This is a genomic window from Brevundimonas sp. LjRoot202, assembly GCF_964253355.1.
In the GTDB taxonomy this organism is placed as follows: Bacteria; Pseudomonadota; Alphaproteobacteria; order Caulobacterales; family Caulobacteraceae; genus Brevundimonas.
In genome coordinates this window covers 646817-701424 of record NZ_CAXUQW020000001.1, presented here as the reverse complement: position 1 = coordinate 701424, position 54608 = coordinate 646817, and the positions used below count along the sequence as shown (strand labels likewise).

The 54608-nt window shown below is 69.1% G+C and carries 57 protein-coding genes (2 of these 57 running past the window's edge); 28 read left to right on the top strand and 29 right to left on the bottom strand.

Annotated features, from left to right (window positions below; translation table 11 throughout):
* The 6 genes from fabG to gmk form a co-directional block, all read left to right on the top strand.
* Positions 1-109, top strand: partial view of a 3-oxoacyl-[acyl-carrier-protein] reductase gene (gene fabG / locus ACSQ1L_RS03855; protein ID WP_435992113.1) — the final stretch only. 632 nt of this gene lie to the left of the window's left edge; the window shows 109 of its 741 coding nt (coding positions 633-741); its start codon lies off the left edge, out of view; it ends in the stop codon at positions 107-109.
* Positions 110-274: 165 nt separating this feature from the next.
* On the top strand, positions 275-514 hold the full coding sequence (locus ACSQ1L_RS03850; protein WP_055830235.1) for an acyl carrier protein: 240 nt from the start codon (positions 275-277) through the stop codon (positions 512-514).
* 107 nt (positions 515-621) lie between these two features.
* The gene (gene fabF, locus ACSQ1L_RS03845) at positions 622-1902 is read left to right on the top strand and encodes a beta-ketoacyl-ACP synthase II (RefSeq protein WP_435992111.1); all 1281 of its coding nucleotides are present in this window, start codon (positions 622-624) and stop codon (positions 1900-1902) included.
* Positions 1902-3086: an endolytic transglycosylase MltG gene (gene mltG, locus ACSQ1L_RS03840; RefSeq protein WP_435992109.1), complete on the top strand. Its 1185-nt coding sequence runs from the start codon at positions 1902-1904 to the stop codon at positions 3084-3086. Before fabF ends, mltG begins: the two co-directional genes overlap by 1 nt.
* Positions 3083-3967, top strand: coding sequence for a YicC/YloC family endoribonuclease (locus ACSQ1L_RS03835; RefSeq protein WP_435992107.1), 885 nt, complete (start codon positions 3083-3085; stop codon positions 3965-3967). The genes mltG and ACSQ1L_RS03835 overlap by 4 nt, the downstream gene beginning before the upstream one ends.
* Positions 3957-4598: a guanylate kinase gene (gene gmk / locus ACSQ1L_RS03830; RefSeq protein WP_435992105.1), complete on the top strand. Its 642-nt coding sequence runs from the start codon at positions 3957-3959 to the stop codon at positions 4596-4598. Before ACSQ1L_RS03835 ends, gmk begins: the two co-directional genes overlap by 11 nt.
* 236 nt (positions 4599-4834) lie before the next feature.
* Here gmk and rsmA read toward each other — a convergent pair whose 3' ends face one another.
* The 6 genes from rsmA to ACSQ1L_RS03800 all read right to left on the bottom strand — a co-directional run bounded on the left by rsmA (position 4835) and on the right by ACSQ1L_RS03800 (position 12963).
* Positions 4835-5656 (bottom strand): 16S rRNA (adenine(1518)-N(6)/adenine(1519)-N(6))-dimethyltransferase RsmA, encoded by an 822-nt coding sequence (gene rsmA, locus ACSQ1L_RS03825; RefSeq protein ID WP_435992103.1) that lies wholly within the window; start codon positions 5654-5656, stop codon positions 4835-4837.
* 127 nt (positions 5657-5783) lie between these two features.
* Positions 5784-6785, bottom strand: coding sequence for a 4-hydroxythreonine-4-phosphate dehydrogenase PdxA (gene pdxA, locus ACSQ1L_RS03820; protein ID WP_435992101.1), 1002 nt, complete (start codon positions 6783-6785; stop codon positions 5784-5786).
* A complete protein-coding gene (locus ACSQ1L_RS03815) occupies positions 6782-8122 on the bottom strand; it encodes a peptidylprolyl isomerase (protein ID WP_435992099.1) in 1341 nt (446 codons plus the stop codon). The genes pdxA and ACSQ1L_RS03815 overlap by 4 nt, the downstream gene beginning before the upstream one ends.
* A 98-nt stretch (positions 8123-8220) precedes the next feature.
* On the bottom strand, positions 8221-10668 hold the full coding sequence (locus tag ACSQ1L_RS03810; protein WP_435992098.1) for an LPS-assembly protein LptD: 2448 nt from the start codon (positions 10666-10668) through the stop codon (positions 8221-8223).
* A gap of 46 nt (positions 10669-10714) precedes the next feature.
* The gene (gene lptG / locus ACSQ1L_RS03805) at positions 10715-11833 is read right to left on the bottom strand and encodes an LPS export ABC transporter permease LptG (protein WP_435992096.1); all 1119 of its coding nucleotides are present in this window, start codon (positions 11831-11833) and stop codon (positions 10715-10717) included.
* On the bottom strand, positions 11830-12963 hold the full coding sequence (locus ACSQ1L_RS03800; RefSeq protein ID WP_435992094.1) for an LptF/LptG family permease: 1134 nt from the start codon (positions 12961-12963) through the stop codon (positions 11830-11832). Before ACSQ1L_RS03800 ends, lptG begins: the two co-directional genes overlap by 4 nt.
* A gap of 131 nt (positions 12964-13094) precedes the next feature.
* On the opposite strand from ACSQ1L_RS03800, the gene ACSQ1L_RS03795 reads away from it, so the two are divergent.
* A complete protein-coding gene (locus ACSQ1L_RS03795) occupies positions 13095-14570 on the top strand; it encodes a leucyl aminopeptidase (protein ID WP_435992092.1) in 1476 nt (491 codons plus the stop codon).
* 82 nt (positions 14571-14652) lie between these two features.
* Here ACSQ1L_RS03795 and ACSQ1L_RS03790 read toward each other — a convergent pair whose 3' ends face one another.
* The 6 genes from ACSQ1L_RS03790 to ACSQ1L_RS03765 are packed head-to-tail and all read right to left on the bottom strand — an operon-like array spanning position 14653 to position 18254.
* The gene (locus ACSQ1L_RS03790) at positions 14653-15006 is read right to left on the bottom strand and encodes an I78 family peptidase inhibitor (protein WP_435992090.1); all 354 of its coding nucleotides are present in this window, start codon (positions 15004-15006) and stop codon (positions 14653-14655) included.
* Positions 14997-15269 carry a hemolysin gene (locus tag ACSQ1L_RS03785; protein ID WP_435992088.1) on the bottom strand — a complete coding sequence of 91 codons (273 nt, stop codon included), beginning with the start codon at positions 15267-15269 and terminating at the stop codon, positions 14997-14999. The genes ACSQ1L_RS03790 and ACSQ1L_RS03785 overlap by 10 nt, the downstream gene beginning before the upstream one ends.
* Entirely contained in the window at positions 15266-15544 is a 279-nt protein-coding gene (locus ACSQ1L_RS03780) for an I78 family peptidase inhibitor (RefSeq protein WP_435992086.1), read from the bottom strand. The genes ACSQ1L_RS03785 and ACSQ1L_RS03780 overlap by 4 nt, the downstream gene beginning before the upstream one ends.
* 22 nt (positions 15545-15566) lie before the next feature.
* Positions 15567-15872 carry a hypothetical protein gene (locus tag ACSQ1L_RS03775; RefSeq protein ID WP_435992084.1) on the bottom strand — a complete coding sequence of 102 codons (306 nt, stop codon included), beginning with the start codon at positions 15870-15872 and terminating at the stop codon, positions 15567-15569.
* Positions 15873-15877: 5 nt separating this feature from the next.
* On the bottom strand, positions 15878-16342 hold the full coding sequence (locus ACSQ1L_RS03770) for a DNA polymerase III subunit chi (protein WP_435992082.1): 465 nt from the start codon (positions 16340-16342) through the stop codon (positions 15878-15880).
* Between the two features lie 25 nt (positions 16343-16367).
* Positions 16368-18254: an ABC-F family ATP-binding cassette domain-containing protein gene (locus ACSQ1L_RS03765; RefSeq protein WP_435992080.1), complete on the bottom strand. Its 1887-nt coding sequence runs from the start codon at positions 18252-18254 to the stop codon at positions 16368-16370.
* Positions 18255-18398: 144 nt separating this feature from the next.
* Between ACSQ1L_RS03765 and ndk the strand changes: the two genes are divergently transcribed.
* The 3 genes from ndk to ACSQ1L_RS03750 all read left to right on the top strand — a co-directional run bounded on the left by ndk (position 18399) and on the right by ACSQ1L_RS03750 (position 19813).
* The gene (gene ndk, locus ACSQ1L_RS03760) at positions 18399-18818 is read left to right on the top strand and encodes a nucleoside-diphosphate kinase (RefSeq protein ID WP_435992078.1); all 420 of its coding nucleotides are present in this window, start codon (positions 18399-18401) and stop codon (positions 18816-18818) included.
* 86 nt (positions 18819-18904) lie between these two features.
* On the top strand, positions 18905-19558 hold the full coding sequence (locus ACSQ1L_RS03755) for a YoaK family protein (protein ID WP_435992076.1): 654 nt from the start codon (positions 18905-18907) through the stop codon (positions 19556-19558).
* 42 nt (positions 19559-19600) lie between these two features.
* Complete coding sequence (locus tag ACSQ1L_RS03750; RefSeq protein WP_435992074.1) at positions 19601-19813, top strand: glycine zipper 2TM domain-containing protein; 213 nt, start codon at positions 19601-19603, stop codon at positions 19811-19813.
* A 71-nt stretch (positions 19814-19884) separates the two neighbouring features.
* On the opposite strand, the gene ACSQ1L_RS03745 is transcribed toward ACSQ1L_RS03750, so the two are convergent.
* The 4 genes from ACSQ1L_RS03745 to purM all read right to left on the bottom strand — a co-directional run bounded on the left by ACSQ1L_RS03745 (position 19885) and on the right by purM (position 25127).
* Entirely contained in the window at positions 19885-21948 is a 2064-nt protein-coding gene (locus ACSQ1L_RS03745; protein ID WP_435992072.1) for a M13 family metallopeptidase, read from the bottom strand.
* A 72-nt stretch (positions 21949-22020) separates the two neighbouring features.
* Complete coding sequence (gene purN / locus ACSQ1L_RS03740) at positions 22021-22626, bottom strand: phosphoribosylglycinamide formyltransferase (RefSeq protein WP_435992070.1); 606 nt, start codon at positions 22624-22626, stop codon at positions 22021-22023.
* Positions 22626-24062 carry a M20/M25/M40 family metallo-hydrolase gene (locus ACSQ1L_RS03735; RefSeq protein WP_435992068.1) on the bottom strand — a complete coding sequence of 479 codons (1437 nt, stop codon included), beginning with the start codon at positions 24060-24062 and terminating at the stop codon, positions 22626-22628. Before ACSQ1L_RS03735 ends, purN begins: the two co-directional genes overlap by 1 nt.
* 27 nt (positions 24063-24089) lie before the next feature.
* On the bottom strand, positions 24090-25127 hold the full coding sequence (gene purM, locus ACSQ1L_RS03730; protein WP_435992066.1) for a phosphoribosylformylglycinamidine cyclo-ligase: 1038 nt from the start codon (positions 25125-25127) through the stop codon (positions 24090-24092).
* A gap of 80 nt (positions 25128-25207) precedes the next feature.
* On the opposite strand from purM, the gene rnd reads away from it, so the two are divergent.
* The gene (gene rnd, locus ACSQ1L_RS03725) at positions 25208-26356 is read left to right on the top strand and encodes a ribonuclease D (RefSeq protein ID WP_435992065.1); all 1149 of its coding nucleotides are present in this window, start codon (positions 25208-25210) and stop codon (positions 26354-26356) included.
* Positions 26357-26442: 86 nt separating this feature from the next.
* Here rnd and ACSQ1L_RS03720 read toward each other — a convergent pair whose 3' ends face one another.
* Positions 26443-26907 carry a peptidylprolyl isomerase gene (locus ACSQ1L_RS03720; protein ID WP_331030157.1) on the bottom strand — a complete coding sequence of 155 codons (465 nt, stop codon included), beginning with the start codon at positions 26905-26907 and terminating at the stop codon, positions 26443-26445.
* 66 nt (positions 26908-26973) lie between these two features.
* On the opposite strand from ACSQ1L_RS03720, the gene ACSQ1L_RS03715 reads away from it, so the two are divergent.
* Positions 26974-27684 (top strand): RlmE family RNA methyltransferase, encoded by a 711-nt coding sequence (locus ACSQ1L_RS03715; RefSeq protein WP_435992062.1) that lies wholly within the window; start codon positions 26974-26976, stop codon positions 27682-27684.
* A 43-nt stretch (positions 27685-27727) separates the two neighbouring features.
* On the top strand, positions 27728-28531 hold the full coding sequence (locus tag ACSQ1L_RS03710; protein WP_435992060.1) for a hypothetical protein: 804 nt from the start codon (positions 27728-27730) through the stop codon (positions 28529-28531).
* On the opposite strand, the gene ACSQ1L_RS03705 is transcribed toward ACSQ1L_RS03710, so the two are convergent.
* Positions 28528-29082, bottom strand: a complete 555-nt coding sequence (locus ACSQ1L_RS03705) for a DUF2061 domain-containing protein (protein WP_435992058.1) — start codon at positions 29080-29082, stop codon at positions 28528-28530. The genes ACSQ1L_RS03710 and ACSQ1L_RS03705 overlap by 4 nt on opposite strands.
* 131 nt (positions 29083-29213) lie before the next feature.
* On the opposite strand from ACSQ1L_RS03705, the gene guaB reads away from it, so the two are divergent.
* From guaB to guaA, 5 genes are read left to right on the top strand one after another with little or no spacing between them, the layout of a single operon-like run.
* Positions 29214-30674, top strand: coding sequence for an IMP dehydrogenase (gene guaB / locus ACSQ1L_RS03700; RefSeq protein ID WP_435992056.1), 1461 nt, complete (start codon positions 29214-29216; stop codon positions 30672-30674).
* Positions 30675-30691: 17 nt separating this feature from the next.
* Positions 30692-31090, top strand: a complete 399-nt coding sequence (locus tag ACSQ1L_RS03695; RefSeq protein WP_435992054.1) for an MAPEG family protein — start codon at positions 30692-30694, stop codon at positions 31088-31090.
* 9 nt (positions 31091-31099) lie between these two features.
* A complete protein-coding gene (locus tag ACSQ1L_RS03690) occupies positions 31100-32512 on the top strand; it encodes an RsmB/NOP family class I SAM-dependent RNA methyltransferase (protein WP_435992052.1) in 1413 nt (470 codons plus the stop codon).
* Positions 32509-33156, top strand: coding sequence for a 5'-methylthioadenosine/S-adenosylhomocysteine nucleosidase (locus tag ACSQ1L_RS03685; RefSeq protein ID WP_435992050.1), 648 nt, complete (start codon positions 32509-32511; stop codon positions 33154-33156). The genes ACSQ1L_RS03690 and ACSQ1L_RS03685 overlap by 4 nt, the downstream gene beginning before the upstream one ends.
* Positions 33153-34715 carry a glutamine-hydrolyzing GMP synthase gene (gene guaA / locus ACSQ1L_RS03680; protein WP_435992048.1) on the top strand — a complete coding sequence of 521 codons (1563 nt, stop codon included), beginning with the start codon at positions 33153-33155 and terminating at the stop codon, positions 34713-34715. The genes ACSQ1L_RS03685 and guaA overlap by 4 nt, the downstream gene beginning before the upstream one ends.
* A 19-nt stretch (positions 34716-34734) precedes the next feature.
* Here the strand turns inward: guaA and ACSQ1L_RS03675 are convergent, their stop codons facing one another.
* Positions 34735-36177 (bottom strand): aldehyde dehydrogenase family protein, encoded by a 1443-nt coding sequence (locus ACSQ1L_RS03675; RefSeq protein ID WP_435992046.1) that lies wholly within the window; start codon positions 36175-36177, stop codon positions 34735-34737.
* A 76-nt stretch (positions 36178-36253) separates the two neighbouring features.
* Positions 36254-37687: a sugar porter family MFS transporter gene (locus tag ACSQ1L_RS03670; protein WP_435992044.1), complete on the bottom strand. Its 1434-nt coding sequence runs from the start codon at positions 37685-37687 to the stop codon at positions 36254-36256.
* Between the two features lie 118 nt (positions 37688-37805).
* Between ACSQ1L_RS03670 and ACSQ1L_RS03665 the strand changes: the two genes are divergently transcribed.
* Positions 37806-38402, top strand: a complete 597-nt coding sequence (locus ACSQ1L_RS03665; RefSeq protein WP_435992042.1) for a 2'-5' RNA ligase family protein — start codon at positions 37806-37808, stop codon at positions 38400-38402.
* A gap of 6 nt (positions 38403-38408) precedes the next feature.
* Here the strand turns inward: ACSQ1L_RS03665 and ACSQ1L_RS03660 are convergent, their stop codons facing one another.
* Together ACSQ1L_RS03660 and ACSQ1L_RS03655 are read right to left on the bottom strand one after the other, a co-directional pair.
* Entirely contained in the window at positions 38409-38981 is a 573-nt protein-coding gene (locus ACSQ1L_RS03660) for an NADPH-dependent FMN reductase (RefSeq protein ID WP_435992040.1), read from the bottom strand.
* Between the two features lie 116 nt (positions 38982-39097).
* Positions 39098-39589 carry a VOC family protein gene (locus tag ACSQ1L_RS03655; RefSeq protein WP_435992038.1) on the bottom strand — a complete coding sequence of 164 codons (492 nt, stop codon included), beginning with the start codon at positions 39587-39589 and terminating at the stop codon, positions 39098-39100.
* A 102-nt stretch (positions 39590-39691) separates the two neighbouring features.
* Between ACSQ1L_RS03655 and ACSQ1L_RS03650 the strand changes: the two genes are divergently transcribed.
* Positions 39692-40039 (top strand): arsenate reductase, encoded by a 348-nt coding sequence (locus tag ACSQ1L_RS03650; protein WP_435992036.1) that lies wholly within the window; start codon positions 39692-39694, stop codon positions 40037-40039.
* A gap of 4 nt (positions 40040-40043) precedes the next feature.
* On the opposite strand, the gene ACSQ1L_RS03645 is transcribed toward ACSQ1L_RS03650, so the two are convergent.
* The 5 genes from ACSQ1L_RS03645 to ACSQ1L_RS03625 all read right to left on the bottom strand — a co-directional run bounded on the left by ACSQ1L_RS03645 (position 40044) and on the right by ACSQ1L_RS03625 (position 44928).
* Positions 40044-42326 carry a glycoside hydrolase family 3 N-terminal domain-containing protein gene (locus ACSQ1L_RS03645; RefSeq protein WP_435992034.1) on the bottom strand — a complete coding sequence of 761 codons (2283 nt, stop codon included), beginning with the start codon at positions 42324-42326 and terminating at the stop codon, positions 40044-40046.
* A 98-nt stretch (positions 42327-42424) separates the two neighbouring features.
* On the bottom strand, positions 42425-42775 hold the full coding sequence (locus ACSQ1L_RS03640) for a c-type cytochrome (RefSeq protein WP_435992032.1): 351 nt from the start codon (positions 42773-42775) through the stop codon (positions 42425-42427).
* Complete coding sequence (locus ACSQ1L_RS03635) at positions 42772-43746, bottom strand: Vgb family protein (protein WP_435992030.1); 975 nt, start codon at positions 43744-43746, stop codon at positions 42772-42774. Before ACSQ1L_RS03635 ends, ACSQ1L_RS03640 begins: the two co-directional genes overlap by 4 nt.
* Before the next feature lie 53 nt (positions 43747-43799).
* Positions 43800-44039 carry a hypothetical protein gene (locus ACSQ1L_RS03630; RefSeq protein WP_435992029.1) on the bottom strand — a complete coding sequence of 80 codons (240 nt, stop codon included), beginning with the start codon at positions 44037-44039 and terminating at the stop codon, positions 43800-43802.
* 76 nt (positions 44040-44115) lie between these two features.
* Positions 44116-44928 carry an endonuclease/exonuclease/phosphatase family protein gene (locus ACSQ1L_RS03625; protein ID WP_435992027.1) on the bottom strand — a complete coding sequence of 271 codons (813 nt, stop codon included), beginning with the start codon at positions 44926-44928 and terminating at the stop codon, positions 44116-44118.
* Positions 44929-45077: 149 nt separating this feature from the next.
* Here ACSQ1L_RS03625 and ACSQ1L_RS03620 point away from each other — a divergent pair, with 149 nt between their 5' ends.
* The 8 genes from ACSQ1L_RS03620 (at position 45078) to ACSQ1L_RS03585 (ending at position 52158) form a co-directional block, all read left to right on the top strand.
* The gene (locus ACSQ1L_RS03620; protein WP_435992025.1) at positions 45078-45479 is read left to right on the top strand and encodes a DUF6249 domain-containing protein; all 402 of its coding nucleotides are present in this window, start codon (positions 45078-45080) and stop codon (positions 45477-45479) included.
* A 25-nt stretch (positions 45480-45504) separates the two neighbouring features.
* A complete protein-coding gene (locus tag ACSQ1L_RS03615) occupies positions 45505-46065 on the top strand; it encodes an RNA polymerase sigma factor (RefSeq protein WP_435992023.1) in 561 nt (186 codons plus the stop codon).
* Positions 46055-46474 (top strand): hypothetical protein, encoded by a 420-nt coding sequence (locus tag ACSQ1L_RS03610; protein WP_435992021.1) that lies wholly within the window; start codon positions 46055-46057, stop codon positions 46472-46474. Before ACSQ1L_RS03615 ends, ACSQ1L_RS03610 begins: the two co-directional genes overlap by 11 nt.
* Positions 46475-46532: 58 nt before the next feature.
* Positions 46533-47369, top strand: a complete 837-nt coding sequence (gene panB / locus ACSQ1L_RS03605; protein ID WP_435992019.1) for a 3-methyl-2-oxobutanoate hydroxymethyltransferase — start codon at positions 46533-46535, stop codon at positions 47367-47369.
* A 79-nt stretch (positions 47370-47448) separates the two neighbouring features.
* Positions 47449-48216, top strand: a complete 768-nt coding sequence (locus ACSQ1L_RS03600; RefSeq protein ID WP_435992017.1) for a tetratricopeptide repeat protein — start codon at positions 47449-47451, stop codon at positions 48214-48216.
* 23 nt (positions 48217-48239) lie between these two features.
* Entirely contained in the window at positions 48240-49661 is a 1422-nt protein-coding gene (locus tag ACSQ1L_RS03595; protein WP_435992015.1) for an outer membrane protein assembly factor BamB family protein, read from the top strand.
* Between the two features lie 34 nt (positions 49662-49695).
* Complete coding sequence (der, locus tag ACSQ1L_RS03590; protein ID WP_435992013.1) at positions 49696-51318, top strand: ribosome biogenesis GTPase Der; 1623 nt, start codon at positions 49696-49698, stop codon at positions 51316-51318.
* Between the two features lie 396 nt (positions 51319-51714).
* Positions 51715-52158, top strand: a complete 444-nt coding sequence (locus ACSQ1L_RS03585) for a hypothetical protein (RefSeq protein ID WP_435992011.1) — start codon at positions 51715-51717, stop codon at positions 52156-52158.
* Positions 52159-52256: 98 nt separating this feature from the next.
* Here the strand turns inward: ACSQ1L_RS03585 and ACSQ1L_RS03580 are convergent, their stop codons facing one another.
* Both ACSQ1L_RS03580 and ACSQ1L_RS03575 read right to left on the bottom strand, forming a co-directional pair.
* The gene (locus ACSQ1L_RS03580) at positions 52257-54284 is read right to left on the bottom strand and encodes an ATP-binding protein (protein ID WP_435992009.1); all 2028 of its coding nucleotides are present in this window, start codon (positions 54282-54284) and stop codon (positions 52257-52259) included.
* 71 nt (positions 54285-54355) lie between these two features.
* Positions 54356-54608 carry the 3' end of an SDR family NAD(P)-dependent oxidoreductase gene (locus ACSQ1L_RS03575; protein WP_435992007.1) on the bottom strand. 500 nt of this gene lie beyond the right edge of the window, so 253 of the gene's 753 nt are visible here — the last part of the coding sequence; its start codon lies off the right edge, out of view; its stop codon occupies positions 54356-54358.

Genomic DNA, 54608 nt, shown 5'->3' with positions numbered 1-54608 from the left:
CGGCTCGGGCGACGAGATCGCCGCCGCCGCAGTCTACCTGTCCTCCGACGAAGCCGCCTACGTCACGGGCCAGACCCTTCACGTCAACGGCGGCATGGCGATGATCTGATCGATCGGGGCTGGCTGGGCTATTTCCAGCCCTCCCGCCTGTGCTAAAGCCCTCGCAACCGGTTGTGGTGAGTCTTCGTTGAAGGCTTGCGCAGCCGTCGCCGTCGTCATACGGCAAGGACTGAAGACAACAGCCGCTTCGGCGGCCTAACGAGCAGAGACACACATGTCCGACACCCTGGAACGCGTCCGCAAGATCGTCATCGACCACCTGGACGCCGATCCGGAAAAGGTCGTTGAAAAGGCCAGCTTCATCGACGATCTGGGCGCTGACTCGCTCGACAATGTCGAACTGGTCATGGCCTTCGAGGAAGAATTCGACATCGAGATCCCGGACGACGCCGCCGAACACATCCAGACCGTCGGCGACGCCGTGAAGTTCATCGACGAGAAGCTGGCCGGCTGATCGCCTCCATCTCGATACGGCTTTGATGGCCGCCGTGGCGCGCCCCTAGCGGGGCCGCCCGGCGGCCATTACTGTTTAAGGTCAAGATTCTGAGTGAAGGAGCGCGCATGCGCCGCGTCGTCGTCACGGGCCTAGGCCTATTGACCCCCCTCGGCTGGGGCGTCGAACACAACTGGAAGGGCATTGTCGAGGGCCGCTCAGGCATCGGCCCCATCACCAGCTTCGATACCGAGGGCTACGCCTGCACCATCGCGGGCGAGATTCCGTCCGTCGACGGCCGCGGCGGCGGCGCTCCCGGCCAGCCGGGCGTGTTCGACCACGAGAAGGTGATGTCGCCCAAGGACCGCAAACGGGTCGACGACTTCATCGTCTACGCCATCGCCGCCGCGGACGAGGCGCTCGCCGATTCCGGCTGGAAGCCCGAGACCGAGGAACAGCGCGAGCGCACCGGGGTCATGGTCGGCTCCGGCATCGGCGGCCTCGGCCCCATCGCCGACACCGCCCTCATCCTTAAGGAGCAGGGCCCGCGCCGGGTCAGCCCGTTCTTCATTCCCTCAGCCCTGATCAACCTGACCTCGGGCCAGATCTCGATCCGCCACGGACTGAAGGGCCCCAACCATTCGGTGGTCACCGCCTGCGCCACCGGGGCCCACGCCATCGGCGACGCGGCCCGGATGATCGCGCTGGACGACGCCGACGTCATGGTCGCGGGCGGCGCCGAAAGCTCGATCGTGCCGATCGGCATCGCCGGATTCCTGGCCTGCAAGGCCCTGTGCACCGCCTATAACGATGCCCCGGAAAAGGCCTCGCGGCCGTGGGACAAGGACCATTCCGGCTTCATCATGGGCGAGGGCGCCGGCATCGTCGTGCTCGAGGAATACGAGCACGCCAAGGCGCGCGGCGCGACCATCTACGCCGAGGTCGTCGGCTACGGCATGAGCGGCGACGCCTACCACATCACCGCTCCGGCCGAGGACGGCAACGGCGGCTACCGGGCTATGCAGATGGCGGTGAAGCGGGCCGGCATCGACGTCTCCGACATCGACTACGTCAACGCCCACGGCACCTCGACCATGGCCGACTGGATCGAGGCCGGCGCCATCGAGCGGCTGATGGGCGACCACGCCCCCAACGTGGCCCTGTCCTCGACCAAGTCCATGACTGGCCACCTGCTGGGGGCCGCCGGGGCCATCGAGGCCATCTTCTGCATCCTGGCCATCCGCGACCAGATCGCGCCGCCGACGATCAATCTCGACAATCCCGAGCGGGAGACGCCGCTGAACATGGTCAGGGACAAGGGTCAGCCGATGAAGATCGACGTGGCGATGTCCAACAGCTTCGGCTTCGGCGGCACCAACGCCAGCGTCATCTTCAAAAAGGTCGGCTGATGTTCGGACGGTCTCGGGGAGCGGGGGCTCCGAAGTCCAGACAACCCAGATCGGGCGGGGCCACGGCGCTGCTGGCGGCCTCGGCCACGTTCAGCCTGTTCCTCATCATCGCCATCGTCGCCGCCTGGAGCGTGTTCTACGCGCCCGGGCCTGAGGCCCGCGAGGGCGATACGACCATCGTCACCCTGCCCAGCGGGGCCGGGGTCAGCGCCATCGCCGCCAATCTGAAGGCGGCCGGCGTCATCCGTTCGACCGACATGTTCAAGGCCGCCGCCACCCTGACCGGCGCCGACCGCAAGCTGCGCGCCGGCGAATATGAGGTGCCCGACCGGGCCTCCCTGCGCTCCGTCCTCGTGCTGCTGGTCGAGGGCCGGGTGGTTCGCCACTACGTGACCCTGCCGGAAGGCTGGTCCTCGGCCCAGGCCGTCGACATCCTGATGAGCCAGCCCCTCCTGACCGGCGAGATGGACGCGACGCCGGAAGAGGGCTCGCTCTGGCCCGACACCTATGAGATCAGCCGCGGCGAAACCCGCGCCTCCGTCATCGGCCGCATGACCACCGCCCACACCGAAAACCTCGCCCGCCTCTGGGCCGCCCGCTCGCCCCGCACGGTCGTCCGGTCACCGGAAGAGGCCGTCATCCTCGCCTCCATCGTCGAAAAGGAGACCGGCGTCGCCGCTGAACGGCCGCGCGTGGCCGCGGTCTTCTCCAACCGCCTGCGTCTCGGCATGAGACTGGAGAGCGATCCGACCATCGTCTACGGCATCACCCAGGGACGGCCGCTCGGCCGCGGCATCCGCCGCTCCGAGCTCGCCCGGGAAACGCCGTGGAACACCTACCAGATCGCCGGCCTGCCCCCGACGCCGATCGCCAATCCCGGCCGAGAGGCCCTCGCCGCCGTGCTCAACCCGCCGCCGTCCGACGAGCTGTTCTTCGTCGCCGACGGCTCGGGCGGCCACGTCTTCGCCCGCACCTTCGACGAGCACCTCGCCAATGTCGCCCGCTGGCGCGAGATCGAGCGGCGCAAGGCCGGCCTGCCCCCCGGCAGTCCCCCGCCGCCGGTGCCCGGCACCGTCCCAACGGTGCCCAACGCCCATCCCGACCCGGCCACCCTTCCGCCCGGGGTGACCGTCCCGGCCGGCGCGCAGGTGATCCGCGTGCCCCAGACCGAGCCCGCCCAATGACCGCCATTTCCGGCATGACCGGCTTCGGCCGGGCCGAGGGCGCCGAGGGCGGCTGGACCTGGTCGGTCGAGGCCCGCTCGGTCAACGGCCGCAACCTCGAGGTCCGCTTCCGCGGCCCGCCAAGTTTCGACCGCCTCGAACCCCTCGCCAAGGCCGCGGCCCAGAAGCATTTCAGCCGCGGCCAGCTCACCGTCGGAATACAGACCAGGCGCGCCGACCCCGGCGCCGCCGCCCTGCGGGTCAATGAGGACATCCTCGCCCGCTACCTGGCCCTCGCCAACGAACTCGCGGAGGAGGGGGCGACCCCGCCCTCGGCCGACGGCCTGCTGGCCCTTCGCGGCGTGCTCGAAACGCCCGAGGAGGACGAGGACCCGGCCGCCCGCGCCGCCGTCGAAACCGCCATGGCCGCCTCGATCGACGCCGCTTTCAACGCACTCAAGGCGTCCCGCGACCGCGAGGGCGCCCAGCTGCTGCCGCTCGCCACCGGCTTCATCGACGCCATCGAACGCTTGATCGCCGCCGCCGAGACGGAAGCCGCCGCCCAGGTTGAGGCCATCCGCGACCGCTTCACCCGCCGCATGACGGAACTCGCCCCCGACGCCCCCGGCCTACAGGACCGCATCTTCATCGAGGCCGCCGCCCTCGCCACCCGCGCCGACGTGCGCGAGGAGCTCGACCGCCTGGCCGCGCACGTCGCCTCGGCCCGCGCGCTGTTGCAACAACCCCCCGCCGGGCGGAAACTCGACTTCCTGATGCAGGAATTCATGCGCGAGGCGAACACCCTCTGCTCAAAATCGGCTACCACGGCGCTCACCGGAATCGGCCTTGAGCTGAAGGCCGTCATCGAGCAGCTGCGGGAACAGGTCCAGAATGTCGAATGAACGCACGCCCCGCCGCGGCGTCCTCCTGATCGTCGCCAGCCCCTCGGGCGCCGGCAAGACCAGCCTGTGCCGCCGCCTGATGGCCGACCACGGCGGCCTCGAACTGTCGATCTCCACCACCACCCGCGGCATCCGCCCGGGCGAGGTGGCCGACCGCGACTACCATTTCGTCGATGACGCCGAGTTCCAGCGCATGGTAGAGGCCGACGCCTTCCTCGAATGGGCCGACGTCCACGGCAGCCGCTACGGCAGCCCCCGGGCGCCCATCGACCGCGCCCTCGCCGAGGGCCGCGACGTGCTGTTCGACATCGACTGGCAGGGCGCCCGCGACATCGCCGCCAAATGCCCCGAGGACGCCGTCCGCGTCTTCATCCTGCCGCCCAGCCTGGAAGAGCTGCGCCGCCGCCTCGTCACCCGCTCGCAGGACGCCGAGGAGGTCATCGACCGCCGCATCGCTAACGCCAAGGGCGAGATCGAGCACTGCGGCGCGTTCGACTACGTCTTCGTCAACGACGACTTCGACCGCTCCTACGCCGAGCTGGCCCACATCTACCACGCCGAGCGCTCGAAGCGCTTCCGCAACATCTGGGTCGAGAAATACAAGACGGCGCTGCTGAACGAGGCGGTTTAGGGCGGGGCCGCCGGCTTCATCCCGGACCCATCGATCGCGGCATCTGGCGGGAACCGTGGGTCTAGGTTCTTGCGGCCAGGGCCGGCGGCGTCGCGGTGGCCCGCCTCGCGACCAGAAACCCCAACGCGAGACCTGGTCCGCACCCCAATGCACGGCCATGGCGCCGGCTTTTGTTGGTGTCCTGCGAACAACAGCCGGTGTTTTTTGAAAACGCCTCCAAGCCGACGGTCGCCTTGTCAGCTCGCCCCCAGCGCCGCCGCCAGCCGCAAAAACCCCGCCCCGTCCACCACCTCGGCCCGCGCGTCCGGCTCGATCCCCGCCGCCTCGCACAGCGCCGCGCCGCCCAGCGTCTTCAGGCTGGATCGCAGCATCTTCCGCCGCTGCCCGAAGGCTGCCGCCGTGACCCGCTCCAGCCGCTTCAGCGTCTCCCGGTCCGGCCGGTCGGCCCGCGGAACCAGATGCACCACCGCGCTCGCCACCTTGGGCGGCGGGGTGAAGGCGGCGGCGGGCAGGTGCATGACCAGCCTGGCCTCGCACACCGCCTGGGCGATGACCGCGAGCCGGCCGTAGGCGTCGTCCCCGGGCGCGGCCACGATGCGTTCGGCCACCTCCTTCTGGAACATCAGGGTCAGGGCGTGCGGCGTCCACGGGCCGGTCAGCCATTTGATCAGCAGGGCCGTGCCGACGTTGTACGGCAGGTTCGACACCACATGCGCCGGGCCTTCGACCAACTCGGCCTCGCGCACCTTCAGCGCGTCGCCCTCGACGATCGCGAGCCGCCCCGAGCCGTCGTCCAGTTCGGCCAGCAGCGGCAGGAAGCGCGGATCCTTCTCGACCAGCACCACCTTGCCGGCGTCGCTCTCCAGCAGCGCCCGCGTCAGCCCGCCGGGGCCCGGGCCCACCTCGATCACGCTCCGTCCCTCGAACGGCCCCGCCAGTCTGACGATCTTCCGCGTCACATTGAGGTCGAGCAGAAAATGCTGCCCGAAGCTCTTCTTCGCCAGCAGGCCGTGAGCGTCGAGCGTTTCGCGAAGGGAGGGGAGGTCGGCTGACGTCATTCAGCTTCATACGCAATCCTCCCCCGCAGGGGGAGGGGGACCATCCGGAGCCGAAGGCGAAGGAGGGTGGAGGGGGACTGCCGCCGCACGGCAGGAGAGACGCCAGACCTTCCCCTTGCCGGGAGGATTACGCGCTGCGTCTGACCGCCATCTCTCCCGCCAGCCGCACCGCCGCGATCAGGCTGTCCGCGCGCGCCACGCCCTTGCCCGCGATGTCGAACCCGGTCCCGTGGTCGGGCGACGTCCGCACCACCGGCAACCCCAGCGTCGCGTTGACGCCGCCCCAGAAGTCCAGCGTCTTGACCGGGATCAGCGCCTGATCGTGATACAGGCACAGCACCGCGTCGTAGCCGGCGCGGGCCTCGTCGTGGAACAGGGTGTCGGCGGGCTGGGGATCGGTGATGTCGACGCCCTCGCCGCGCAGCGCCGCCGCTGCCGGGACCAGCACCTCGATCTCCTCCAGCCCCAGCGCGCCACTCTCGCCGGCGTGCGGGTTCAGCGCGGCCAGGGCCAGCCGGGGCCGGGCGATGCCGAAGTCGCGCCGCATCGCCTCGTGCACGACCCGGGCGGTTCGGGTCACCCGTTCGGCGGTGACCAGTTCGGGAACCTCGGCCAGCGGCGAGTGGATCGTCACCAGGCAGGCGCGCAGGTCTTTCGCGGTCAGCATCATCACCGGCCCGCGCACGCCGCTGAACGGCGCGTCGGCGGTCAGTTCGGCGATGAACTCGGTATGGCCCGGGAAGCGGAAGCCGGCGGCGTACAGCGGGGCCTTGGCGATCGGGGCGGTGACGAGGCCGGCGACCTCGCCGGCCATGGCCAGGTTGACCGCCTGCTCGATCCAGTCGGCCACCGTTCCGGCGTTGCCGGCGTCGGGTCGGCCCGGCCGGACCGGGGCGGGCAGGGGGATGTCGAGCACGGGCACGGCGCGGGCGAACACGGCGGCGGCGTCCGACGGTGCGGTGACCGCCTGTACGGGTACGCCCTGCGCCCGCATCAGGGCGGCGTCGCCGACGACGACGAAGGCCGCGCCGTCGCCGGCCTTCAGCGCCGCCCAGGCGCGGGCGATGATCTCGGGTCCCACGCCCGCCGGCTCGCCCATGGTCAGGGCCAGCGGCGGGCCGGCTGTCACTGCTTGTACTCGATCAGGGCGTCTTCACGCAGGTCGCGCATGTAGCGCCGGGCCAGCGTGGCCAGGTTCTGGCGGAACAACTGGTTCTCGACCACCTGTTGGTTCGGGGCCTCCGCCCCGCCGGCGCGGCGGCCGCAGACGCCGAGCAGGTGCAGGCCCAGAGGGGTGCGGACCGGCGAGCTGACCGATCCGACCGGAGCCGAGCGCGCCACCTGCTGGAACTGCGGGGCCAGGTTCTGGACATCGGCCTCGCCCAGGTCGGCGCCGAGCAGGCCCTGCTCGGACGTGGCCCGTTGCAGCATGGTGTCGCAGGTCAGCTGAGGCCGCAGGGCCTCCAGCCTTTGCGCCGCCGCGGCCACCTCGGCCTCGGTGGCGGTTTCCGGCAGCTCGACCATCACCTGCTTCAGCTGCACCAGGTTGATCGCCGCCCCGTCGCGCTTGTCACGCATGTAGATGATGTAGACGCCGCCCTCGACCGGGATCGGCCGGGACAGCTGACCGACTTCGAGTTGATCCATCGCCGTCTGCAAGGTCGGATTGACGGTGCCGGCGACCACCCAGCCGGCGTCGCCGCCACGGGTCGCCGAGGGCGCCGAAGAGAACTGCTGCGCCACGGCCTGGAAGGGCGCGCCCTGGACCATCTGCTGGACCAGCTGGTTGGCGCCGTTCAACGCGGCCTGCTGGCCGCCGACCCGCGCGGCCTCGATGTAGATTTCGCCGATCAGATACTGCTTCTTGGACGCGGCCTCGGAAATCTGGCGCAGCGCGGCGTCGACGGCGCCCCTGCTGACACGCGCGCGGCTCTGGAAACGGCCGCCGACCAGCCGTTGCCAGCCGATCTGGGTGCGCAGCTGTTCGCGCAGCGTCTGCGGGCGAATGCCGCCGGCCTCGAGAAAGGACAGATAGGCTTCGGGAGCCGCGCCGACTTCCTGGGCCATGGCGGCGATCTCCTCGCTGACCTCCTGGTCGGTGACGACGAGATCCTCGTAATTGGCCAACTCCTGCACCTGCAGGCGCTCGTCAATGAGGGCGTTCAGGGCTTCCTGCTGGATGGCCGGAATGTTCTCGGGCGTCGGCTGGACCTGGGTCATGGCGATCAGCAGCAGCATGCGCTGGCGCAGGTCGTAGCCGGTGATGACGCTGTCGTTGACGGTGGCCAGGATGCCGTCGGCCATCTGGAACTGCGGAGCGGCGGCCGGCGCGGCGGGCGGCGCCTGCTCGGCCGCGGGGTTCAACGTCCCCGCCGCCGCCGGTTCCTGCGGCGCGGTCTGGGCCACGGCCGTTCCGGCCAGGAGGGCGGCGATCGCCACGCCCGTCAAGTAACGCTGAAAACGCATGTTAGTCCTGGTTCCTCAAGCGGCGCGGCCGGTTCGAGCCCGGTTCTGGCGACCTGCGCGCAACCGAAATCGCGCGCCGGCCGGCGCCCGTCGCCCCGTCAATATCCTGTACCGCCGAAAGTGGCGAGGGTTAGGCGCACATAAGGGCCTTCCGAGGGACCGGAGGGCCTCACGCTGGTGTTGTCGCGCCGCCAGCCCAGTTCGAACCGGAAGCATTCGTCGTCGAACAGAACGCCGATCTCGGACTGAACCAGGTAGCCCGGGTCGGGCTGGCCCGGCCGCGGGGTGCGCTCCAGATCGGCGATGCCCGAGAAGGCCACGCCCCAGTTGCCGTAGACGAACTGCTGTCCCGCCAGTTGCAGGAATTCGTAGTTGCGGTTGTTCGGACCGGCCAGGGGGTTCGAACGGTCGATGATATAGCTGACCGTGGCCAGGTTGCGCCGTCCCCAGCGTCCGTCGACCGCGATTTCGGCCCGCCGGACGTTGCCGCTTGAATCGAGCGTCGCGTGGCCCCAGCCGCGAATACGGTCCGACGGCGAGAAATCAGCCTGGACCACCCAGTCCGAGGTGTCGGATGCCAGCCCCGTCGGGTCATAGAGCTGGGCCGGCGCGTCAGGCACGGGCACGAGGAAGGCCGGCTCCTCTTCGGCGCGCAGGCTCCGGCCGATGAACAGGCTGGCCTGCCGGCCCTCTTCCCAGCGCAGCGTGGTGCGCACGCCTGTCGTAAGGCGCAGGCCGCCCTCGTACAGGTCGTAGCCGGGGAAGCGGTCGACGCGGAACAGCGAACTCTCGTCCAGCTCGACCGTCTGGCTGTCCTCGTTGGGCAGGCGAGGGTCGAGGTCGGCATCGGTTGAAATCGACAGCTGCGCCATCGGCTCGAGGATCATGTCCGCCGTACCGAAGCGCCGGATCAGCGGATAGCGGACGTCGACACCGGCGGTGGCCCGGCCCCGGCCGAGTGTTTCCTCCTCGAGCCCGAGCGCCGGAGGCAGGTCGCCGACCGAATAGAGGTCGGCGCGCAGATCGACGAACGGCTCCCAACGCACGCCCATCTCCGAGATCATCGTCCGGCGCCAGTCGACCTGGCCCGAGACCCGGCGGCTGTCCACGCCCGGCAGGCCGAGGGTCGGCCCCGGAAGCGTGATTTCGGGCCGCAGAACCGGGCTGCCGACATAGTCGTCGCGATAGAGCGAAACCGCCGAGCCGCGCAGGCGCAGCCGTCCCCCGAACACCGGCCCGTCCGGCTCCCACCTGGCCTCGATCAACGGCGCGACCACGGGCAACGCCCCGTCGTCCTCGAACTGGTTCAGCGCCGGGGTGACCGGATCGAAGCGAACCACGCGGAGGCTCTGCAGCGCGAAGGCGGCGACCGACACGTAGGACCGGTCGGTCTGGTGCTCGGTGTAGACCTGACTGATCAGCCGCCGCTGGTCGCCGTAGTACAGGCCGTTGTCCTGATAGGGATCGCGGACGTCGTAACGGTCGAACAGGGTCTTGTCCGAGGTTCGCTCCGCGGTGAACCCCCAGCGCCACGGGCCCGCGGGATCGAACCGCCCGTGGCCGAGGAAATAGCTGCGGCTGGTGCGGTCGCCGAACTTGACGTTGCTCTCGGCGTCGCCGTCGCCGTCCAGATCGAAGTCGCCGAAATTCCGCTCGTAGGTGTAGCCGCCGCGCAGCACGACGATTCCATTCTCGAACCGACGCCGCCATTGCAGGTTCAGCAGCGGCGAAACCCGGCTGTTGAACTGCGGACTGATCAGCCAGTCCTCCGATGGGGAGACGACCTGCAGATAGGGTAGCTCGAGACTGACGCCCCGGCCCTCGTCATAGCTGGGCGTGGGCACGAGAAAGCCCGAGGCCCGTTCGACCGTCGGGTCCGGATGGGCGAAATACGGCAGGTAGAGCACCGGCACGCCGCCGACCCGGAACACCGCGTTGCGATACAGCACCGCGCGCAGGCTTTCGTCCTGGACCACCTTCTCCGCCTGGATGGCGATGCTGGGTTCCTTCGGGTTCCCCTCGGCGTCGCAGATCGGGCAGGGGGTGAACAGGGCGTAGTTCAGTTCACTGACGTTCTCGCTGCGCCGCACCGCCGTCGCCGCCATCAGGCTGGCCCCGTTGCGGAAGCGAGTCGCGAAATCCACCGCCACGCCCGCCTTCAGGTCGGAGTCGAGCTCCAGATGGCTGGCGAAGATGACATTGCCTTCCGGATCGACGAATTCGACCCGGTCGTCGGCCGTGGCCACCCCGAGGTTCAGGTCGTAGCTCAGCCGACCGGCGCGAAGCGTGGTGTTGCGGAAGCGGGCCAGCACCCGCTCGGTCTCGCCGGTCGCGCTGATCACGTCGCCCTCGCGCAAGGCGACGTCGGCTTCCAGATAGACCGCGTCCGGCGTCAGGCCGTCGGGACCGACCACCGGCGGGGCGGTGGGCGCCGGAGCGTCCTGGGCCTGCGCCGCGCCGCTCCATGACGCCAGGGCCACGACGGCGGCGCCGGCCAGAAGCCGGAGGCGCAGGCCTCCCGTATCGACGCGGCGGTGACGCGGCATTCAGGCTCACTCGGTGGACGGTGGGGAACGAAGGGCGGGCGTTCGCTTACCCGTCTTCGGTATAGAACAGCAAGGTGAAGGCGGCGAGCGCCGTCAACAACGGCGGCAGCCACGCGGCCAGCCACGGCGGGATGACCTCGGCCGAACCGAAGGCCGACGCGGCCTGGTTGACGAAGAAGAAGCCGAAGCCGAGCACCACCGCCGCCAGGCTCATCCGCGCCAGGTCGCCCAGCCGCATGAGGCGTAGCGAGAAGGCGGCCGCCAGGATCGACATGGCCGCGAACATCAGCGGCGTGGCCAGCAGTTGTTGCAGCCGCAGCCGGTAGGCTGTGCTCGAGAACCCTGCGGCCTCGACCCGTCCGATCTGGCCCGGAAGCGACCAGAACGGCGTCGATTGCGGTCGGGCGAACCGTTCGAAGGCCTCCTCGTCGGCGAGGCTGGAGAGCAGGTCCAGCGTCTCATAGCGCACGGCCCTCTGGCCGATCTGGGCCCCGACGGCGTCGAGCAGCCGCCACCGTCCCGCGTTCAGCGAGGCGGAGGCCGCGTCGATGCGTTCGCGGAAGGACCGGTGTCCCTCGTCGTCGGTGGCGTAGATGAAGAAGGTTACGCCCAGCAGGCGGGCGTTGGCGCGGTCCTGCCGGTCGGCGCGGATGACCATCTGCCGGGTGTCGTCGCCCTCCCGAATCCACACGGTCTCCGACGCGTTCGCCGACCCGGACAGGCGGGTTCGCTCGCGCTGGAACAGGCCGTCCGCCGAGGCCGCCAAAGGGCCGAGCGCCGTGACCGTGATCACGCCGAACAGGAAGGCCGCGCCGGCCGCCGGCAAGACGAACCGCCACGCCGACAGGCCCGCCGCGCGCATGGCGATCAGCTCGCTGCGCCGGTTCAGCGCCACGAACGCGGCGAGGGTGCCGAACAGGAAGACGAACGGCAGGAGCTGGACGATGACCTGCGGCGACTTCAGCAGCATCAGGCCGAGGATGCGCACCGCCGACAGGTCGACGTCCGAACCGACGCCACGCGAGATCTCGACGAAGTCGATCAGCATGATCAGGGCCGAGATGACGCCCAGCGCGATGGCCAGCGAGCGCGCCTGCTGGACCAGCACATAGCGTTCGATCCGGCCTAGCCGGAGCCAGGTCCGGGTCTGGTCTGCCGCGCTCATGCGAACCTCGCCTTCAGTCGCTCGAAGGCGGGCCAGGACCGCCGCCGGCGCGGCTTCAGCGCCCGGAACAGCAGCCGCAGGGCTATGGCCGTCCCGGCGATGGGCAGCAGGTACTGGAATACGTTGAGCCAGCCGTTCCACGCGCTCGCGGCCACGATGCCGTAGCCGACGATGCGGATGATCAGGAAGGCGCCCGCGACCCGGGCGATGCGCAGGCTGTAGCCGGTGCGGCTGAACTGGCCGCCAAGTATGGCCGACAGCGCCATGGCCATCGCCAAAAGCGCGTACAGCGGCGCCGACAGGCGCGAGTGGGCTTCGGCCCGCAGTTCGCCGGCGGATCCCACCCGCTCCAGATCCTGTGGCGACGGATTGAGAAGCTGGGGCAGGTAGAGGTCCGACGGCTTGTAGCGGATCGTATCCGTCACCTCGGAGTACTGGCCAAGCGGCACGTCCTGTCGGCCGAACGACAGATGCTCCAGAACGCCGCGGCTGGAATAGCGCTGCCACGACCCGTCGATCAGGGTCAGGATCGGCTCGCCGTCGATGCGCGAGAAGCGGGCCTCCGCCGCGTCCCAGGTCGTCACCCGGTCTTCCCCGGCCTGGTAGATGAAGATGTTCTTGAGCAGGCCGTTCTGCTCGATCTGCTGGACATAGACGGTCAGCCCGTCCGGCCCCTCGACGAAGCGGCCCTCCTCGACCAGCAGGGCGGCGAGATCGGTGCGCACCGCGAAGGCCTCGGCGCGCGCCTGGCGTTGCGCCCACGGCTGCAGGACGGTGGTGACGACCAGGGTCAGGACGGCGGCGATGGCGGCGATGCGCACGGCGGGCCGAATCGCCGACCAGCGGGTGACGCCGGAAGCGAACACGGCGGTCAGCTCCTGTTCGCGCTGCAGGCGAGTGAGGGCGATCAGGGCGCCGACGAACAGGCCGATCGGGACGATCACCGCCAGAAGTTGAGGAACGGCGAGGAGCGTCAGCTTGACCATCACCCCGACGCTCTGACCGCGCTCGACGATAACCTCGAGTTGATCGAGGCTCTGGCTAAGGATGCCGATCCCGGCCAGCGCGGCGCACGCTCCGACGACGGGTCGGGCGATCTGGCGAAAAAGATAGCCTTGAATCAGCGTCATATACGGAGGAAATCGCCCGTTGCAGGCGGCGGCCGGAACGCCTCTAATACACATCCCCGCGCATCGGCGACAGTCGCCGCGCGCGACCCTGTAAGCAAGTCCGGGACATTCAATTCCGGCGGGAGTAGCCCATGAAGATCGAGTTCGTCGCGTCCGCCAGCGGAGCCGAAGTGCTGGCCGTTCTGGTTCACGAGGGCAGGGCCCTGCACGGGACGGGCGGAAACCTCGATACGGCGGCCTCGGGCGCCCTGACCCGGGCGATGAACGCCAGCCGCTTCACCGGCGGTTCGAACAGCACCCTGGTGGTCGCGGCGCCGGCCGGCGTCGGCGCGGACACGATCGTGCTGACGGGCGGCGGCGAGGCCGGCAAATTCGACGATCTGGCGCTCGAGACCGCCGCCGGCGCCGCCTATCACGCCGTCAAGCTGTCGGGCGCGAAGTCGCTGACCATCGACGCCTACGCCCTGTCCGCCGAACAGGCCGCCCGCGCCGCCTTCGCGGCCCGGCTGGCCGCCTACCGCTTCCTGAAATACCGCACCACGCTGAAGCCCGAGAAGACGCCGTCGATCGAGACGGTCAAGGTCGTCGCCGCCGACGTGACGGCGGCCAAGGCCGCCTATGACAAGCTGTCCCCGGTGGCCGACGCCGTCGAGTTCGCGCGCGATCTGGTCAGCGAACCCGCCAACGTCCTGTACCCCGTCGAATACGCCAAACGCGCCAAGGCGCTGGAGAAGCTGGGTCTCGAAGTCGAGATCCTCGGCGAGAAGGAGCTGGAGAAGCTGGGCTTCCGCACCCTGCTGGCCGTGGGTCAGGGCAGTGTCCGCGAGAGCCAGGTCGCCATCATGAAATGGAACGGCGGCAAGAAGGGCGAGCAGCCGATCGCCTTCGTCGGCAAGGGCGTCTGCTTCGACACCGGCGGCATCTCCATCAAGCCGGCCGACGGCATGGAGGAAATGAAGTGGGATATGGGCGGTTCCGCCGCCGTGACCGGCCTGATGCATGCGCTGGCGGGCCGCAAGGCCAAGGTCAACGCCATCGGCGTGATCGGTCTGGTCGAGAACATGCCGGACGGCGCAGCCCAGCGCCCCGGCGACGTGGTCATGTCCCTCTCGGGCCAGTCGGTCGAGGTGCTGAACACCGACGCCGAGGGCCGCCTCGTGCTGGCCGACTGCCTCTGGTACACCCAGGAGCGGTTCAAGCCGAAATTCATGCTCGACCTGGCCACCCTCACCGGCGCGATGATCGTCGCCCTGGGTCTGGAGTATGCGGGCGTGTTCTCGAACTCGGATGAACTGGCGAACAACTTCCTCGCCGCGGCGCCCAAGGTCGGCGAGAACGCCTGGCGCATGCCGATCCCGGCCGCCTACGAGCGTCACATCGACAGCCCGATCGCCGACGTGAAGAACACCGGCAACGGTCGCGCCGGCGGTTCGATCACCGCCGCCCTGTTCCTGCAGCGTTTCACCAACGGCGTGCCGTGGGCCCACATAGACATCGCCCCGACCGCCTGGGTGAAGGACAGCAAGTCACCGACCGTGCCGGACGGCGCCGTCGGCTGGGGCGTCCGCACGCTGGACCGGATGGTGGCGGACTCCTACGAGGCCTGACGAGAGTCTCTCTCCCGGAGGGGAAGGGCGACCGGCGGGGCTGTGGCTCCGCCGGTCGCGAGGCTCATGGTCGGTACGCGGATCAGCCGCAGCTGAGGCGCACCACGGTCTGGCTATCCGGATCGATCTCGATGTTGAGCCGGTTCGGACGCAGGTCCTGGGTGACGGGCTGGCCGGTTTCGAAAATGCGCCAGTCGGCGTCGGCGGGGGCCGACGGCAGGTCCGACCGGGCGCGGCCGACCCAGCTCTGACGCTCGGCTGCGCCGCAGGCGTCGGTCGGAGCCGGCGTCGCGGGGTCGTTGGTCGCCGGGGGCGTCGGACGTGGTTCCGACGGCGCAGGCGTGGTGGCTTCGTCGGCCGGCGCCGACGGGGGAGCCTGTTCGGTGCAGGCCGCGAGCGCCACCACGGTGGCGAGGGATATGACGATCAACCGCATTCTACGCTCCTGATAATGCCCGAGGCCTGATCGAAGCGGATATTGAGCCGGTCAGGACGCAGGTCCTTGGTGGTTGGACAGGTGGTGCAGACGATGCGGACATTGGCGTCCGCCGGAAAACTGACCGCCCCCACGTGCGTGCCGATCAGCGAGCGGGCGGCCTCGGCGCCGCACTGTTGCAAGTCGGAGGACGGCGGGGTTTCGGCCACCGGCGCGCATGCTGCCAGCGCCAATGCCACGAAACCGGGGAAGACCGCCCTCATCCGCATTTGACCTCGCGAATGACGCCGCTGGATTCCTCGTAGAAGATGTTCAGCCGGCTGGGGCTGTAGTCCATCGTCACGGGACAGGTGGTGCAGGTCACGCGCCAGGTCTCATTGGCCGGCTGGGATGGCAGCTCGGACCGGTGACGGCCGATATATTGCTGGTACCGGTCGGCCCGGCACTGGGACAGGTCGTCGCCCGGCGGCGCGGGCTCGATCGGCGCGCAGGCGGCGGCCAGCAGACCGGCGGCGAGGCTGAGCAACTGGATTTTCATGGCGCGTCTCCCGTGGGCGGCCTCAGCCGCAGCGGACCTGTTCGATGATGTTGGTCTGTTCGTCGAAGAAGATGTTCAGGCGATGGGGGGAATAGTCCTCGGTCACGGGGCAGGTCGTGCAGGTCACCCTGCGATTGACCACATCCACCGGAACGGGGATCTCGGTCTTCAGTTTCCCAACCAGCCACTGCATTTCGCCGGCGCGGCAGAGATCGGTCGTCGGATTGGCGGGGCGGACGCCCACCGGCTGGCTCATCTGGGCCTTTTCGACGGCGCGCGGCGCGGGCGCGTCCGAGGCCGGGGTTTCGCACCCGGCCAGCGCCGCCAACGCGATCAGGCCGCCTTTTCCCAGCGTCCTTCGGGCGACTGCTTCCAGTAGGCGAGGTTGGCTCCGGCGTCCTTCAGCGTCTTCCAGCGCACCCGGGCCGCGGTCAGCGCCGCCTCGTCCCTGCCGTCGAAGATGATGAAGCATCGATCGAACCCTTTCGTATCGCCAAGCTCTGTGTCGTCCACGATGAACAGCGCCTGAGCGCCGTTCGGGTTCTCACCGGTCTGCGTCAGCAGGATCGGCTGGCGGGCCGCTTCGGGTTCCGAGGCCCGGCCGTGGGCCAGGAAACTGTCGTCCCGGTAGGTCCAGAGCCGTTCATCTATGTCGTCGAGCAGACGCTCGCCGGCGGCGCGAACCAGCGCCCGCCAGCCCCGCTCCCGCGTCTTCTCCAGCAGGCCGGGCAGCACCTGGTCGAGCGTCGAGCGCTCAAGGTGGTAGAACCAGATTTCGGGGGCGGGGGTGACGCTCATGTCCATCCCCGCAAGAATGGCCGGTTCAGGCGACCTCCGCCAGCGCTTCCTCGGCCTGCATCCACGCGGCTTCCGCTGCTTCCAGATCGGCCTGGGTCTTCGCCCGCGCCCGGGTCAGCCCCTCCAGCGCCTTCGGATTGTTGATCGCGGCGTTGGCCAGATCATCGTCGATGCGCGCCACCTCGGCGGTCAGGGCGGCCATCCGCTCCTCGGCCTTCTTTACCGCGTGGCGCAGGGTCGAGGGCGAGGGGCCGGACTTCTTGTCGGCCTTCTTCGCCGGCGCTCCCGCAGGCGCCGGCTTCGCCTCCGCTTCCACCTTGATCTGACTGGGCTTCACCGCGGCCTGTTTCGCCCGGTCCAGCACGAACTTCGCATAGTCGTCCATGTCCCCGTCATAGGGCTTCACCGTTCCGTCAGCCGCCAGCCACAGCCGGTCGGCGACCAGCTCCATCAGCGAACGGTCGTGGGTGATCAGGATGACCGCGCCCGAATACTCGTTCAGCGCGTCCAGCAGCGCCCGGCGGCTGTCGATGTCGAGGTGGTTGGTCGGTTCGTCGAGGATCAGGATGTGCGGTGCGTCCATCGCCACCTGGTTGAGCAGCAGCCGCGCCCGCTCGCCGCCAGAGAGCGAGGCCACGGTGGTTTCCTGCTTCTCGTAGCCCAGCCCCCACTGCGCCAGCTTCGAGCGCCGGCTGCTCTCGGTCGCATCCGGCATCGCCCGCCGGACGATCTCCAGCGGCGTGTCGGTCGGGTCCATGGCCTCGATCTGGTGCTGGTGGAACCAGCCCACGCGCATCTTGCGGTCGCGGTGCAGTTCGCCGCTTTCGACGTTCAGCGCGCCGGCGATCATCTTGGCGAAGGTCGACTTGCCGGCGCCGTTGACGCCGAGCAGGCCGATGCGGTCGTCCAGATCCATGCGCAGGTTGAGATTGCGCAGGATCGGCTTGCCCGGCTCATAGCCGACATTGGCCTGTTCCAGCCGGATCAGCGGCGGGGCCAGCGGGCGCGGCGGCGAGGGCAGGGTGAAGGGCGCGACCCGCTCCTCTATGGTCGTGGCCACCGGCTGCATCTTGGCCAGCCGCTTCATCCGTGACTGGGCCTGGGCGGCCTTGGAGGCCTTGGCCTTGAAGCGGTCGACGAAGGCCTGCAGGTGGGCGCGCTCGGCGTCCTGCTTGGCCTTGGCCGACAGTTGCAGCCTGGCCTTCTCGGCGCGGGCCTTTTCGAACTGGCCGTAGTTGCCGGTGTAGAGCTCCAGCGTCCGGTTCGCGAGGTGCAGGATGTGGGTGCAGCAGTTATCCAGCAGTTCGCGGTCGTGGCTGATGATCAGGGCGGTGTGCGGGTATTTCTTCAGCCGCGCTTCCAGCCACAGCGCCCCTTCGAGATCGAGGTAGTTGGTCGGCTCGTCGAGCAGCAGCATGTCCGGCTCGGCGAACAGGGCCGCCGCCAGCGCCACCCGCATGCGCCAGCCGCCGGAGAACTCCGACATCGGCCGTTGCTGGTTCTCCTGGTCGAAGCCGAGGCCGACGAGGATTTCGGACGCCCGGGCCGGAGCGGCGTCGGAGTCGATCTCGATCAGTCGGGTCCAGATCTCGCCCATCTCCTCGGGCTCGGCGGTCTCCAGCCGGGTCAGCAGGTCGTGGCGTTCGACATCCGCCTCGAGGATGGTCTCCAGCACGCTGACCGGCGTGGCGGGGTGTTCCTGGTCGACCGAGCCGATGCGCGCGGTCTTGGGCAGGCTGATCTCGTCGCCGCCGGCGGCCAGTTCGCCGAGGATCAGCTTGAACAGGGTCGACTTGCCGATGCCGTTGCGGCCCACGAGGCCGACCTTGGCCCCGGGGGGCAGGCTGACGGAGGCGTCCTCGAGGAATTTCCGCCCCCAGGCGTTGAAGGTCAGGTCGGTGATCTGGAGCATGACGAGAAGAAAAAACCTTGTCCCTCAAGCAGCAAGGCGCCGCGCGCCGGGCGATAGGGACACAAGAAAGAGGGACGGTTGGAAACCGGGGAGGGCGCGTCTATAAGCCCGCCACCCTCAATCTCCCAACAAGAAGTCACTCCCATGACCGAACGTACGTTCTCGATCATCAAGCCCGACGCCACGCGCCGCAACCTGACCGGCGCCATCAACGCCGTGATCGAGGGCGCCGGCCTGCGCATCGTCGCCCAGCGCCGCGTCAAGCTGACCGAGGCCCAGGCGAAGAAATTCTACGAAGTTCACGCCGAGCGTCCGTTCTACGGCGAACTGGTCTCGCAGATGACCGCCGAGCCGGTCGTGGTCCAGGTGCTGGAAGGCCCGAACGCCGTCGCCGCCTACCGCGAAGTCATGGGCGCCACCAACCCGAAGGACGCCGCTGACGGCACCATCCGCAAGTCGTTCGCCCTGTCGATCGGCGAGAACTCGGTGCACGGCTCGGACTCGATCGAGAACGCCGGCATCGAGATCGCCCAGTTCTTCACGGACGACCAGATCGTCGGCTGATTGCTGACCCTTCCTGGATCAGATCGCGGCCGGATCGGTGACGATCCGGCCGTTGTCGTGTCAGGCTCCCGGCGGAAGCGAGTCGGATGAGAGAATACGGACACAGAGGAGTGCTGCTGGCCGCCAGCCTGTCGGCGCTGGCCGGATTCGTCGACGCCGTCGGCTTCATGACGCTGGGCGGCTTCTTCGTCTCCTTCATGAGCGGGAACCTGACGCGGCTGGGCGTCGGGGCGGCGACGGGCCGCTGGGACCAGGCCGCGCTGGCGGCGGGTCTGATCGGGCTGTTCGTCCTCGGCGTGATCGCGGGCGCCCTGGCGGCTCGGCGGGCGGGGGAGGGGCGGCGTTCGGCGGTGCTGGCGGTGGAGGCCGCGCTCCTGCTCGCGGCGGCGGGCCTATGCGCCGTCGGCTGGAACGGACCGGGCATGGCGGCCGTGGTGCTGGCCATGGGCGTCGAGAACGCGGTGTTCCAGCGCCAGGGCGACGTCGGCGTGGGGCTCACCTACATGACCGGCACGCTAGTGCGGATGGGGCAGCGCCTCGCCACGGCCTTGTGCGGCGGACCGCGGTGGGAGTGGGTGCCGTTCCTGCTCCTGTGGGTCGGCCTGACGGCGGGCGGCGCGCTGGGGGCGGCGGCCTTTCTCCTCTGGGGCCTGCTGACGCTGTGGTTCGCCTGCGCGGTGGTCGTCTTCCTGGCCATAGCCGTGCGGCTGGCCGAGAATCGGGCGGAACGGGCCGGATAGCGGAACGTTGTCCCGGGGCCTCATCTCCCCAGAGGAACAACCATGAAAACCCTGCTCAAGCTCTCTTCCGCCGCCGCCGCCGTGACGCTTCTCGCGGCCTGCGGCACCACTGTTGAACAACGCGCCGCGACCGGCGCCCTCGCCGGCGCGGCCGCTGGTCAGGTTATCGGCGGCAATACCGAAGCGACCGTCGCCGGCGCCGTGGTTGGCGGCGTGGCCGGCGCGGCCACCACTCCTCGCCGTCGCCCCCGCTGATCTGGCGATCATGAAAACGGCCCCGGCGAGCGATCGCCGGGGCCGTCATCATCTCCGCGGCGTTCGCGCGCCTACCAGATGCGGGCGCGCGCTTCCGGCGCGAGGTACTGCTCGTCGCCCGGCTGGACCCCGAACGCCTCGTACCAGGCGTCGATGTTCCGCACCGTGGCCCCGGCCCGATACTGGGCGGGCGAGTGCGGATCGACGGTGACCTGCTGGCGCAGGGCCTCGTCGCGGATGTTCTCGCGCCACACCTGGGCCCAGCCGAGGAACACCCGCTGGTCGCCGGTCAGGCCGTTGATCACCGGGGCCGCCTCGCCGTTCAGCGACAGGTGATAGGCGTCCAGCGCCAGCAGCAGGCCGCCGAGGTCGGCGATGTTCTCGCCCATGGTCAGGTCGCCGTTGACGGTCGCGCCCTCGAACGGGCTCAGCGCCGAATACTGGGCTCCCAGCACCTTGGCCCGCTCCTCGAACTTGGCGGCGTCCTCGGCGGTCCACCAGTCGCGCAGCACGCCGTCGCCGTCGACCTTGCGGCCCTGGTCGTCGAAGCCGTGGGTGATCTCGTGGCCGATGACCGCGCCGATGCCGCCGTAGTTCACGGCCGGATCGGCGTTCGGATCGAAGAACGGGGCCTGCAGGATCGCCGCCGGGAAGACGATCTCGTTGCGCGGCGGGTTGTAATAGGCGTTCACCGTCTGGGGCGTCATGCCCCATTCCAGCGGATCGACCGGCTTGTTCAGCTTGCCGAGGTTCCACGCCCATTCGAAGGCCGACGAGCGTTCGACGTTGCCGTACAGGTCGCCGGGCTCCAGCCGCAGGCCGTCATAGCTGCGCCACTGCTCCGGATAGCCGATCTTCACCCCGAAACGGCTCATCTTGTAGAGCGCCTGCTGGCGGGTCTCGGGGCTCATCCAGTCCAGCCCCTCGATGCGGGCGGTCATGGCGAGGCGCAGGTTCGCGACCAATTCCTCCATCTGGGCCTTGGACTCGGCCGGGAAGTGGCGGGCGACATATTCCTTGCCCAGCGACTCGCCGAGCGAGCCATCGACCAGTTGCACGCCCCGCTTCCACCGCGGACGGTTCTCGGGCTGGCCGTTCAGGACCTTGCCGAAGAAGTCGAAATTGGCGTCGACGAACGCCTGCGACAGATAGGGCGACGCCTGTTCGATGATGTGGAACGCCTGCCAGGACTGCAGGGTCTCGACCGGCGTCCCGGCGAAGACGGACGCCATGCCGGGGAAGGCCGTGTTGTTCATGGCGATCAGCGTCGGCGTGCTGTCGAGACCGGCGCCGCGCGCCCACGCGGTCCAGTCGAACCCCGGGGCCGTCGTGGTCAGGTCGGCGACCGTGGTCGGATTATACAGTTTCTCCAGCTGACGGCTCTCGACCTGGGTCCAGTGGTGTTCGGCGATACGGGTCTCGAAGGCGACGATGTCGGCCGCCGCCTGTTCCGCGTCAGGCCAGCCGGCCAGCGTCAGCGCCTGGGCCACATAGGCCTGGTAGCCTGCCTTCTGCTCGGCGAAGCTGGCTTCCAGATAATAGTCGCGGTCCGGCAGGCCGAGCCCGCCCTGGACGATGTAGGCGCTGTTCTTGTCCGGCTCCTTGAGGTCCTCGAACACCGCCGCGCCGAACAGGCTCGATCCGAAGCCGCCCTGGGTGCGGCCCATCAGTTCGGCGATTTTCTCATGGGTGTCGGCGGCGCGGACCTCGGCGAGGTCGGCCTGCAGCGGGCTCGCGGCGAGCGCATTCACCGCCGCCTCGTCCATGAAGCTGGCGTAGAAGGCGCCGATGCGGGCGGCCTCCGGGCTCGAAGTCGGGGCGGCCGCGCTCTCCTCGATGAGGGCCTTCAGATTGTCCTGGGAGCGGTCGTACAGCATGTCGAACACGCCGTAGGACGTCTTGTCGCCCGGGATCGGCGTGTCCCGCAGATAGACGCCGCTGGCGAAGCGGTTGAAGTCGTCGCCGGGCGCCACGGCGGTGTCCATGCCGGCGGCGTCGAAGCCGAACTCGCCGATTTCGGCCTGGGTCGTCGACGGAATCTCGACGATCGGCGGCGCGCTCTGGGCGGCGGCGGCTCCGGCCGCGAGCAGGAGAACAGCGCTGGCCGCGCAGGCCATGAGACGAAGTTTGAGCATGAGAGCCCCCGATTGAAATCCGGCGGCAACCTGACTCAAGCCACGAGCCCTGTCGCGGCGAAACACGCCAGATTACAAACTTCTCATCTGCGACCGGCAGAAGTCGGCCAGCGCCCGCGGATACAGCTGGTGTTCCGCCGTCAGCACCCGCTGGGCCAGCGAGGCCGGGGTGTCGTCCGCCAGCATCGGCACGGCCGCCTGCGCCAGCACCGGCCCCTCGTCGACGCCCTCGGTCACCAGATGGACGGTGCAGCCGGCCTCGACGTCGCCCGCCGCCAGCGCCCGGGCATGGGTGTCCAGTCCCGGGTATTTCGGCAGCAGGCTGGGATGGATGTTCAGCATCCGCCCCGTCCATCTCTGCACCAGCCACGGGGTCAGCAAACGCATATAGCCGGCCAGGGCCACCACCTCGATCCCGTGCTCCCCCAGCAACGCGTCGACCGCCCGTTCGTGCGCCTCGCGATCCTTGGCGAACACGCGATGGTCGACCGCCGCGACGGCGACGCCCTTCTCCCGCGCGATCGCCAGACCTCCGGCGTCGGGCCGGTTCGACAGCACCAGTGCGATCTCGAACGGGCAGTCGTCGGCACGCGCCGCGTCCACCAGCGCGGCCATGTTGGAGCCGGAGCCGGAAATCAGGACGGCGACGCGAACGCGGCCCGGAGGCAGGGTTGGCATCAGCGGGCCGGAGGGGCCGGGTCGCCGACCGAGACGAACGATCCGGACGGGCCCGGGAAGACCACCGGGCTCTCGTAGCCGTCGTCGGAGACGGCCGAAACGCCGAAGAAGTAGTCGTCGATGACCACGCCGGGGAGCACCATCCCGGTCGCCGGGCCGGCCCAGCGGCTATGGGTCCATTGCGGGGCCGTCGTCGACCGCCACCAGACGCGATAGCCCGCCGCGCCCGGGACCGCCTCCCACGCCAACGTGGTGTCCGGCTTGACCGCGCCCTCGATGGTCACGCCGAGCGGGGTGGCGGGCGCATTGGCCAGCGCCGCCATCGAAACGATGTTCAGCCGCGCCACCTGGCCGAGGTAGGCGAAGTCCACCCCCTCGATGGTGTCGCCGTAGTGGACGCCGTCCTCGACCCGCAGGTCCTGGTGCTGGCGGTCATAGTTCTCGGCGCCCTCGCTGATGCGCACGGCGGGGAAGCCGTGGCGCAGCATCTCGACCTGGTCGCCGCCGCGGCCGTAGCGATCGGTGCGATAGATCATCTCGACGTCGAAATTGGTCAGGTAGCGGTCGGCGATGGCGTCGATGAAGCGCGCCAGGTTCCGCGACGACGAATCGACCTCGCCGCCGTTGTAGCGACGGCGCTCGGCCTGGGCGGGGGTCTCCACGGTCTTGGTGCCCTCCGAGAAGACCCGCACCCGGGTGGTGTCCCGCACGCCCGACTGGCCTTCGGAGTTGCCCACGATGTCGTTGTTCAGATTGGCCTCGACCCGCCAGCCCTGCGCCTGGGCGTAGTCGGCCAGGATCTTGCCGCCCAGCAGGCCCTGCTCCTCGCCCGACAGGGCGGCATAGACCAGGGTGGCGTCGAACCGGTGCTTCGACAGCACCCGCGCCGCCTCCAGCACCGCGGCCACGCCCGAGGCGTCATCGTTGGCTCCCGGCGCGTCGTCGGTGAAATTCATCACGTCGGTGACGCGCGAGTCGATGTGGCCGGAGATGACGATGACCCGGTTCGGATCGCCCGTTCCGCGCTGGATGGCGACGATGTCGACCACCTCGGTCGGCGTCGGCACGCGGCGGCCGGTGACGGTGTCTGACGGGGTGACCACGGTCAGACAGCCGCCGCAGTCACGGCTGATGCCTTCGAATTGCTGCTGGGCCCAGCGCCGGGCGGCGCCGATGCCGCGCGTGTCCGACTGCGTCTCCGACAGGGTATGGCGGGTGCCAAAGCCGACCAGGGCCTCGATGTCGGCCCGCATCCGCTCGGGCCGGACCTCGCCCGCCACCTGGTGAAGCAGCACATGCTCGGACGGGGCGGGGGTCTGCGCCGCGGCGGAACCGGAGACCAGCAACAGCCCGGTCAGGGCGATCGACAGCGCGCGCATCGGCGACCTCATGATGTGGAAGGCGCGGACCTTGCCGGGGCGGAGGGCGACGGTCAATGCGCCGGCCTCGCCGCCCGGGCGGCTCTAGTCGGCGGCCAACTGCCCGCAGACGAAGGCGACCTCGCCGGCGTTCAGCAGGGCGGCCAGCACCGGCTCGGCGTTCTCCGGCGCGACGACCAGAATGAAGCCGACGCCGCAGTTGAAGGTCCGGCGCATCTCGTGATCCGAAACGCCGCCCGTCTCGCCCAGCCACTGGAACACCTGCGGCATCGGAATGGCGTCCCAGTCGAACTCGGCGTGCAGCCCCTCGGCGATGCAGCGCGGCGGGTTCTCGATCAGGCCGCCGCCGGTGATGTGGGCGGCGCCCTTGACCAGCCCCGCCTTCATCAGCGGCAGCACCGGCTTCACATAGATGCGGGTCGGTTCCATCAGCGCCTGGGCCAGGGTCCGGTCCTTGGCGAAGGGCGCGTCGTCGCCCCAGCCGAGGCCGGACTTCTCGACCACCTTGCGGATCAGCGAATAGCCGTTCGAGTGCGGACCCGAGGAGGCGAGCCCGATGATCACGTCGCCCGCCGCCTGCCGGTCCAGATACGGCAGGGCGTGGCCGCGCTCGACCGCGCCCAGCGAGAAGCCGGCCAGATCGTAGTCGCCTCCCGAATACATCCCCGGCATTTCGGCCGTCTCGCCGCCGACCAGCGCACAGCCGGCCTGGCGACAACCTTCGGCGATCCCGGCCACGACCCGCTTCGCCGCGTCGATCTCCAGCTTGCCGGTGGCGTAGTAGTCGAGGAACAGCAGCGGCTCGGCGCCTTGGGCCAGCAGATCGTTGACGCACATGGCGACCAGGTCGACGCCGACCCCGTCATGCCGTCCCGTCTCGATGGCGATCTTCAGCTTGGTGCCCACGCCGTCCGTCGTGGCGACGATCAGCGGGTCCTCGAACCCGGCCGCCTTGAGATCGAACAGCGCTCCGAATCCCCCCAGCGAAGCCTCGGCGCCGGGCCGGCGGGTCGATTTCGCCAGCGGCTTGATGGCGTCGACCAGCATCTCACCCGCGTCGATGTCCACGCCAGCGTCGGCGTAGGTGAGGCCGTTGCGCAGGCTTTCGGGGGTGTCGCTCATCGGTCACGGGCCTGAATCAGTGGGCGGATTTGTGCGGCGGCTCTTGCCACAACCGCGGTGCGCGGGGCTATAGCATCCCAATGACGCCGATCACCACCACCGAGGCATTGCGCGATTTCTGCGCCAGGCTCGCGAACCAGCCCTTCATCACGGTCGACACCGAGTTCATGCGGGAGACGACCTATTGGCCGCGCCTCTGCCTGATCCAGGCGGCCTCGGCCACGGACGCGGCCATCATCGATCCGATGGCCGACGGTCTCGATCTCGAACCCTTCCTCGACCTGCTGCGCGATCCGAAGATCATCAAGGTTTTCCACGCGGCGCGGCAGGACACCGAGATTTTCGTCAAACTGGGCGCCATGCCCAAGCCGATGTTCGACACCCAGGTCGCCGCCATGGCCGCCGGCTTCGGCGATCAGGTCTCCTATGAGGCGCTGGTCCGCCAGATGCTGCGTCAGGAGGTCGACAAGGGCAGCCGCTTCACCGACTGGGCCCGCCGGCCCCTGTCGGACGCCCAGCTGACCTACGCCCTCGGCGACGTCACCCACCTCGCCGCCCTCTATCCAAAGCTGCGCGACCGCCTGCAGAAGGAGGGGCGGCTCGACTGGGTCATGGCCGAGATGGAGGACCTGACCGATCCCGCCCTCTACGACACCAATCCCGAAAAGGCCTGGAAGCGGCTGAAGCCCAAGAAGTATTCGGCCAAATATCTCGCCGCCTTCGTCGCCACCGCCGTCTGGCGCGAGCGCGCGGCCCAGGAGCGTGACCAGCCCCGAGGCCGGATCCTCAAGGATGACGCGATCGACGAGATCGCGGCCCAAGGACCGACCGACGCCGAGGCGTTCAACCGCCTGCGCTCGGTGCCCAAGGGCTTCGGCGCCTCGCGTCTCGGCCTCGAACTCACCGCCGAACTCAAGCGGGTGCTGGCCGATCCGGAGGCTCACGCCCCCAAGCTGGAGCGCCCCGCCCACAACCAGCCGGCCCCGCCGTCGGTGGTCGAGCTGCTCAAGGTGCTGCTCAAGGCCAAGAGCGACAACGCCGGCGTCGCCACCAAGCTGATCGCCAATGTCGCCGATCTCGAGAAGATCGCCCTCAGCGACGATGCGGAGGTCGACGCCCTCCACGGCTGGCGCCGCCAGCTGTTCGGCGAGGACGCCCTGAAGCTCAAGCGTGGCGAGATCGCCCTGGTGCTGAACGGAGCCCGGGTCGAGGTCGTCGAGATCGAGTAGGGGGAGGCAGTAGGCAGTAGGCAGTAGGAAGGCCGCCGCCGACATGGATCGACTACTGCCTAACCCCTACTGCCTACTGCCTGGTTTCAGCCGACCGTCGCCTTGACGATCTTGCCCGGCGACCGGGGCGGCTCGCCCTTGGGCAGGGCGTCGACGTTGTCCATGCCCTCGATGACCTCGCCCCACACCGTGTACTGGCGGTCGAGGAAGGTGGCGTCGTCCAGGCAGATGAAGAACTGGCTGTTGGCGCTGTTGGGATCCGAGGTCCGGGCCATCGAGCAGACGCCGCGCACGTGCGGCTCGGCCGAGAATTCGGCCTTCAGGTTGGGCTTGCTCGAGCCCGAGGTGCCGGTGCCGGTCGGATCGCCGCCCTGGGCCATGAAGCCGGGGATGACGCGGTGGAAGACCACGCCGTCGTAGAAGCCCTCTTTCGCCAGCTCGGTGATGCGGGCCACGTGGCCGGGGGCGAGGTCGGGGCGCAGCTTGATGACCACGTCGCGGGCTTCGCCGTCGCCGGTGTCGAGAGTGAAGGTCAGGGTTTCGTCGGCCATCGGCGCGCTCCTTTGAAATGTCGCGGGGTCATAGCCCGTGAACGCGGTCGGGGCTATGGGAGAGGCATGAGCGACGACGAAAAGCCCGCTGAACGCCGCCGCATGGTCCGCCCGCCCTCCGGCGGGACCGCGGCTGGCCGCGGCATGGGCACGAAGATGAAGACGGCGGACACCAAGTCGATGTCCAGCCAGCAGTGGATCAAGCGCCAGCTGTCCGACAAATGGTCCGAGCGCGCCCGCGCCGAGGGCTGGCGCAGCCGCGCGGCCTTCAAGCTGCTTGAGATCGACGACCGCTTCCACCTGATCCGGCAGGGCAGCCGCGTCATCGATCTCGGCGCCGCCCCCGGCGGCTGGATCCAGGTGGCGCTGAAGCGTGGTGCGACCTCCGTGGTCGGCGTCGACCTGCTGCCGATCGAGCCAATCCCCGGCGCGACCCTGATCCAGGCGGACTTCACGCAGCCCGGCGTGGACCAGCAGATGATGGACCTGCTGGGCGGCGCGCCCGACCTCGTCCTGTCCGACATGGCACACAACACCGTCGGCCACCGCCAGACCGATCACCTGAAGATCATCGCCCTGATCGAGATCGCCGCCGACTTCGCCATCCGCACGCTGAAGCCGGGCGGGCATTTCGTGTCGAAGAATTTCCAGGGCGGCGACGCGGGCGGCGTGCTGGCGCGGCTGCGGGCCGAGTTCGAGACGGTGAAGTACGTCAAGCCAGAGTCGAGCCGCAAGGACAGCGCCGAGGTCTTCCTCGTGGCCCTGAACAAGCGCTAGATGAGGCCGTTGGGCCGCACGCCACGAGGAACAAAGAGCCAGAATGCGTCCTGAGCTGCTGCTCTGTGTCGGTCTGATCGCCAGCGCTTCGCCGGCGGCCGCCCAGGAAGTGCGCGATTACGGCACGACGATGCGAGGCCGCCTCGGGAGGGACCCGATCGCCACGAACGCCGCCCAGGAAGCCGTCGACCGGGCGGGAGTCTCTTGCCGTGTGACCAACGGGGTCCTGAGGGGGCGAGACGCGGACGGCGCGACCCACTACGAGGTGGCCTGCGCCGATGCGCCGGGCTACGTCGTCATCGGCGGACCGACCTATCGGGCGATCAACTGTCTGGCTATCGCGGAACGCGGGCGAGGATCGGGATCGTGCCGGCTCAGGGAGAACGCGGACACGCGGCGACACTATGCCCGGATCGCGGCTTCGGCCGGCGTCGACTGTGTCGTGCAGGAGGGCCGGATAACGGGCGTCAACCCCCGGCAGGACTTCATCTATGAGATCGGTTGCGTGGGCCCCTCGGGATACTGGCTCGAACCGTCCGCAGATGGTTGGCTCGTCACCGATTGCCTGATCGTGTCGTCGCAAGGCGGCGAATGTCGCCTGACGTCGCGCCGCGAGGACAGGGAGGCGTTTCAATCCCGGCTGACCGGGACTGAACTCGCCGGCTGCCATGTCGCCGAGGTTCGCGCGATGGGCCGGGGATCGAACGGAAGCTATTTCGAGGTGGGCTGTGGTTCACGAGAGAATGTGGTGGCTCGATTCGACCCGCCGGACGTCTTTCAGGAGGTGATTCCCTGCGCCGAGGCCGGCTCGATAGGGGGTGGTTGCCGGCGGACGTCCACGCCCTAGGCCGAGGCCAGTTTCGCCGCCTGCCTTGCCTTGCGGGCCTCGATGCGCGTCCACACCCGGTCATGAACGGTGAAGAACACCGTCTGCACCAGCGGCTCAATGATGCCGATGGCCAGCGCCGTGCGCCAGTTCTGGGTCAGGGCGTAGGCCACCGTGACGGCCACCGCGAAATGCATCAGGCAATAGGTGACCGTCTTCAGCGCCACCTGTTTGAACGAGCGGGGCAGGGCGTGGCTGTGGCCGTGGTGGCCATGGCCGTGGGCCCGGGTCTGCTCCTCGGGCCGCATGACCTCCAGGCGGGCGGTGACCGCCTCGGCCGCCTCCTCCACGCCCGACAGCATGCCGCGGTGCTCGATGCGGTGCCAGACGCGGTCGTGGATCGAATAGGCGATGGTCTGGAAGAAGGGTTCGACCACGCCGACCGCCAGCGCCAGCCGCCAATCGCGCGTGATGGCGAAGGCGACGAGAATCGCCACCACCAGGTGCATCACGCCATAGCTCGCGATCTTGAGCGCAAGTCGGCGGGCGGTGCTGATCAACAGTCGAACCATTCGTCTCCCAGATGTGGGGCCGGCGCCGCATCCGGCAAGGCAATTGTTCTTATCGTCATCATAGGACCGGGCGGCCCTTGCGGTTCCCCGCCTTCCACCGCTATACGCGGCCCGCAAAACGGAGACTCCTCATGGAGATACGCGAAGGGCTCACCTTCGACGATGTTTTGCTGGAACCCGGCCCGTCCGAGATCATGCCCGCCGACGCGGACGTCTCGACGAAGCTCACCCGCGACATCAGGCTGAACATCCCGCTGACCTCGTCCGCCATGGACACGGTCACCGAAAGCCGCCTCGCCATCGCCATGGCCCAGGCCGGCGGCCTCGGCGTGCTCCACCGCAACATGACGGTCGAGGAACAGGCCGATCAGGTCCGCGAGGTGAAGCGCTACGAGAGCGGCATGGTCATCAATCCGGTGACCATAACGCCGCAGACCACTCTTGGCGAAATCCGCGACATCCGCGCCAGGAAGAAGATCAGCGGCTTCCCGGTCGTCGATCCGGCCTCGGGCAAGCTGGTCGGCATCCTGACCAACCGCGACATGCGTTTCGACACCGATCCGAACCGCAAGGCCGCCGAGTTGATGACCTCGGGCGACCTGATCACCGTGCGCGAGGGCGCCGGGCGCGACGAGGCGCTGGCCCTGCTGCGCGACCGCAAGATCGAGCGCGTCATCGTCGTCGACGAGGCCTATCGGGCCACTGGTCTGATCACGATGAAGGACATCGAGAAGGCCCAGGCTCACCCCCACGCCGCCAAGGACGATCAGGGCCGCCTGCTGGTCGGCGCCGCCTCCACCGTCGGCGACGCGGGCTACGAGCGCTCCATGGCCCTGGCCGAGGCCGGGGTGGATGTGGTGGTGATCGACACCGCCCACGGCCATTCGATCCAGGTCGCCCAGGTGGTCGAGCGCATCAAGCGCGAGTCCAACCGCATCCAGATCATCGCCGGCAACGTCGCCACCTATGACGCCGCCCGCGCCCTGATCGACGCGGGCGCCGACGCCGTGAAGGTCGGCATCGGGCCGGGCAGCATCTGCACCACCCGCATCGTCGCGGGCGTCGGCGTGCCCCAGCTGACCGCCGTCATGGAGGCCGTCCGGGCCGCCCGCGACAGCGGCGCCCCGGTCATCGCCGACGGCGGCATCAAATATTCGGGCGACCTGGCCAAGGCCATCGCGGCCGGGGCCTCGGCCGCCATGATGGGTTCGATGTTCGCCGGCACCGACGAAAGCCCGGGCGAGGTCTTCCTGTACCAGGGCCGGTCCTACAAGTCCTACCGGGGCATGGGCTCGGTCGGGGCCATGGCCCGCGGTTCGGCCGACCGCTACTTCCAGAAGGAAGTCTCGGACCAGATGAAACTGGTGCCCGAAGGCATCGAGGGCCAGACCCCCTACAAGGGGCCGATCGCCCCGGTGCTGCACCAGATGGTCGGGGGGCTGCGCGCCGCCATGGGCTATGTCGGCGCCGCCACCATCGCCGACTTCCAGGAGCGCGCCCGCTTCGTGCGCATCACCGGGGCCGGCCTGCGGGAGAGCCACGTTCACGACGTGATGATCACGCGCGAGGCGCCGAACTACCGGCAGGGCTGAGACGGGGAGAGCTGGCCATGGATATGACGCCCGAGTTCATTCTGCTGGCTCTCACCCTGATCCTGGCGCTGGTCCAGATCGGTGCGGCGGCCGTGGCCCGGACGGCGGAGCTCGGCGTCAAATGGAACGCCGGCCCGCGCGACGTCGTATCGCCGCCGCCCGGCAAGGTCGCCGGCCGGCTGATGCGGGCCCAGGCCAATCTGTTCGAGACCCTGCCGATCTTCGCCGCCGCCGTGATCATGGCGCATATCGCCGGTAAGGACGGGGCGCTGACCGCCCTCGGGGCGCACCTCTACTTCTTCGGGCGGCTGGTCTACCTGCCGCTCTACGCCTTCGGCGTGCCTTACGTCCGCTCGCTGGCCTGGCTCGCCGCCGCCGCCGGGCTGGTGATGGTCATCGCCGCCCTGTTCCTTTGAAAGCCTGACTTGACCCCAGCCGCCCGCCTCGCCGCCGCCGCCTCCGTTCTCGACAGCATCGCCCAGGGGCGAGCCCCCGCCGAGGTCGTGCTCAAGGCATGGGGCGCCGCCAACCGCTACGCGGGCTCCAAGGACCGCCGCGCCGTCGCCGACCGCGTCTACCGCGTGCTGCGCGCCCGCGGCCGGCTGGTCTGGGCCATGGGCGGCCGCGAGGACGGCCGGGCGCTGGTGATAGGCTCGCTGGCCCTGATCGACGGCCTGTCACTGGAGGAGATCGAGGCCCTGCACGCCGGCGAGGGCTACGGCCCCCGTCCGCTCTCCAAGCAGGAACGCGCCCGCATCACGGCGGGTGAGGGCGACCTGCCCGGCTGGGTCGCCGCCGGCCTGCCCGAGTTCGTCGTCGAGGACTTCAAGGCGACCTTCGGCGACCGGTGGAGCGAGGAGGCCCGGGAGCTGATGGCCCCGCGCGCGCCGATCGACCTGCGCATCAACACGGCGAAAGCACCGGTGGACGCCGTCGCCGCCGAACTGACCGCCGCCGGCCTCGCGCCCGAGCCGACGCCCTGGTCGGCCCGCGGCCTGCGTCTGTCGTCGGAACCGCCGCCCAACGTGCAGGCGCTCGAAGCCTTCAAGGCGGGCCGGATCGAGATCCAGGACGAAGGCAGCCAGATCGTCACATGGCTCGCCGGTTCGGGCCTCGACTTCACGCCTGAGAGCATCGTCGTCGACTATTGCGCCGGCGGCGGCGGCAAGACGCTGGCGCTGGCCGCGCAGGGTCTGGCGGACGCTGATCCCTCGATGGTCCGCGCACCGAAACCCGCCGGCTGGTCGCCCACCGGCGAGGACGAGGCCGCCGCCCGCCGGGCCGCGCCGCTCGCCGCCGGCATGCGGCTGATCGCTTGCGACGTCGTCCAGAAGCGGCTCGACAACATCCGCCCGCGCCTGGAGCGCGCCGGCGTCGCCGCCGACCTGCGCCTGATCGGCCAGAACGGCGGCGGGGTCGAGGAATTCAACGGCAAGGTCGATCTCGTCTTCGTCGATGCGCCGTGCAGCGGTTCCGGGACCTGGCGCCGCCGCCCGGAGGACGCCTGGCGGCTCAAGCCCGACGAGGTCGAGCGCCTGCATGCCCTGCAACTCCGCATCCTCGCCCAGGCCGTGGCGCTGGTGAAGCCGGGGGGCCGTCTGGCCTACGTCACCTGCTCCATGCTGACGCGGGAGAACGAGGCCACCGCCGACGCCTTCGAGGCCGCTCACCCGAACTTCGCGGCCCTGCCTGTCGCCACCCTGCTGGACGCCGCGACCCTGACCAACGCCGCCCGCGAGCGTCTGGCGGCCAACGCCGTTGGCCACCGTCTGCGCCTGTCGCCCGCCTCGACCAACACCGACGGCTTCTTCCTCGCCCTCTACGAGCGGCGGGCGTGAGCCGCGCCTGGGCCCTTTCCCGCTTCGGTCCGAAGACCGTCCTGTGCGTCATGGCTGCAGAGCCGGAGTACGGCCCGGCCCTGAAGGCGCGCATCCAGCCGCTGATCACCGGCGTCGGTCCGGTGGAAGCCGCCGCGGCGGTGAGCCACGCGCTGGCCGACCTGCGAGCCGAGGGCTGCTTGCCGGACATGGTCGTTTCGCTCGGCTCAGCGGGTTCGCGAACGCTGGACCACGCCCGCGTCTATCGGATCTCGCACGTCAGCTACCGCGACATGGACGCCAGCGTCCTGGGCTTTCCACGCGGCGAGACGCCATATCCGCGCCTGCCCGCCGTCCTGCCGCTGGCGGACGCCCCCGCCTCCCTGCCGTCAGCCCGGCTGGCGACAGGCGGCAGCGTGGTCTCCGGCGCCGCCTATGACGCCGTGGACGCCGACATGGTCGACATGGAGACCTTCGCCGTGGTCCGCGCCGCCGCCCGGTTCGGCGTGCCGGTGCTCGGCCTGCGCGGCGTCAGCGACGGCCGGACCGATCTGAGCGCCCTCGAGCACTGGACCGACGCCCTGGCGGAGGTCGACCAGCGACTGGCCGAAGCGCTCGACCTGTTGCATGACCATTTCACGCCTGCCGCCACGGAGCCCGCATGACCGCCCCCGCTGATCACCAGAAGGTCCTGATCGTCGACTTCGGCAGCCAGGTGACCCAGTTGATCGCCCGCCGCCTGCGCGAGGCCAACGTCTATTGCGAGATCCATCCCTTCGACAAAGCCGAGGCGGTGGTCGATGTGCTGAAGCCGCAGGCCATCATCCTGTCCGGCGGTCCCGCCAGCGTGCTGGAGCCTGACAGCCCGCGCATCGGGCGCAAGCTGTTCGACCTCGGCCTGCCGATGCTGGCGATCTGCTACGGCCAGCAGCTGCTGTGCGACGTGCTGGGCGGCAAGGTCGAGGGCGGCCATCACCGCGAGTTCGGCCGCGCCGAGATCGTCATCGCCGAGGAGACGCCGCTGTTCGCCGGCATCGGCGCCGTCGATCATCGCGAGCCGGTGTGGATGAGCCATGGCGACCGGGTCGCCGCCATCCCCGAGGGCTTCAAGGTCGTCGCCACCTCGGCCGGGGCTCCGTTCGCGGCCATCGCGGACGAGGCGCGGAAAATCTACGCCGTCCAATTCCACCCCGAGGTCCACCACACCCCGCGTGGGACCGAGATCTACCGCAACTTCCTGTTCGGCATCGCCGGGCTGAAGGGCGACTGGACCATGGCGGCCTACCGCGACGAGAAGATCGCCCAGATCCGCGAACAGGTCGGCCCGGCGAAGGTCATCTGCGGCCTGTCCGGCGGCGTCGATTCCTCGGTCGCTGCGGTGCTGATTCACGAAGCCATCGGCGACCAGCTCACCTGCGTCTTCGTCGACACCGGTCTGCTGCGCAAGGACGAGGCCGAACAGGTCACCACCTTGTTCCGTGAGCACTACAACATTCCGCTGGTGCACGTTGATGCGTCGAAGGAATTCCTCGGGCAACTGGCCGGCGTCTCGGACCCCGAGACCAAGCGCAAGACCATCGGCCGCGTCTTCATCGAAATCTTCGACCGCGAGGCCCACAAGATCGAGGGGGCGGAATTCCTCGCCCAGGGCACCCTCTATCCCGACGTCATCGAGAGCGTCTCGGCCTCGGGCGGTCCCTCGGCGGTGATCAAGAGCCACCACAACGTCGGCGGCCTGCCCGACTTTATGAAGCTGAAGCTGGTCGAGCCGCTGCGCGAACTGTTCAAGGACGAGGTCCGCGCCCTGGGCCGTGAACTGGGCCTGACGGACGCCTTCGTGGGGCGTCACCCGTTCCCCGGGCCCGGCCTGGCCATCCGCATCCCCGGCGAAATCACGCCCGAAGCCGTCGAGACCTTGCAGCAGGCCGACGCCATCTACCTCGAGGAAATCCGCAAGGCCGGCCTGTACGACCAGATCTGGCAGGCCTTCGCTGTCCTGCTGCCGGTCAAGACCGTCGGCGTCATGGGCGACGCCCGCACCTATGAGAAGGTGCTGGCCCTGCGCGCAGTCACCTCCACGGACGGCATGACCGCCGACTTCTTCGAATTCCCGTGGGACGTGCTCGGCAAGACCGCCACCCGCATCGTCAACGAGGTGAGGGGGGTCAACCGGGTCGTCTACGACGTGACCTCGAAGCCGCCCGGCACCATCGAGTGGGAATGACGGGCGGCCAGGGCGGCGCTCAGCTCCAGCTGTAGGCGGTCTTGGTCTGGGTGAAGAACTCCACCGCCGCGAAGCCCTGCTCGCGCGCACCGTAGCTGGATGATTTCGAACCGCCGAACGGGACGTGATAGTCGACCCCGGCCGTCGGCAGGTTGACCATGGTCATCCCCGCCTTCGCGCGCCTCTGGAAGTCCCGGGCGTGCTTCAGAGAACGGGTGACGATCCCCGCCGACAGGCCGAACTCCACCCCGTTGGCGACGGCCAGCGCCTCTTCATAGTCCTTCACCCGGATGGTCGAGGCGACCGGGCCGAAGACCTCCTCCGTGTTGATGCGCATCGCGGCGTCGGTGTCGGCGATCAGGGTCGGCTGGACGTACCAGCCGGGCTTGTCCAGCTTCAACCGCTGGCCGCCGGTGACCAGACGCCCGCCGGCCTCCCGGGCGATGTCGATGTACCGGTAGCTGGTCTCCATCTGATCCTCCGAGACCGCCGGGCCCATCTGGGTGTCGGGGTCGAGGGCGTCACCGACGCGCAGCGCCGCCACCTTCTCCGCCAGGGCGGCGACGAAGCGGTCATGGACGCCGTCCTGCACGATCAACCGGCTGGAGGCGGTGCAGCGCTGTCCGGTGGCGAAGAAGGAGCCGTCCAGCGCGATCTGGACCGCCCGCTCCAGATCGGCGTCGTCCAGCACGATCAGCGGGTTCTTGCCGCCCATCTCCAGCTGCACCCGGGCCTGCCGCTTGACCGCGCCCAGCGCCACGCCCGCGCCGACGCCCTGCGAGCCGGTGAAGGAGACGCCGTCCACGTCCCGGTGGTCGACGATGGCCTGGCCGACGCCGCCGCGGCCGATGACCAGGTTCATCACACCCTTCGGAAGCCCCGCCTCGTGCAGGATGGCCACCAGCGCCTCGGCGGTCGCAGGCGTCGGGCCGGCCGGCTTCATCACCACCGTATTGCCGAAGGCCAGCGCCGGGGCCGCCTTCCACGCCGGGATGGCGATCGGGAAGTTCCACGGCGTGATCAGGCCGAACACGCCGACCGCCTGGCGGTAGGTCTGAATCTCGACGCCCGGCCGCACGGAGGCCAGGTTCTGGCCGTGGATGCGCAGCGCCTCGCCGGCGAAATATTTGAGAATGCGGCCGGCCCGCACGGTCTCGCCGATCCCCTCCGGCAGGGTCTTGCCCTCTTCGCGCGACAGCAGCCGGCCCAGTGACTCCCGTCGCTCCATGACCAGCGTCCCGGCCCTGTCGAGGATGTCCGAGCGCACCTCGGGCGAGGCCTCGGACCAGGCCGGGAAGGCCGCCTTGGCCGCCGCCACCGCCGCGTTGACCTCGTCCACGCCGCCGTCCGGGGTGCGGGCCACGAGATCGCGGGTGTCCGACGGGTTCAGGCTTTCCGAGGGCCGGTCGGCCGGGACCATCTCGCCGTTGATCCAGTGGGACAGTTCGATGGTGTCGGTCATGGCCGGTCCTCAACAGTGACACGGGCGGCGAGGGCGCGCCGCCCGTGAAGGTGGATAGGGGATGACGCGCGCGCGGTCAGCCCGTCATGTCTTCCAGTTCGCGCCCGCGCGTCTCCCGAATCCAGGCCTGGACCAGGAAGTAGGAGACGAAGGCGCTGACGGCGTAGAAGCCGTAGGTGACGGTCAGGCCCAGCCCCGCGGCCATGGCCGGGAAGCTGACCGAGATGCCGAAGTTGGCCATCCACTGGGCGAAGCCGGCCACGGCCAGCGCCGAACCGCGCATCTGGTTCGGGAACATCTCGCCCAACATGACCCACATCACCGGGCCCCAGCTGAAGTTGAAGAACACCACATAGGCGTTGGCCGCGACCAGGGCGATCAAGCCGATCTGGCCGGGCAGGTGAGGGGCGCCGTCGATGACCTGGGCCTGCGAGAAACACCAGGCCATGACCGCCAGCGTCAGCGCCATCCCGGCCGAGCCGATCAGCAGCAGCGGCTTGCGGCCGATCTTGTCGATCAGACCGATGGCCGCCAGGCAGGCCGCGATGGAGAGCACGCCGGACAGGATGTTGATCTGAAGGGCGTCGTTCTCGGAGAAGCCGACCGACTGCCAGAGCACGGCGCCGTAGTAGAAGACGATGTTGATGCCGACCAGCTGCTGGAACATCGCCAGGATCAGACCGGCCCAGACGATCGGGCGCACCTTGCGGGTGATCGGGTCCAGCAGGTCGGCCAGTTTGGGCTTGTGGTCCCGGGCCAGCGACTCGCGAATCTCGACCACCTTGCGGCGGGCGGCGTCGGCGCCGAACAGGCGGGTCAGCACGGCCTCGGCCTGCGCCTCCCGGCCCTTGACCACGAGGAAGCGCGGGCTCTCCGGGATCAGCAGCAGGGCCAGCAAATAGATCGCCGCGGGGATGACCTGCAGCCAGAACATCCAGCGCCAGGCGGGGAAGCCCATCCAGAACTCGGCGGTCGAGCCCCCGGCGGTCGCCGCCAGGGCGTAGTTGGCCACGAAGGCGCCGGTCAGGCCGATGATGATCATGATCTGCTGCACGCTGGACAGGCGGCCGCGGATCGAGGCGGGCGTGACCTCCGAGATGTAGGCCGGGGCCAGGATGCTGGCCGCCCCGACGCCGAGGCCGCCGATGAAGCGGGCGAGGATGAAATGCATCGAACTGTCGGCCGCTCCCGCCCACAGGGCGCTGATGATGAACATCGCGGCGGCGATCAGCATGACCGTCTTGCGCCCGATCAGGTCCGACAGCCGTCCGGCCACGAACGCGCCGGCGGCGCAGCCCAGCAGGATGGCGCCGACGTTGAAGCCGGTGCCGAGCGCCGACAGGTTGAAGGCCCCCTCCAGCCCGTCCTGGGTGCCGTTGATGACTCCCGAATCATAGCCGAACATGAAGCCGCCGATGGTCGCCACCGCGACGATCAGGGCGATGAAGCCGAAATTGACCCTGTCCGCGCCGGCCGTGTCCGGCCCCGCCGCCCCCGTTGGTCCCGCCATCCTGTCCTCCCTATGGGCGCTCCCGGCCCGATCTGCGGATCGTCCAGCATCTTCCGCCGGCGTCCAGCGTCATACATGACACGAGAATCGCTGCTTGATGCGAACGGGAGACGATCGAATGGGAATGGGTTCGGAACAACTGGGCTTCGAAGGCTTCGCCAGCGCCGAGCCGACCGACCGCCTGTTCTTCGCCGTCATGCCCGACCCCCGCGCGGCCGAGGCCATTGCGCAGACGGCTGACCGGTCGCGGCGGATGCACGCGATCTCCGCGGCGCCGCTGCGCACCGACCGGTTTCACGTCACCCTGATCCACATCGGAGACTTCGCCGGACTGCCCCGCGGCGTGGTGGCGGATACCCTGCGGGTCGGGGAGGACACGGCGGCCCCGCCGTTCGAGGTGACCTTCGACCGGGCCGCCAGTTTTTCCGGCGCGGCGCAAAGGAAGCCATTTGTGCTGCAGGGCGGCGAGGGCCTGGACGACCTGCGGGCCTTCCGGCGTTCGCTCTGGGATCGACTCATCCGCGCCGGCGTGAAGCCCTTGTCACGGATCGAGTTCAACCCGCACGTGACGCTGCTTTATCATCCGGCGAGCATCGCCGGGCAGCCCGTCGAACCGGTCCGCTGGACGGTCGACGAACTCCTCCTGATCCACAGCGAGCTGGGCCGGACGAAATACAACGTGCTCGGACGCTGGCCCCTGATCGCCGGGCGTTGAGGGCCCTCACTCTTCGCGCGGCAGGACCGTCAGAACCCGGGCGATGAAGGTGTGGAACTCCTCCATATAGGTTCGCAGGAATTCCTCGGTCGACCCCACGGTGACCTCGCCATCGTCGGTGATCAGCCCGGGAGTGAACTGGATATAGGCCTCGGGCGCGTTCATCTGGGGCGCGTTGAGGAAGCCCAGCACGCTGCGCAGGCTCTGCTGGGCCACGGCGGTCCCGATGGCGCCCGGAGAGGTCCCGATCACCGCCGACGGCTTGCGCGCGAAAGCATTGGTTCCGTACGGCCGGCTGGCCCAGTCGATGGCGTTCTTGAGGCCGCCGGGGATCGACCGGTTGTACTCCGGCGTCACGAACAGCACCGCGTCGGACCGCTTGATCGCGGCCTTGAAGGCGCGGGCCTCGGGCGGATAGTCGGCGTCGTAGTCGTAGCTGTAGATGGGCAGCTCCCCGAACGAGATCTCATGGAACTCCAGGGTTTCGGGGGCCAGCCGGATCAGGGCCTTGGCCAGTTTCCGGTTGATCGAGTCCCTGGCCAGGCTGCCGATCAGGTATCCGACCGTAAAGGTGGTCATGGCGTCATCCCTTGCGCACGAGCGAAACAACCGGAACGCCACCGCGCCTGTGACTGTTCCTCGCGGCGGGGATGATGGAATCCGGCTCCGATCGACGCCGACCGGGGCCGGACCCTTTAGCCTCTCGCTGCGGCTTCGAGCGCCGCGACGTTGAGCCGCTTCATGTTCATCATGGCGTCGAACACCCGCTTGACCACGGCCGGATCGGGGTCGGCCAGCAGCCGGGGCAGGGCATAGGGCACGATCTGCCACGACAGTCCGTAGCGGTCCTTGACCCAGCCGCACTGCTCCGACTCGGGCACGGCGGACAGGGCTTCGGTCAGCCGGTCCACCTCGGCCTGGTCCTCGCAGTCGATCTGCAGCGATATGGCCTCATTGAACTTGAACATCGGCCCGCCGTTCAGGCCGGTGTAGCGGCTGCCGGCGAGGGTGAACTCGACCACAAGCACGTCTCCGGCCTTGCCGCTGGGATAGTCGCTCGGCGAGCGGACGACCGAGTCGATGCGGGAGTCCGGCAGCAACGAGACATAGAAGTTTGCGGCTTCCTCGGCTTCCTTGTCGAACCAGAGGCAGGGAACGACTTTCTGACGTGGGGGGAGGGCAGTCATGGCGGTCTCCTGTTGTTGACCGCTCCACAATATTAAACTGATCGGTTAAATGCAAGCGCCTGGCGCCTTGCGGTCGCGGGGGCGGCTGGGCAAACAGACGCCATGACCCATACCCTCTACGGCATCCCCAACTGCGACACGGTGAAGAAGGCCCGCGTCTGGCTGGACCAGCGCGGCGTCGCCTTCGCCTTCCACGACTACAAGAAGGCCGGGATCGACCGCGCGCGGCTGGAGGACTGGGTGGCGGAACACGGCTGGCAGACGGTGCTGAACCGCGCCGGCACGACGTTCCGGGCCCTGCCCGAGGCGGACAAGGCGGACCTGACGGCCGACAAGGCCATCACCCTGATGCTGGCCCAGCCGTCGATGATCAAACGCCCGGTGCTGGATCTGGGCGACCGGACCCTAGTCGGCTTCAAGCCGGAGCTTTACGAGACGGCGGTCGGCTGACGCCTCAGCGGGTCAGGGTGAACGGCGCCGGCTCGCCGGCCTGGGCGTCGGGCGAGAGCCAGACGTCGAACGCGCCCGGCTCCACCGTCGGCGTCAAATCCGGTCCGAGGAACAGCAGGTCGGCGAAGGTCAGCGGCAGGCTGACCTCGACCGAGCCGCCGGCCGGCACGGTCACCCGCCGGAAGCCCTTGAGCAGCCGCGCCGGCTGGGTGATCGAGGCGGCCCGGTCGCGGATGTAGATCTGCACCACTTCGGACGCGTCGCGCGAACCCGTGTTGGTCAAGGTGACCGAGGCCGCGATCTCGCCGTTCCACGCCATCGTCGGCGCAGACAGCCGCACCGCCGAATAGGTCACCGGCGCATAGGTCAGGCCGTGGCCGAACGGATAGAGGGCGGTGTTCGAGGTCTCGCGGAACTGCGCCTTGAAGCCCTCGTTGCGCGTCGTGGCCGGCCGGCCGGTGGTCTTGTGCGCGTAGTAATACGGCGACTGGCCGGAGAAGTGCGGGAAGCTGACCGGCAGGCGGCCGGTCGGGGCGTGATCGCCAAACAGCACGTCGGCGACGGCGTGGCCGGTCTCGGAGCCGAGGAACCAGGTGGCGAGGATCGCCGGCGCGTCCTTCACCGCGCCGCTCAGCTCCATGGCCCGGCCGTGACGGAGCAGCACCACCACCGGCTTGCCGGTCGCGGCCACGGCTTCCGCCAGCGCCAGCTGCGGCTCGGGGATGCCGATATCCACCCGCGACTGGGCCTCCGCCGACATGTTCTGGCTCTCGCCGATGGCCAGCAGCACCACGTCCGCCTCGTTCGCGGCGGCGACGGCGGCCGCGATCCCGCCTTCCAGCGGCGCCTCCACGTCCGAGCCCTTGACCACGCTCAGCGACGCGCCTTCGCCCATCGCCGCGCGCAGGCCTTCCTCCAGCGACACCGCCAGCTTGCCGTCCTTGAAGATCGACCACGGGCCGAACAGGTCGACCTTGTCGGCGCCGAACGGGCCGATCAGGGCGATGCGCTTGCCGGTCTTCGGCAGCGGCAGCAGGCCGCCGTCGTTCTTCAGCAGCACGATCGACTTGCGGCCGGCCTCGCGGGCCAGCGCCAGGTGCTCGCGGGTCCCGGTCACACGCCGCTCCAGACGGACGTCCGAACCCCGGTAGGGATTCTCGAACAGGCCCAGCGCCGCCTTGGTCATCAGCACCCGCCGCACCGCCTCGTCGACGCGCTCGACCGGCACGTCGCCCGACTGCACCAGTTCCGGGATGTGCTTCATGTACAGGCCGCTCTTCATCGACATGTCGACGCCGGCCATCAGGGCGATGCGCGCCGCGTCGCGGCCGTCGGCGGCGTAGCCGTGGGCGATCAGCTCCTCCTCGGAGGTGTAGTCCGAGACCACGAAGCCGGTGAAGCCCCATTCCCCGTGCAGGATGTCGGTCAGCAGCCATTTGTTGCCGCTGGTGGGGACGCCGTTCAGGTCGTTGAAGGCGCTCATGGTCGACAGGGCACCGGCGTCGAAAGCGGCCTTGAACGGCGGCAGGTAGACCGAGCGCAGCTCGCGCTCGCTCATGTCGGTCGAGTTGTAGTCGAGACCGGCCTCGGCCGCGCCATAGGCCGCGAAATGCTTCGGACAGGCCAGCAGCGACGACCACGCCTTCAGGTCGTCGCCCTGGAAGCCGCGGGTGCGCGCCGCTGCGAACAGATTGCCCAGCAGCACGTCCTCGCCCGCGCCCTCGACGACGCGGCCCCATCGCTGGTCGCGGCCGATATCGACCATCGGCGCATAGGTCTGGTGAACCCCGGCCGCTCCGCCCTCGACCGCCGCCGCCCGCGCCGTGCGCATGGCCAGGTCGACGTCCCAGCTCGCCGCTTCGCCGAGGGGTACGGGGAAGGTGGTGCGTAGGCCGTGGACGATATCGGCCGCGAACAGCAGGGGGATGCCCAGCCGGCTGTCCTTGACCGCCATGTCCTGCACCAGCCTCGTGGTCGCCGCGCCGACGCCGTTGAACAGGGCCCCGATGCGGCCGGCGCGGATGTCGGCGGCGGTCTGTTCCTGGTTGGCGTCCAGCGTATCGCCCGGATTGACCCCCTCGGGCCGCCAGCGGAACGGGTCGTTCTGCAGGTTCAGCTGGCCCGCCTTCTCCTCGATAGTCATGCGGGCGATCAGGGCGTTGACCCGCTCCAGGTTCGCCATCGCCTGCGCCGCCGCGATGCGCGGCGCCAGCATCAGCCCCGCCGTCAGCGCGCCTCCGGCCAGAAGCGCGCGGCGGGTCGGGGCGGGGAGGGGCAGGTGACGCATGTAACCGGTTCCATCTGACAGACATTGCAGGACTAACCGTCGCGCCGCGCCGCGCCTACCCTTGATCGATCACAAGGCGTTGCGGTGAACGCCGTCGTTCAGGGGTGCTGACGCAGCCAGGCGATCACCGCCGCGCGTTCGGCGGCGCTCCCGCCCTGATAGGGCATGTCCGTGCCTGGCACGACCGTGTCGGGGTCCGCGAGGAACCGATCCAGCGTGGCCTCGTCCCAGACCAGCCCTCGCCGCCCGGCCGCCCGCATGGCGTCCGAATAGGCGAAGCCCTCCACCGCTCCGGCACGTCGGCCGACCACGCCGCCCAGGCTGGGCGCGGGGCTGCGGGCGTCCTCGCGCAGCGAATGGCAGGCGGCGCACCGCTGGAAAGCGCGCGCGCCGGGGTCGGGCGGCGTCTGCGGCGGCCCCGAAAGGGCGAGAAGCAGAAGCCAGATCATTCGGTCGCGTGCCGGATGACGACCAATCGGTCCGTCCCTGATTCCGCCCCCCAGACCTCGCCCGGCCGTCCCAGCATCTGGCGCACGTTCGCCCCCGACCGGTCGCTGGGGAAACTCTCGAAGGTCTCGGTCACGGGGTCGAAGCGCACGATGGCGTTGGCCGCGAAGTCGGTCAGCCAGATCTTGTCGGCCTCGTCGACATAGACGGAATAGGTCTTCGGGGCCTCGCCCGGCAGCCTCCAGGTGCGCCAACTGCCGTCGCGGGGGTCGTGGACGCTGACGTTGCCGCTGTTCCATTCGCTGACCCACAGCCGGCCCCGGCTGTCCGACCAGATGCGCCGAGCCCCCTGGTTCGGGGTCGGCGGCTCGACGATGGTGGCCTCGCCGGTGTTCAGATCGACCTTGGCGATGTGGCTGCCCGCCAGCGAGGCGTACCAGACCTCGCCGGACGGGGTGGTGGTGATGCCGTAGGGACCGCGTCCGCGCGGCGCCGCCCACACCTTCATGTCATCCGTCGCGGGGTCCAGCCGGCCGTAGAAGCCCGTCTGTCCGGTGAACCAGATGCGTCCGCGGTGGTCGAACGTCGCCGTGTTCATGTTGATCGGGCCGGTCTCCTCCGGCAGCGGCCAGACCTTGACCGCGCGGGTCTCCCGGTCGACGCGGACGATGGCGTTCTGGCCGCCGTCGGTGATCCAGGCGTTACCGTCCGGGCCGACGATCACCCCATGCGGGGCCGAGCCCTCGCCCAGCGGCACGATCGTCGTCTCGCCGGTGTCCGGGTCGAGGATGCCGTGGGCGCCGCCGCGCTGGACCGTCCACCAGACCTCCTCGCCGTCCGCCGTCACGGCCACGTCGTGGGGACGTCCGCCGGACGGCACGTCGTAGAACTGCACCTGCCGGGCCGTAGCCGGCGCGGGGGCGCTGCAGGCGACAAGCGCGCAGGCGGCGAGGGCGATCCGGATACGGTTCACGGCTGACACCTCCTCAGTTCGACGGAGGGATCATAGCGCAAATCGGAACGCGATCAGCCCTCGACCTCGGTCTCCGGCCGGTCGTGGCCGTCGGCTCGTTCGGTGATCCAGCGGCCGGACGCATCGGCGTATTCGATCAGGGCGTTCTCGTCCGGCACCTTCTGCTCCCGCGCCGCCGCCGCCGCCGCCGCCCGGGCCGAGTCGTGATCCGGATAGGTTTCGGAATAGGTGTCCCCCAGCTGGTAGGCCCAGCCCCCGTCGTGTTCGACGATGCGATAGGTGATCTGGACCATCTGGCGTTCTCTCCGGAAGGGGCGGGCCTCGGGCATATCATGGGGCCAACGCCACGCGGGCGGGCCAGTTGCAGGTTCAGCGCACCCGGAGGGTCGCCGCAACGCCGAAATGGTCCGATGGGTATTCGCCGCCGACGGGCGTGGCTCCCAGCACCGAGGCGCTGACCGGCTGGAAATGCGCCGCTTCGGCGAAGATATGGTCGATGACCCGCGGTGCGTGGCCCTTGGCGGGGTTCAGGGTGGTTTCCGCCGCCCCGCGGGGCAGGGCGCTGACGAAGCGCGGACCGGTCAGGGCGTTGAGCCCGGCGTCTTCCTGCACCGCGTTGAAATCGCCCATGACGATCAGCGGCGTGCCGTCCTGCGGCAGCCAGGCCATGAGGTCGGCGATCTGTTGCGCCCGCACCGGCGCCTGCTCGGGTTTCCACGCCAGATGGGTGTTGACGACGTCGATCGCCCGGCCGTCGAGCGAGACCCGCGCCCGGATGGCGGTGCGGTAGTCGTCCAGCGGCTCCAGCCTTTTCGAATCATGGGCCATGACCGGCAGGCGGCTCAGAACCGCGTTGCCGTAGCGCCGGGGCGCATCCTCCGGATCGGTCGAGACGAAATGCATCTCATAACCGCCCAGCGCGTCGGCGATGGTCCGGGCCTGGTTGGGCAGGCCGACGGCGGCGTCCTCCAGCACCTCCTGCAGGGCGATCACGTCGGGGTCCGCGGCCCGGATCGCCTCGACCAGCAGCGGCAGCCGCGCGGCCCAGTCGCCCTGATTGTGCCAGATGTTGAAGCAGACCAGCTTCAGCCTGCGCCCGCCGCCCGCCGGCAAGGTGGCGCACGCGGCGCCGGCCAGCGGGGTGGCGATGAGGCCTGTGAGAAGCATGCGGCGATCGATCATGGCAGGACTCCGGTCGGACCCTTCTAGCCCCCTGCGTCCGCCTTACGAAAGTTTCACCCGCCCGATCGCATCCATGGCGGGGCGCCGGCGCCTCTTGTCGTCAGAAGGCCGAAGCATCAGGCTCCGGTTTCGAGAAAGAGGGGATACCCATGGAAGACTTCATTCCGATTTTCGCGATTTTCGCCGTCTTCGGCACCATCACCGCCATCATCGTCGGCCCGACGTATCTGAAGTCGCGCGAGAAGCGTGAAATGCAAACGACGGTCCGCCACGCCATCGACAAGGGCCAGGACCTGCCGCCCGAGCTCATCGACGCCATGACCAAGGATGTCGCCAGCAAGCTGCCTTCGCGCACACGGGACATCCGGCGCGGCATCATCTGGCTGGCCGTCGGCATCGGCATCGCCGCCTTCGGCGCCGTCAGCGACATGGGTGGAGGCCACTGGCACAGCGATGGTTTCGACAACGGCCTGCTGGGCGTCGCCTGCATCCCGGCGGTCATCGGCCTGGCCTTCATCGTCCTCAGCTTCTTCAACCCGAACAAGGAATAGGGCCGGGACGACAGGGGGACATGCCATGACCCAGCCTCTGGTCGACCGGCACGATGTCGAGCTCGCCGCCCTCGCGGCGGCGGGCGGACGGCGGGAGTTCGGTGAACTGGTGCGCCGCCACGGTTCGGCGGTGCGCGCCCTGCTGCGGCGCATGGGGGCCCAGCCCTCGCTCGCCGACGACATCGCCCAGGACGCCTTCATCCAGGCGTTCCAGCGCTGCGGCGAGTTCCGCGGCGAGGGGACCTTCGCAGCTTGGGTCAAACGCATCGCGGCGCGGCTCTACATCAAGCGGGTCGCCAAGGAAGCCCGCTACGTCGCTGAAATCGAGAGCGAAGATGTCGCGCCCGCAACCGATCACGCGGGCCTGGTCGACCTCGATGAAGCCTTGAAGGCGCTCAGCGAACCCGAACGCCTTTGTGTCTCCCTCTGTCACGGAGCGGGCATGGCGCATCCCGAGATCGCCTCCGCCCTGAATTTGCCACTCGGCACGGTGAAGTCTCATGTCAAACGTGGTCTGGATAAACTCCGCGCGCGGCTCCAACCGGAACCCGCACAGCCCCTGGGGAGAACGCAGCATGTCGGCTGACGAGTTCGATCCCTTTGTGGAGCGTCTGTTCGCGCGAACCCCCGCCATGCCCGACGCGCCCCTGTTCACAGCCCGGGTCGAGCAGCGGCTGCAGAAGGGCTCCCGCGTCCGTTTCATCGCCCTGTCGTTGGCCGGCCTGGTCGGCGGGGTCGTCGCGGTGCGCGAGACCATGTCCGTCGACATCCAGCTCGGCTCCCGCGAGGGCGTGGTGGCCGGAGACGCCCTGGGCCAGGGCATCCAGTCCGCCTCGCTGAACGTCCAGGGTTCGATCCAGTCCGGACTGGAACAACTCGGCCTCGCCAACCTGGAACTGGGCTCGATGGGCGGCATGCAGCTGTTCTGGATCGCCGCCGGGGCCCTGATCGCCCTCGCCGCGGCCGGCGTGATGAAGCTGTCGCAGGAAGTGTGATCGGGGATGACGGGTCGTCCGCCGGCGCCTATCTAGGGCTCCGAACAGGAGGCCGCCCATGTCCAGCCAGAAGCAGGAAGCCGTCCGCCGCATCGCGGCGCCCGACATCCTCGCCCGCAAGGGCGGCGAGCCCGTCGTCTGCCTGACGGCCTACGACGCCCCGACGGCCGCCCTGCTCGACGACCATTGCGACCTGCTGCTGGTCGGCGACAGCGTGGGCATGGTGGTGCACGGCATGCCGAACACCGTCGGCGTCACCCTCGAGATGATGATCCTGCACGGCCAGGCCGTCATGCGGGGCTCGAAGAGGGCCATGGTCGTCATCGACATGCCGTTCGGCTCCTACGAAGGCGGCAAGGAGCAGGCCTATGAGAACTGCGCCCGGGTCATGAAGGAAACCGGGGCCCAGGGCGTGAAGGTGGAAAGCGGCCCCACCGTCGCGGAGACCATCGCCTATCTGGTCCAGCGCGGCATCCCGGTCATGGGCCACGTCGGCCTGCGGCCCCAGGCCGTGCTGACCGATGGCGCGTTCAAGGCCAAGGGCCGCACGGACGAGGAGCGGCTGCGGGTCATGTCCGAGGCCGAGGCCACCGCCGACGCCGGGGCTTTCGCCATCGTCATCGAGGGCGTGGCCGAAGGGCTGGCCCGCGACATCACCGCGGCGGTGGACAAGCCCACCATCGGCATCGGCGCCTCGGCCGCCTGCGATGGCCAGATCCTCGTCACGCCCGACATGCTGGGCCTGTTTGACTGGACCCCGAAGTTCGTCCGCCGCTACGCCGATCTGCGGTCCGAGATCGACCGGGCGGTCGCCGCCTACGCCGAAGACGTCAAGGCCCGCCGTTTTCCTGCCGAAGTCGAGACCTACTTCTCGAAAAAGCCGGTTTCCTCCTAAAGCCCGCGTTGCGGCGCGGGGAACGAGTCTCTAGGGTCCGGCCGGTTGGATTTTCTGCGACTTTTGGGGCGACGTATCCGTGGTTGATGTCTTCGATCAGGTCGAGGAGGAGCTTCGCTCCGATCGATACAAGCGGCTGGCCCGCACCTGGCTGCCGGTCGCCGGCGGCGTGCTTCTCGTCGCGCTGATCGCCGCGCTGGCCTGGTGGGGCTGGCAGAAGATGGAGACCTCGAAGGCCGACAAGGCCTCGATCGCCTATCAGCGCGGCCTCGAATCGCTTGAGGCCAACAATCCGGTCGGGGCGGACGCCGCCTTCGTCCAGGCCGCCGACGAGGGCAACGCCGCCTACAAGGCGCTGGCGCTTCAACATCGCGCCGGCATCGCCGTCGAAGCCAATCGCATTCCCGACGCCATCGAACTGCTCGACGAGGCCGCCGCGGCCACCCGCGACCCGTTGCTGGTTGACGGGGCCCGCTGGAAGGCCGCCCTGCTGCTGATGGACACCGCCAGCCTCGAGGATATTCAGGCCCGGCTGGAGCCCCTGACGAAGGAGGGCCGTCCCTTCCGCGCCTTCGCCCGAGAGTCCCTGGCGCTGGCCCAGCTGCAGCACGGCAAGACCGCCGAGGCCCGGTCTACCCTCGTGGTGCTGAAGAACAGCCTCGATACACCGCAGGAAATCAGCCAGCGCGCCGACGTGATCATCGGCTCGATCGACGCCGGCACGGCGCCCAATCTCAAGCCCATCACCGAGGCCATGGGCGCGGCCGAGGCCACCGCCGCCCGCGCGGCGGCGGCGCGTCCGCAGGGCGGCCAACAACCCGCCCCGGTCGCCCCGGCCCGCCCGTGAACCCCGCTTTCAGGACGTCCGCCATGAATCGCGTGCTCAAAGTCGCCCTGCTGTGCGGGCTCGCCGTCACCGTCGCTTCGTGCGGCACCGTCCGCCGGGCCCTGCCGTTCGGCCTCGGCGGCGCGGACGAACCCCAGGCCCGTGCGACCGAGGGCGAGCGCATCTCGGTGCTCGAGTTCGAACAGCAGCTCGCGCCGTCGGCCGCCCTCTCCGGGCGCGACTTCTTCCTGCCGGGCCCCCAGCCGGCCACCGCCTGGACACAGCCCGGCGGCAACGCCGAGAACGCCGTCGAGCATGTCATCGCCGCCCCCGAATTCGCGGTCGCCTGGCGCCGGGATATCGGCGCCGGCTCCTCGAACACGCGTCAGGTCATGGCCCCGGTGGTGGCGGATAACGGCCGCGTCTTCGTCATGGACGGGGAGGCTACGGTCACGGCCGTCGATTCCGGCAGCGGCTCGGTCGCCTGGAAGGCCAACCTCAAGCCCGACGAGCAGGAATTCCAGCGCAGCTTCTTCAGCCTCGGCCTCGGCGGCAGCTCGACCGGCGGCGGCTTCGGCGGCGGCGTCGCGGTCGGCGACGGCAAGGTGTTCATCTCGTCCGGCTACCGCACCGTCAGCGCGGTCGACCAGGCCACCGGCGCGGTGCTGTGGACCACGCCGGTCGACGTGCCGATCCACGGCGCGCCGACGTTCTCGGGCACGCGGGTCTATGTCGTCGACGTCGAGAACCAGATCTTCGCCTTCGACGTGGACACCGGCCAGCAGGTCTGGGCCTATCGCGGCATCCCCGAGCCCGCCCGGATCATGCGGGCGTCCAGCCCGGCCGTGACCGGCGAGACCGTGATCGCGCCGTTCTCGTCCGGCGAACTGGTCGCCCTGCGCGCCGCCACCGGCCAGGCGCTGTGGCAGCAGGTGCTGTCGCGCACCAGCCGGACCAGCGCGCTGTCCGAGATCCGCGACATCGCGGGCCGTCCAGTGGTCAGCCGCGGCGTCGTCTACGCCGTCGGCCATTCCGGCATCATGTCGGCCATCGACGTCCGCACCGGCCAGCCGAAGTGGCAACTGCCCGTCGCCGGCGTCAACGCCCCCCTGCCGGTCGGCGACGTGGTCTATGTCGTCTCGAAGGCCGGCGAACTGACCCTGGTCAACCGCGAGTCGGGTCAGGTCTACTGGAGCCGCGACCTCAACGAGGGCCGCATCCGCCAGGAAGGCGGCTTCTTCGGCCTGTGGGACCGCACCGTGCGTCCGGTGTGGTCGGGTCCGCTGCTCGCCTCCAACCGGCTGGTGCTGGTCAATTCGGACGGCGAACTGGTCGCCTTCGATCCCAAGACCGGGGTCCAGACCGCCTCGCTGAAACTGGGCGGCCCCGCCTTCATCGCCCCGGCCGCCTACAACGGCGCCCTCTACGTGCTCACCGACCGGGGCCAGTTGGTCAGCATTCGCTGACCCAGTAGCTCCCAATCTGCGTTAGAAGGCCGACATGGCTCTCAAAGTCGCCATCGTCGGCCGCCCCAACGTGGGCAAGTCGACATTGTTCAACCGCCTCGTCGGCAAGCGCCTCGCGCTCGTCGACGACCGCCCGGGCGTGACCCGCGACCGGCGCTATGCGGACGGCAATATCGGCGACCTCGACCTGACCCTGATCGACACCGCCGGCTATGAGGATGTCACCGACGAAAGCCTCGAATCCCGGATGCGCGAGCAGACCGAGGCGGCGCTCGAAGACGCCGACCTGATCCTGTTCATGATGGACGCGCGCGAGGGCGTCACCGCGCTGGACCGCATCTTCGCCGACCGTCTGCGCCATCAGCACAAGCCTGTCGTCCTGCTGGCCAACAAGTCCGAGAGCCGCGAGAGCGGCGGCGGCATCGGCGAGGCCTACGCTCTCGGCTTCGGCGAGCCCGTGGCCATCTCAGCCGAGCACGGCGAGGGCATGGCGGACCTCTATGCCGCCATCGTCACCGCCAGCGCCGACATCTTCATCGAAGAGATCGACGAACCCGACAAACCGATCCGCATCGCCATCATCGGCCGCCCCAACGCCGGCAAGTCGACCCTGATCAACCGCCTGATCGGCGAGGACCGCATGCTGACCGGCCCCGAGGCCGGCATCACCCGGGACTCCATCTCGGTCGACTGGGAATACGAAGGCCATAACATCCGTCTGGTCGACACCGCCGGCATGCGCCGCAAGGCCCGGGTGCAGGAGAAGCTTGAGAAGCTGTCGGTCGCCGACACCATCCGCGCCATCACCTTCGCCGAGGTGGTCGTGCTGGTCATGGACAAGGACGACGCCTTCGACACCCAGGACCTGCAGCTGGCCGACCTGGTGGAGCGCGAGGGCAGGGCGCTGGTCTACGTCGCCGCCAAATGGGACCTCGAGACCGAGCCCCAGGCGAAGCTGGCCAAGCTCCAGCAGATGGCCGAGGACAAGTTGCCCCAGCTGAAGGGCTCGCCCTTCGTGGCCCTGTCGTCCCACAGCGGCCGCGGCGTCGAGCGGCTGATGCCCGCCGTACTTCAGGCCCACGCCACCTGGTCGGTCAAGGTCAAGACCAAGGACCTCAACACCTGGCTGGCCCTGGCGACCCAGAGGCATCCGCCGCCCGCCGTCGACGGCAAGCGGATCAAGCCCAAATACATGGCCCAGACCAAGGCCCGGCCGCCGACCTTCGTGCTGATGGCCAGCCGCGCCGAGGCCATGCCGGAGCAGTACAAGCGCTATCTGGTCAATAATCTGCGCGAGTCCTTCGACCTGCCGGGCACGCCGATCCGCCTGATCGTCAAGTCGGGCAGCGAGAACCCCTACGCCCCGGGCGGCTCCAAGTCGGGCCCCGAGCGCTACAAGGGCGACGCCAAGACCGCGCCGCGCCGGGTCATCAAGAAGGCCGAGGCCGCCGACCGCCTGTCCAACCTGCCCGGCAAGGCGCTGGAGCAGAAGAAGGCCGGCAAGGGCAAGACCAAGCCGCTGGCCGGGCTCAAATCCAGCGCCAACAAGAAGGCCGGCTCGTCCGTCGCGGTCCAGAAGGGCGCGCGGGGAGGGGCGAGGCAGGTCTCCCGCTCGGGCCGGGTGCGCACCGGCCAGAAGCATCTGCCGAAAAAGTAGTTCCCGGCAGAGCCAGCGGCTGCAACCGGGAACTAGGTGGCACTATCGCCGCGTAGGGTGAGTGGGCGGCGGCGGCGGCGGCGGCGGCGGCGCAGGGGGCCGCACAGGTGGGCTATCTTTGACGTAGTCGCGCCGCTCAGGAGGGGGTTTGGATGGTGCCAAAGCTACTTCACCTTCTTCGGGGGCGGTGATTTGCCAGTGTTCACAGCCGGTGATTGCGGTTTCGATCCGCCAGATGCAGGTTTCGGAGAAGGTCTGTGAACGTCGGCACTTTCATCTATCCGAATGCGCGTTTCAGGCGGGGGCTTTGAGGGGGCCAAGATATTGTCCGCAGATGAATTCAGGAAAGGCTCGGAGGACACGCTCTCCCTAGTTGTGAGTCAAGCGGAAGCGAGGATGGCGTCTCAGAACGCATTCGCGACAGCCGCTGATCAACGGGCATCGGCGTTGCTATCTGGTTCAGTAGCACTTACCGCCGCGTCCGCCGCCCTTGCCGGCTTGTCCTTTGTGAACGCGCTACCGTGGATTGGCCTATTCGCCGTGATGGGATGTATTGGCTTTATCTTGGCGGCACGGAACGCATTGCAAAGTGCTGAATGTGTGGAGTTTCACCCCCTAGGCTATTTCCCGAGCAATTTCCTCGAAGATGTCAAATCAGCCAAGTCCATAAAAGACATGAAGGCCGAGATGGCTGAGGACTTAGAAGAACGCCTTATCTTCAATTCGAACGTTTTGGTCGCGCGAGGCCAGAGGGCTAACGAGGCGATCCAAAAGCTTACAGTCACGCCGATAGTCGCCGCTGGTTTGACTGGATTTATATATATCGTGGTCCACACGTAGTTGTCGGGTCAGGGCCGCGACACCCAATCGTTGGCCTCACTGCCTGAAGTTGATCTCTAGCGGCACTGGAACTGGCGGGTACGGCTGCGCCGCCTGACTCAGCCCTCGGCGTGGACCGGTGCCTCGTTGCCATCGGTCTCTCCCAGGCCGCTGAGCGCGTCCTCCACCGCCGCCAGCAGCCGGCTGGCCGTGATCGGCTTGGAGATATGTCCGTCGGCGCCCGCCTCCATCCCTGCCGAGACATGCTCCGGCAGGGTGTTGGCCGTCAGCATCATTATCAGCGTCGGCGGCCGGTCCTGTTCGGCTTCCCACGTCCGGATGGCGCGGACCGCCGACAGCCCGTCCAGCACCGGCATCTGCATGTCCATCAGCACCAGATCGAAGACGTCGGCGCGGAACGCGTCCAGCGCCTGCGCCCCGTCTTCGACACATGTGGTTTCCGCGCCGGCGCCTGTCAGGATCAGCTCGACGACCTTGCGGTTGGTGGCGTGGTCGTCGGCGACCAGCACCCGCAGCGCGCCGTCGAACGCCGCCGCCGCCGGTTCGTCGACGGGCGCGGCCTGGGGCGTCTCGGCCCGCGTCAGCGGAAGGTCGGCCCAGAAGGTCGAGCCGTCTCCGGGGGCGCTGGTGCAGTCCATCTCGCCGCCCATCAGCTCCGCGAGCTGCCGGCAGATCGCCAGGCCCAGGCCCGTGCCGCCGAACCGGCGGGTGATCGAGCCGTCCGCCTGTTCGAAGCGGCGGAACACGCGCGCCTTGGCCGCCGCGTCGAAGCCCACGCCGCTGTCGCGCACCGACAGCCGCATGACGCCTTCACGCGGCACGGCGGCGCCGACCTCGACCACGCCGGCCTCGGTGAATTTGATCGCATTGGACAGCAGATTGGTGAGGATCTGCCGGATCCGGGTCGGATCGCCCTCGACCGGTCCGTCCAGAGCGGGGTCGATGGCCAATCTGAGATCGAGCCCCTTCTCTTCGGCCTTCAGGCGCGACAGGGCGACCGCGCCGCGGATCGCCTCGCCCAGATGGAAGGTGGTCCGTTCCAGGGTGACGCTGCCCGACTCGACCCGCGCCAGGTCCAGAATGTCCGACAGGAGCCGTTCCAGGGTCTGGCCCGAACTTCGGATGATCTCGGCGAACTCCTGTTCTTTCGAAGGCAGGGCGCTGCGGCACAGCAGGTCGGCCATGCCGACGACGCCGTTCAGGGGCGTGCGGATCTCATGGCTCATATTGGCGAGGAACTCGCTCTTGGCCTGGTTGGCCGTCTCGGCAGCCGCCTTGGCCGTGGCCAGCTCGCTGGCGGTGCGCTCGAGTTCGGCCTCCCGGCGCTTCAGGCCGGTGATATCGACCGCGATCGAGACGATTCCGCCGTCCGACAGCCGCTGGTCCTCGAACCGGTAGCACCGGCCGTTGGTCAGTTCCTGCTCGCGCGGACCCTGCGCCCGTCGCCGGGCCTCCAGGCTTTCGGCCAGCCACTCTTCCTCGCGCCCGATCGCCTCGGGATGGCGGTTCGCCGCCAGTTCGCGCCGTAGCAGGTCGGCGAAACCCAGCCCCACTTCCAGGTTGGTGGAGGCCTCGTCGGTGCCGCCCGCCGCCACATACTGCCGGTTCCAGATCACCAGCCGGTCGTCGGCGTCGTAGAAGGCCAGCCCTGCCGGGAGAACGTCCAGCGCCTCCCGCAGGTACATCAGGTAGGAATCCTTGGCCGACTCCGCTTCCTGCGCACGCTTCAGCGCCAGTTCGAGCCGGGCTTCACGGCGGTGCTCGGCCGTGACGTCGCGGGATACGGCCAGAAGCCGGACCACCGAACCGTCGCCGTCCCGGACAGGCGAAACCAGGGTGTGCCACCACCGTGGCCGGCCCTTCGCGGTCGGACAGTAGCCGGTGAATCCCGCCGCCTCTCCCTTGCGCGCCCGCTCCAGCGCGGCGATGAGATCGCCGCGGGATTTGGATGGCCAGAGGTCTTGCCAGGCGCGGCCGTGGTTGGCGCTGAAGCTGTCGATCTCGAGCAGTTCCAGCCCGCGCTCGTTCATATATTCGACGACGCCATCCAGGTTCAGGATGCGCATCACATCCTGACTGGCGCGGGCCACGGCCGCGAAATAGCCCTCACTGAACTCTGGCGCCACGATACCGCTCCGGTTGCCAGGAGTATCGCGCGGAAATTGCAAAGGCTTGCTGAACGCCGGGGAATGTCGCCTCAGATCAGCGCGGCCACGCCGGGACCCTGGCTCCAGTCCCTGAAGCTGACCTCCAGCGGCGGCTCCACATCGCCGCGCGCCAGCTCGACCATCAGAGGCCCGATAGCCGACGGAGGCGTCACCGTCTCCGGGTCCTCGCCCGGGTAGGCTTGCGCCCGCAACTGGGTGCGCATCCGGCCCGGATCGACGATGGCGGCCCGAACCGGCGTGGATTCGATCTCGTCAGCCCAGCATTTAACCAGCGCCTCGGCC

Bases quoted from the DNA above. Each gene is read 5' to 3' on its own strand.
- mltG (WP_435992109.1), top strand. From the start codon at position 1,902: ATGTTCGGACGGTCTCGGGGAGCGGGGGCTCCGAAGTCCAGACAACCC.
- ACSQ1L_RS03790 (WP_435992090.1), bottom strand. From the start codon at position 15,006: ATGCGGTTGATCGTCATATCCCTCGCCACCGTGGTGGCGCTCGCGGCC.
- ACSQ1L_RS03645 (WP_435992034.1), bottom strand. From the start codon at position 42,326: ATGCGTCACCTGCCCCTCCCCGCCCCGACCCGCCGCGCGCTTCTGGCC.
- panB (WP_435992019.1), top strand. From the start codon at position 46,533: ATGTCCAGCCAGAAGCAGGAAGCCGTCCGCCGCATCGCGGCGCCCGAC.
- ACSQ1L_RS03620 (WP_435992025.1), top strand. From the start codon at position 45,078: ATGGAAGACTTCATTCCGATTTTCGCGATTTTCGCCGTCTTCGGCACC.
- ACSQ1L_RS03850 (WP_055830235.1), top strand. From the start codon at position 275: ATGTCCGACACCCTGGAACGCGTCCGCAAGATCGTCATCGACCACCTG.
- ACSQ1L_RS03785 (WP_435992088.1), bottom strand. From the start codon at position 15,269: ATGAGGGCGGTCTTCCCCGGTTTCGTGGCATTGGCGCTGGCAGCATGC.
- ACSQ1L_RS03750 (WP_435992074.1), top strand. From the start codon at position 19,601: ATGAAAACCCTGCTCAAGCTCTCTTCCGCCGCCGCCGCCGTGACGCTT.
- ACSQ1L_RS03675 (WP_435992046.1), bottom strand. From the start codon at position 36,177: ATGACCGACACCATCGAACTGTCCCACTGGATCAACGGCGAGATGGTC.
- ACSQ1L_RS03615 (WP_435992023.1), top strand. From the start codon at position 45,505: ATGACCCAGCCTCTGGTCGACCGGCACGATGTCGAGCTCGCCGCCCTC.
- ACSQ1L_RS03625 (WP_435992027.1), bottom strand. From the start codon at position 44,928: ATGATCGATCGCCGCATGCTTCTCACAGGCCTCATCGCCACCCCGCTG.
- purM (WP_435992066.1), bottom strand. From the start codon at position 25,127: ATGAGCGACACCCCCGAAAGCCTGCGCAACGGCCTCACCTACGCCGAC.
- der (WP_435992013.1), top strand. From the start codon at position 49,696: ATGGCTCTCAAAGTCGCCATCGTCGGCCGCCCCAACGTGGGCAAGTCG.
- ACSQ1L_RS03695 (WP_435992054.1), top strand. From the start codon at position 30,692: ATGGATATGACGCCCGAGTTCATTCTGCTGGCTCTCACCCTGATCCTG.
- ACSQ1L_RS03640 (WP_435992032.1), bottom strand. From the start codon at position 42,775: ATGATCTGGCTTCTGCTTCTCGCCCTTTCGGGGCCGCCGCAGACGCCG.
- ACSQ1L_RS03745 (WP_435992072.1), bottom strand. From the start codon at position 21,948: ATGCTCAAACTTCGTCTCATGGCCTGCGCGGCCAGCGCTGTTCTCCTG.
- ACSQ1L_RS03585 (WP_435992011.1), top strand. From the start codon at position 51,715: ATGGCGTCTCAGAACGCATTCGCGACAGCCGCTGATCAACGGGCATCG.
- ACSQ1L_RS03800 (WP_435992094.1), bottom strand. From the start codon at position 12,963: ATGACGCTGATTCAAGGCTATCTTTTTCGCCAGATCGCCCGACCCGTC.
- purN (WP_435992070.1), bottom strand. From the start codon at position 22,626: ATGCCAACCCTGCCTCCGGGCCGCGTTCGCGTCGCCGTCCTGATTTCC.
- ACSQ1L_RS03815 (WP_435992099.1), bottom strand. From the start codon at position 8,122: ATGCGTTTTCAGCGTTACTTGACGGGCGTGGCGATCGCCGCCCTCCTG.
- ACSQ1L_RS03755 (WP_435992076.1), top strand. From the start codon at position 18,905: ATGAGAGAATACGGACACAGAGGAGTGCTGCTGGCCGCCAGCCTGTCG.
- ACSQ1L_RS03835 (WP_435992107.1), top strand. From the start codon at position 3,083: ATGACCGCCATTTCCGGCATGACCGGCTTCGGCCGGGCCGAGGGCGCC.
- ACSQ1L_RS03610 (WP_435992021.1), top strand. From the start codon at position 46,055: ATGTCGGCTGACGAGTTCGATCCCTTTGTGGAGCGTCTGTTCGCGCGA.
- ACSQ1L_RS03810 (WP_435992098.1), bottom strand. From the start codon at position 10,668: ATGCCGCGTCACCGCCGCGTCGATACGGGAGGCCTGCGCCTCCGGCTT.
- ACSQ1L_RS03650 (WP_435992036.1), top strand. From the start codon at position 39,692: ATGACCCATACCCTCTACGGCATCCCCAACTGCGACACGGTGAAGAAG.
- fabF (WP_435992111.1), top strand. From the start codon at position 622: ATGCGCCGCGTCGTCGTCACGGGCCTAGGCCTATTGACCCCCCTCGGC.
- rnd (WP_435992065.1), top strand. From the start codon at position 25,208: ATGACGCCGATCACCACCACCGAGGCATTGCGCGATTTCTGCGCCAGG.
- ACSQ1L_RS03795 (WP_435992092.1), top strand. From the start codon at position 13,095: ATGAAGATCGAGTTCGTCGCGTCCGCCAGCGGAGCCGAAGTGCTGGCC.
- ACSQ1L_RS03720 (WP_331030157.1), bottom strand. From the start codon at position 26,907: ATGGCCGACGAAACCCTGACCTTCACTCTCGACACCGGCGACGGCGAA.
- ndk (WP_435992078.1), top strand. From the start codon at position 18,399: ATGACCGAACGTACGTTCTCGATCATCAAGCCCGACGCCACGCGCCGC.
- ACSQ1L_RS03715 (WP_435992062.1), top strand. From the start codon at position 26,974: ATGAGCGACGACGAAAAGCCCGCTGAACGCCGCCGCATGGTCCGCCCG.
- lptG (WP_435992096.1), bottom strand. From the start codon at position 11,833: ATGAGCGCGGCAGACCAGACCCGGACCTGGCTCCGGCTAGGCCGGATC.
- ACSQ1L_RS03595 (WP_435992015.1), top strand. From the start codon at position 48,240: ATGAATCGCGTGCTCAAAGTCGCCCTGCTGTGCGGGCTCGCCGTCACC.
- ACSQ1L_RS03660 (WP_435992040.1), bottom strand. From the start codon at position 38,981: ATGACCACCTTTACGGTCGGATACCTGATCGGCAGCCTGGCCAGGGAC.
- guaB (WP_435992056.1), top strand. From the start codon at position 29,214: ATGGAGATACGCGAAGGGCTCACCTTCGACGATGTTTTGCTGGAACCC.
- ACSQ1L_RS03710 (WP_435992060.1), top strand. From the start codon at position 27,728: ATGCGTCCTGAGCTGCTGCTCTGTGTCGGTCTGATCGCCAGCGCTTCG.
- ACSQ1L_RS03670 (WP_435992044.1), bottom strand. From the start codon at position 37,687: ATGGCGGGACCAACGGGGGCGGCGGGGCCGGACACGGCCGGCGCGGAC.
- ACSQ1L_RS03705 (WP_435992058.1), bottom strand. From the start codon at position 29,082: ATGGTTCGACTGTTGATCAGCACCGCCCGCCGACTTGCGCTCAAGATC.
- ACSQ1L_RS03665 (WP_435992042.1), top strand. From the start codon at position 37,806: ATGGGAATGGGTTCGGAACAACTGGGCTTCGAAGGCTTCGCCAGCGCC.
- gmk (WP_435992105.1), top strand. From the start codon at position 3,957: ATGTCGAATGAACGCACGCCCCGCCGCGGCGTCCTCCTGATCGTCGCC.
- ACSQ1L_RS03765 (WP_435992080.1), bottom strand. From the start codon at position 18,254: ATGCTCCAGATCACCGACCTGACCTTCAACGCCTGGGGGCGGAAATTC.
- guaA (WP_435992048.1), top strand. From the start codon at position 33,153: ATGACCGCCCCCGCTGATCACCAGAAGGTCCTGATCGTCGACTTCGGC.
- ACSQ1L_RS03630 (WP_435992029.1), bottom strand. From the start codon at position 44,039: ATGGTCCAGATCACCTATCGCATCGTCGAACACGACGGGGGCTGGGCC.
- ACSQ1L_RS03780 (WP_435992086.1), bottom strand. From the start codon at position 15,544: ATGAAAATCCAGTTGCTCAGCCTCGCCGCCGGTCTGCTGGCCGCCGCC.
- rsmA (WP_435992103.1), bottom strand. From the start codon at position 5,656: ATGACGTCAGCCGACCTCCCCTCCCTTCGCGAAACGCTCGACGCTCAC.
- ACSQ1L_RS03655 (WP_435992038.1), bottom strand. From the start codon at position 39,589: ATGACTGCCCTCCCCCCACGTCAGAAAGTCGTTCCCTGCCTCTGGTTC.
- ACSQ1L_RS03770 (WP_435992082.1), bottom strand. From the start codon at position 16,342: ATGAGCGTCACCCCCGCCCCCGAAATCTGGTTCTACCACCTTGAGCGC.